Raw genomic sequence first — 57671 nt, 5'->3', positions numbered from 1 at the left:
GCGGCACCAACACCGTCATGAAATCGACCGGCCGGCCGTCCATCCCGACCACCATCGCGCCCAGCAATGCCCAACTCGCGTGATCACAGCCGGAAGAGAAGCCCCACTGGCCCGACAGTTCGTAACCACCGTCCACCGCCGTCAGTCGACCGACCGGCGCGTACGCGGACGAGATGAGCGTCGTCTGATCCTCTCCCCACACGTCGGCCTGTGCCTGGTCGTCGAAAAGCGCCAGATGCCACGGGTGCACTCCCACCACCGACGCGACCCAACCGGTCGAACCACAGGCAGCGGAGATTGCCCTGACCACTTCGTAGAAGTGGACCGGGTCGCTCTCGGCGCCCCCATATCTCTTCGGCGCCAGCATGGAGAAGACGCCGGCTTCGGAAAGCTCCCGGATGGTCCGTTCGGAGATCTTGCGCGAATCGTCGACCTTCTGAGCGCGGGCCGCGATCTTCGGAAGCAGATCACGGACTGAGCTCAGAACCTTGTTGACCATGGAAGACACTCCTCGCACCGAACCGTGAGGGAGCGGATCGGCAGATAGACATAACGGCTGCCCCGTCACGATATGTCGGTCACGCGTTCCGATGATCGGAAGTCCCGGAGGCCGGGATCAGCCGCCGGATCCACTCGCTCGCCGCTGGTCCCGGCCAGTGAGACGAGGCCCCAGCGGTAATTCACGCTCCCCTAGCGTCGGGCGTCGACACTGACCCTGGAAAGGACGGGACTCATCGTGACGATCAATCAGTCCGACAACGACGAAGTTCGCGAGATCCAAGCTGGAACCGCGCCTACTCGCTTTGCACGTGGATGGCACTGCATTGGGCTCACGGAGTCCTTCAAGGACGGCCAGCCGCACTCCATCGAGGCGTTCGGCACCAAGCTCGTCGTCTTCGCCGACAGTGAAGGCAACGTCAAGATCCTCGACGCGTACTGCCGTCACATGGGTGGCGACCTGAGCCAGGGCACCATCAAGGGCGACGCCATTGCCTGTCCGTTCCACGATTGGCGCTGGGGCGGCAACGGCAAGTGCCAGAAGATTCCCTATGCACGCCGCGTTCCCCCGCTGGCCAAGACGCGCGCATGGCAGACCCTCGACCAGGACGGCATGCTCTTCGTCTGGCACGACCCCGAGGGCAACCCGCCGACCGACGACGTAGCCATCCCCCGTATCGAAGGCGCGCTCAGCGACGAGTGGAGCGACTGGGTCTGGTACACCACGACCGTCGACACCAACTGTCGTGAAATCGTCGACAACATCGTCGACATGGCGCACTTCTTCTACGTGCACTACTCCTTCCCGACGTACTTCAAGAACGTCTTCGAAGGCCACGCCGCAACGCAGTACATGCGCGGCGTCGCTCGCTCCGATATGCGTCCCCACGCAGCAGGCACCCCGAAGATGGTCGGCAGCAACTCGGTTGCCACGTACTTCGGCCCCTCCTTCATGGTCGACGACCTGACCTACGAGTACGAGGACTACAACGTCGACTCTGTGCTCATCAACTGCCACTACCCGGTCAGCGCTGACAAGTTCGTGCTCCAGTACGGCATCATCGTCAAGAAGTCCGATCGCTTCCAGGGTGAAGCCGCCGACGCGATGGCCGCGAACTTCGGCACGTTCATCGCCAAGGGCTTCGAGCAGGACGTCGAGATCTGGAAGAACAAGACTCGCATCGAGAACCCGCTCCTGTGCGAAGAGGATGGCCCGGTCTACCAGCTCCGCCGCTGGTACGAACAGTTCTACGTCGACGTCGCGGACATTGCTCCCGAGATGACCGAACGCTTCGAATTCGAACTCGACACCGCGCGACCCGTCGCCGCCTGGCAGAAGGAAGTCGAAGACAACCTCGCTGCGAAGAAGGCAGACGAAGATGCAGCCTCTTCAGTGCGCTGAGTGCAAGGCGCAGGTCCTGGTCCAGAAGAACAGTTGGGAACACACCACCGTTCAGTGGAGTGACCAGGCCCGCGCCCAGTGCCTCGAAATCGCCGACGACCGTGAATTCGGGCAGCGAGAAGGACGACCCGGTGCTCCCCGCAAGGAGTGCGGCGCCTTGATCGCGTCCATCGTGAACGCTGCAACGGCCGGCAAGCTCGAGATTCTCAACGACGAGCCGGTGCCTCAGCCGATCGTCGACGACAGCGAACCAGTACCCGCTCCGTTTCACTAGCCGAGCCAACATCTTTCGAAGAAGGTAGTAATGATCGATCCCCAGTACTACGGCCCGTGGGCAGCCATCGCCGGCGGTTCCGAAGGTGTCGGCGCAGGGTTCGCCGACGAGCTCAGCAAGATCGGCATCAACCTCGTTCTCATCGCCCGCAAGCCGGGGCCGCTCGAGGAGACTGCGGCCAAGGCACGCGCCAACGGCGTCGAAGTACGCACTCTCGCACTGGATCTATTGGTTCCCGACGCGCTCGACCAGATCAAGGCTGTCACCGACGACGTCGAGGTCGGCCTGCTCATCTTCAACGCCGGCGCCAACAGCTACGGCCACGAGTTCGTGACCGGTGATCTGACGGGATTCGCCGGAGTCATCGAGCTGAACATCAACAAGCAACTCGAACTCTCTCACCACTTCGGCGGTTTGATGAAGGATCGCGGACGAGGCGGCATCATGCTGCTCGGTTCGCTGGCCGGATTCATGGGCTCCGAGCACCAGAGCATCTACGCGGCCTCGAAAGCTTTCGGTCGCATCTTCGCCGAAAGCCTGTGGCTCGAACTTCAGCCGTACGGCGTTCACGTCGTCGAGTTCATTCTCGGTGTCACTCGCACGCCGGCCATGATTCGCGCGGGATTGAACTTCGACATCCCGGGCATGAACGTCGCAGAGCCCGAGGATGTTGCACGCGAAGGTCTCGAACACCTTGCCGACGGCCCGATCTGGGTTGCTGCAGGAAACTACGAAGGCGCCAAGAAGCGCAGCGGCTTCCCCCGAGACAAGATGGTCAAGGGCGCTGCCGAAGCGATGCGCAAGCTGCTGAACCGCTGACTTCTGCTGTGCGCCTTTATTAACCCCCCGACGTTAAGAAAGGCGCACAGCATGAGCGTCGACATCACCACTCTTCTCGACGAACGCGAGATCACCCGCTCCATTTTCGAGTTCGCCCGAGCCATGGACGCGCGGGACTGGGATGAACTCCACCGGATCATGACTCCGGACGCTACGGCAGAACTGGGAACCGGAACTCTTCGTGGACCTGCCGAGGTAGTGGCTTCCATCCGCTCGTTCCTCGACGAGTGCGGTCCCACCCAACATCTGATCGGCAACGTGCTGGTCGAGGTGGTCGGTGATATTGCCACCAGCCGCTCCTATGTCAGCGACATGCATGTGGGCACCGGGAGCAAAGCTCACCTGAACTTCTTCACCCTCGGCGACTACCACGATTCTTGGACCCGAATCGACGGAAGGTGGCGAATGACGCACCGCACCAAGCATTCACACGCCAGTCAGGGATCCATCGAGGTTCTGGGCGCCGGCCCCAGCGGTTGGCGGAGCTGACTCAGCTCAACATCGACGAACGGCCGGTCGCGAGTGGACTCTTGCTGGTGAGTCCACCGTCGACCACCAAGGTCTGCCCCGTCATGTAGCGAGATTCGTCCGAGGCCAGGTAGAGCATGGCGTGTGCGATGTCTTCGGGCTCACCGAGGTAGGGCAGCGCGTTTGCCTGCTTCATGCCGTCGATGACATCAGCGGGGATGTTGTCCACGAGTGCGGGTGTCATGATCGCGCCCGGCGCTACGGCGTTGCACCGAACACCGTTTGCTCCGTACTGGACTGCGATGTACTGCGTCAGACGAATAACTGCCGCTTTGGCGGATCCGTAGGCAGACTGCAGGGAATCCCCGATCAATCCACCTACCGAGGCCGTGTTGACGATCGATCCTCCACCGGCACTGTTCATGTGCGGAATGGCAAGTCGTGAAGCGACGACAGTGCTGCGGACGTTGAGCGACATCACGCGATCCCACTCGTCCAGGTCCATCCGTAGCAGGTCGAGATCCTTGCGCGGATTACTACCGCCCACGTGATTGCACAAGACGTTGATGCCACCGAATTCGGCGACCGCCCTTTCGATCATCGCTGCCAGAGACTCCTCGTTCATGACATCGACGCCGAAACCCAGCGCAGTGCCGCCGGTCTCGCGTATCGCCGCCGCTGCTTCCTCCGCTCGAGCTGGATCGAGGTCGGCGACCAGCACCTTGGCGCCTTCTGCCGCCATGAGTTGTGCTGCTGCACGCCCGATTCCGCTGGCGGCGCCGGTGATCACTACATTTTTGCCTTCGAGCCTGTTCATATTCATTCCCTTCGCGGGGAATCGCCGTACCCGGATCTCATGTGCCCGAAATTGACAGCTCGGCGATTACCCGATCACTACCAGTGAACGCAGGATCGACAGCCGCGTCCAACTTTCTTGAATGAACTCACAAGTACGTGACCACGGCCCGCGCACCTGCTACACCGCCGAAATCGAGTGGCGACAGAAGACTCCACTGTGCTGAAGTGGCACTATGCAGAATTCTGTTCGACCGCTGTCCATCGACGACCTCGACCGTGCCGCCGAGGTTCTCGGCGAGGCTTTTGCCGACTATCCCTGGACGAACTGGTGCGTCGCCGAAGACTCTCACGCGGAACGGGTCGCCGCTCTGCAACGGATCTACCTCGAACACCTGGCACTACCGTTCGGACGTTCATACATCGATGATTCAGGCAACGGCGTCATCGCAGTCCTGCCGCCCGACGCCCCGGAGCCTGATGAAGCGACTGTCGAGAAGATCGTGGAACTGCACGGAGATCGGTTCGAGCGCGTTCTCCAGGCTGACGAACAACTGTCTGCGCTTCCCGCCCTCGAGCACGCGTGGTCGTTGGCAACGATCGGTACGACACCGCGTTCGCAGGGCAGTGGATTGGGCTCTGCACTACTGAAACATGCTTTGGCGGAACTGGATCGAACCGAACAGGCTTGCTGGCTCGACACGTCGACCGAACGAAATCTCCCGCTGTACCAACGGTTCGGTTTCACGATCGTCGGCCAGACCTCGCTCCCCGACGGACCGGACGTATGGCGGATGCATCGACTTCAGGGCTGATTGTTCGACTTCAGCACTCGCCGAATCATTTTCGACAACGACGTGTATTGGGTGATCGTGTTGACGGCGATCCACCTCGAGACCGGCCACGTCCGGGTCCACGAGAAAACCCCGACCGACAGCAGTTGATCGTCTTCGAGAGTTCCCACGTATCGACGCAGCGCTGCGACAGCCGCGCGCAAACGATCCCGAAGCTCTCGAACCGAGGTACCTGCACTCGCCTCGACCACCGACTGGTTCAGCGCGGGTGTTTGCGTCCACTTGTAACCCGCAGCCGGCGTCTGCGGTGTCTCGTCTTGCAGTCCGGCACCTATCCACTCTACGACGGCCTCTGCCCACCAGACACGCACAGCGAGTACGTCGTGCACCGTCCACGCATCGACGGCAACGGCGTCGAACGCATCGGCCTCGGCGACGCCGTCGAGTAACGCGTCGAGTTTCGAATACGCCGAGTCCAGCGCACTCGCCAGTTCCTCACGTGACAAGGTCTGCGCCACAATGCCTCCGAACGATCAGTAGAGAAAGAAGAAGCGGGACCATCTCGACTCGATGGCCCCGCATTCAACATTAACGTCCTACGAGTTTCAGTTCAGCTCGCCCAGGAACCTTTCGAGGTTCTCGGCGATCTCCTTCGACTTGGTGTGGTGTAGGTAGTGGTCTCCGTCCAGCAAGACCAATTCACCATGATCGACCGATGCTGCCTGTCCTTCGTGCAGCTCTGTCCAGCCCTGGACCTTGGAATTCTGTACAGCGAACAACAGAATCGGGAGATCGGCAGGGAACGTCTTGCCGATCGCCGCGGCGAAGTTGCTGGAAAGGTGATCCATTTCGTTGAGATACGTGTCGCTGAAGTTGTTCTTCGCGACCAGTCGGCTCATCTCTGCCTTCTCGGCTTCATCGAGGTAGGCATCGGTTTCCTCACTGCCACCGAGTTTCGCCAGAACGTCGGAGAAGCCCAATTTCTTTGCAACGCGGAAGACTTCGATCGGGAACTTGGTGTCCATGTTCGGCTGCCCCGGGACGCTGCTGTCGATGCCCACGAAAGCGGTGACCTCGTCGCCGTACTTCGCGGTGTAGTCCAAGGCATAAACACCTGTGATGGAGTGACCCATGAGGATGTATTCGTCAATCCCCAAGGCCTGCACAGCCTCGTGTATCTCTTCGACGATGTTCTCAGCCGTGCGGTCCTTGTCGGTTGCGTCGCTGTATCCGTAGCCGAAGGGCTCGATCGTGACAACGCGGTAGTCAGGTGCAAGCTCGTCGATGAGTGACTTGAAGTCGAGGATCGGTGCGGACGTTCCGAACCCGGGCAGCAGCACGATGGTCCGATCACCGCTGCCGCGAATCGAGTAGCTCATGTTCTTGCCGTCGACGGACACGAACTGGTTGCCCGTTTCCGCGGTCGGAACGTTCGCCTTGCTGGAGCCGACGTTGAATACGAGCGCTATCGATACCAGCACAACCAGAACTACGGACACCGAAGCAACCACCTTCAGGGCAACGGTACGAATCTTCTTCATTCTCATCCTCATCTTCTCGGGCGTCGATACGGCGTCGATACGGCTAGGAAAGGCTCGATATCGAGGCCGCACTGGTCTCGTCGAGCACACGCAACACGTTGTTGCCCATCAGCTTTGCCAAGTCCTCCGCGGACCAACCGCGTTCCGCCAGACGGTCTATCAACACCGCGAAACCGGATACGTCCTGCATACCGTCCGGAAAGTCGTCGAACCCATCGTAGTCACTTCCCAAACCGATGTGGTCGATGCCCGCGACGTCTCGGGCATGCTCGACGTGATCGGCCAGATGGTCCACCGTCATCGCCGGCCGTGGGCCGACCCGCCCGCCTTTGAACCACTCGTTGTACTCGGAAGAAAGGAACATGGGCACAAAGGCGATCATGATGACCCCGCCGTTGTCCGCGAGCAGCCTCATGACCTCGTCGGGAACATTGCGGGGGTGACCGCATAGCTGAGTGCAGGACGAATGGCTGAAGATCACCGGCGCCGACGACGTCTCGATGGCATCTCTCATCGTTTCCACCGAGACGTGCGACAGGTCGACGAGCACGCCGAGCCGGTTCATTTCGCGCACGATCTCGCGACCGAAGTCGGTCAGCCCGCCGTGTACGCGCGTGTCCGTCGCGGAGTCCGCCCACCCGGTGTTGTCGTTGTGCGTCAGAGTCATGTACCGAAGACCAAGGCGCGCCATCATTCTCAGGACGCCGAGCGAACTGCCGATGCTGTGACCGCCCTCCGCACCCAACAATGACGCGACCTTGCCCTCGCTCCAGATGCGACGCACGTCGTCACCGGTGCGCGCGAATTCGAAAGTATCCGGGTACCGCTCGATCATCCGGTACACGTAGTCGATCTGCTCGAGTGTGTACTGAACAGCCTCGGCCTCCGTCCTGTCACACGGGGTGTAAACCGACCAGAACTGCGCACCGACGCCACCGCGACCGAGTTTGTCGATGTCGGTTTGGAATATGGAATCCTTCTCCAGATTTTCCACCGAGTATGCGGCAGTTTCGCGAGCCGTCCATGCCAGATCGTTGTGACCGTCGATGACCGGCGCAAGGCCGTAAGCATCCAGTGCCGCTGGGTGATTCACGTCCGGAAAGGGAGCGAGAGGTTTCAACATGAGTTTTCCTCGAGAAAGTAGTGCGGGCAGGTCGAGGGCCCTCATCGCCCTCGACCTGCCCGAGATTTCATTCAGCGGAGAGAATCATCTCGCCGCGACTAGCCGGAAATCTTCTTGAAAAGCCGTGTCATGTACAGATATTCCTCGCCATCGATCGTGAGGTGAGCCATCTCGCCAGAAGCGCTCTCGTTACTGATCGAGAACCGGGAAGCAGACAGAGGCACGACCTTGGTGGGCGGGGCCGGCGGCTCGCCGTCGATCTCGACCTTGGCGAAGTTCTGAACCTGGAATCCGCCGTCGTCGCCACGCGTGAGTTCGATTCGAACGGTTGTCGATTCATAGGTCCCGAGAATGTGAGACAGATCGATGTCTGCTGCATCCGGTTCGGACTTCGGCTCCGGCAGAACGAGATCGAGTTCCTTAGCGATCTCCTTCTCGATGTCGTGAGCCAGGGCGCCGCCACCACGCGAGTTGGTGACAACTGCCATGGCCAGGCCGAGCTCGGGGAAGGTGTGAAAACGAGTGATCTGGCCGATCGTCGCACCACCGTGCTGCGCGGACGTCACACCGCCCCAGTCGGACAGGATCCAGCCGAGCCCCCAGGCCTGATCGACGCTCGAAACCGCGGTCAGGTCGAACTGTGGGGTGCGCATCAGACGCGCGGATTCTTCGGACAGGATGCGTTCACCCGTCAACGCGAGGCCGTCACGCATGTGTGCAGCACCGAAGGTCAGAAGCGAGCTGACGGATCCGGTGATGATCCCGGCCGGACCGATACCGCGCGGAAGCAGCCACTGCTTGGTCGGAACCACCTTGTCCGGCGACGTCCGATCCGGGTTCGCCACATGACCGACGGCGGTGCGGAACAGCGGGGCATCCTTGGCCTTGGTGATGATGTGCGTCAATCCGAGTGGCTTCCAGAGGTATTCGACCAACGCCTCGTCCCACGTCATCTCACGAAGAACCTCGACGATACGGCCGGCAACGGCGAAACCTGCATTGCTGTAACTCAGATGCCCGCCGGGCTCGGTGACGCTGATCGCGGTCGCGAGTTCGTCGACGTACTTCTCGACGCAGTCGTCGCCGTCGCCGGTGTCGTTGAACAGGTCTCCGTCGATACCGCTTGTGTGCGTGAGCAACTGGCGGATCGTGATTTCCTTCGTGTTGGAAGGATCCGCGATCGTGAACTCCGGAAGCACCTCCACCACCAGGGTGTCCAGCGTCAGCTTGCCCTCGTCGACGAGCTGCATGATCAGAGTCGTCGTCCAGATCTTGCTCGCGGATCCGTACTGGAACAGGGTGTCGGCGTCGACGTCGACACGCGTGTTCAGGCTCGTCACTCCGGTGGTGATGACACGGATATCCGCTGCACCGTCTTCGCCCAGCGCGATCACACCGACCTGCGCGCCAGGTACCGAATGCTTGGCTGCCAGTTCGTCGAGGCGTTCCTGCCACTTCGGGGCGACAAGTAGGTCCTTGGGCAAGTCGGTCACAGGTCGAACTCCTTCGATCATGGAAGCCAGTGGCGTAGACAGCGTTGCTGCGATCCGCTCAGGTCTCACTCGTCGGGAAGTGAGGTTGCGGAAGCAATAACCGTCCACCCATGATCTCAGTGTGCTCGCAGTCACGTCCTGGTCGATTGCACCGAACTCGACCCCGAAAATGGTGCGATCGGACGAGCCTGCGTTCAGGACTCGCCACTCGAAACGATCAGCGCTCGAAGGTTCCTTCCAAGCGATTGCGTGAACCGGGGTGGATCAAGCGCGCCGCACTGACCAACCCGTTGGCCGACCAGGTGCGGCGGCGAATCAGCAGACACGGTTCCCCTCGATCGATGCGGAGCAGCTCGCATTCGTCCGGGCTACCTAACACTGCTTCCACGACATGCTCGCCGCGAACCAGAGGCGCAACGTCACTCAAGTAGTTGTTGGGGGTGATCGCGGTGAAGTCCTGGCGCAGATAGTCGGGCGCCTCGTTCGGATTCACGAACCGGTCTTCCACCTGAATCGGGGTTTCGTCCTCGAAGTGCACCATCAGCGAATGGAACACCCGTTTGCCCACCGATTCACGAAGGAACGTCTGCCCGTGGTCGGTTTCTTCCTCACGAACGAAGACGACCTCGGTTCGATGACGGTGGCCGCGGCGCTGAATCTCGTCGGCGATGTTCTTTACTTCGAACAGCGGGGACGCGGTCTTCGTGGCGGCGACAAAAGTACCGACCCCCATCATCCGCACGATCAGACCGTCGCTGGTGAGTTCACGAAGCGCTCGGTTGATCGTCATACGTGACAACCCAAGTGCACTGACCAGTTGATTTTCCGAAGGCAGCTGATCGCCTTCGGTCCACCGACCCGAATTGATCTGCGAGACCACGAGGTTCTTCACCCGTTCGTAGGCAGGGGCGGACTCGCCGCCTGCCTCGTTGAACAGCACGGCGAGTTCTGCGTCCACTTCAGCAATCGCCATCGCCACCACCCGTTCGTCGAAAACCACCGAGTCGGTTCTCCCGTTCGGCCTTCGAAGTCTATCCGGCTCGCGCACCTTTCCGATCAATCCGCGGGCGTCCGCGCCGGGCCTAGCCCACCATGCGCCGCAATTGGCTCGTCGCAACCGAAAGCGCAGCAAGATCGTGTTGCCCCGATGCCTCGATCTCGGCGAGCGCGAGAGTCGACCTCTCGATTCTCGACGCATTCCTTTCTTCCCACCTGGAGAGTTTTTCCGCTGTCGAGTCACCCGCTTCCGCGTCGGCCAAGACGTCGAGGGTCAAGGCCCGCACCGTCGAGTACAACTCGTCCCGCAGCGACAACCTCGCCAATGCGTTCCATTTTCCGTCCTTGCTCAATGCCGACACTCGATTGAGCATCGGGACGAGCCCAACATGCTCACCGAGCCGGAAGTAGAGTTCACCGGTCTCCGAGATTGCGCGATCGGCGAGGTCAGCGATCTCCACCACATCGAGCAGTCCGAACTGATCGAGCAATATCTCCACTCGCCTGACCAGGTTCTCCGGCGCGCCCTTGTCCGTAATGAGGACCGTTCGCGCAGCCAGGTTCCGCTGATCTGCGCCTACCAGCCAGTCATCGAGCTCGGTCGACGCCTCCGCGATGCGATCACCGAATCTGCTGATCTCGGCCCCGACGGCCAGCGGTTGCGGCCGACGCGTCAGCATCCACCGTGACGCCCGGTCGAGCAGTCGCCTGGTGAGCAGGATCAACTCGTCGGATACGGCGGTCGAGATCGAGGCTTTGCTGATGTCGTGCCACAACTTCCACAGTCCGAACACCTCGGAAACCACGGTGAAGGCACGTACCGCGTCTTCCGGATCAGCGCCGACCTCTTCACCGAGCCGATACGCATAGGTGATGCCGCCCCGATCGATGACGTTGTTCGTCAGCACGGTCGCGACGATCTCGCGCCGCAGTGGGTGCCGGTCGAGGGCGTCGCCCCCTGCATCTCGAACGCCCTCCGGAAAGTAGTTCACCAGCGCCTCGCGGTAGATCTGGTTGTCGATCGAGCTTCCAGCCAACAGCGTGGATTTCAGATCGAGTTTGACGTGGGCCATCAGTGTGGCGAGTTCCGGCGACGTCAGCCCCGTTCCCGTCTTCTCGGCCGCGGCGAACTGCTTCTTGGTCGGAAACCCTTCGATGACGCGGTCGACGATTCCGCGAGATTCGAGGTTCGAAATCACTCTGCCGTGCACGCCGATCATTGCCCCCGCATCCGCACGCGTGGTGCCCATCAGTTCGTTCTGTGAACGGTTGTCTGCAAGAACGAGTTCGGCGACCTGATCGGTCAACGATTCGAGCAGTGCGTCGCGATGTGAGTCCGCGACGACGCCTGAGCTGATCAGGGAGTCGAGAAGGATCTTGATGTTCACCTCGTGATCGGAGCAATCGACTCCCGCGGAATTATCGAGGGCGTCTGTATTGATCCGCCCACCGATGCGCGCGTATTCGATTCGTCCTGCCTGCGTGAGGCCGAGGTTGCCTCCTTCCCCGATCACACGTGCACGCACTTCGTTGCCGTTCACCCGAACCGCGTCGTTACTCTTGTCACCGACTTCGAGGTCGGACTCACCGGAGGCCTTGACGTACGTTCCGATGCCGCCGTTCCACAAGAGATCTGCCGGGGACCGCAGAATCGCCCGAACGAGTTGCGGTGGAGTCAGTTCGGTGACGTCGGCGTCGAGACCCAGTGCCTGTCGCATCTCGTCACTGATCGGAACGCGCTTCGCCGAGCGTTCCCACACTCCGCCACCCGCACTGATCAAGGTCGGGTCGTAGTCGGCCCACGACGATCGTGGGAGCGAGAAGAGACGTGATCGCTCGTCGTACGAGCGCTCAGGTGACGGGTTCGGGTCGACGAACACGTGCCGATGATCGAACGCCGCGATGAGACGAATGTGCTTGCTGCACAACATACCGTTGCCGAAGACGTCACCACTCATGTCTCCGATCCCCACCGCGGTGAAGTCGTCGTGCTGGGTATCGACGCCGAATTCCCGGAAGTGCCGCTTGACACTCTCCCAGGCGCCCTTCGCCGTGATACCCATGGCTTTGTGGTCGTAGCCGACCGATCCGCCGGATGCGAAGGCGTCGCCGAGCCAGAATCCGTACTGCGCGGCAACGTCGTTCGCGATGTCGGAAAACTTTGCAGTGCCCTTGTCCGCGGCGACAACAAGATAAGTGTCGTCCCCGTCGTGGCGAACGACCCTTCGCGCCGCGACAACGGCGCCGCTCTGTTTGTCGACGTTGTCGGTCAGATCGAGTAGTCCGCGAATGAAGGATCGGTAGCACTCGATCCCGGCCGCCAACGTGGCTTCTCGGTCCGCGTCTACACCCTGTCCTGGAACCGGCGGGCGTTTGACGACAAATCCGCCCTTCGCACCGACAGGCACGATGACCGCGTTCTTGACTGCCTGCGCCTTCACCAATCCCAGGACCTCTGTGCGGAAGTCCTCTTTCCGATCCGACCAGCGCAAGCCGCCGCGGGCAACCGTACCGAAGCGAAGGTGCACACCTGCTACATCGGGTGAGTACACGAATATCTCGAACTTCGGTCGAGGGAAGGGCAGTACGGACACCTTCTCCGAATCGAACTTCAACGAGAGTGCGCCGAGCGATTCGGTGCCATAGACGAAGTAGTTGGTACGCAACGTGTTACGGACCAGTTCGGACAATGCACGCAGGATCCGATCGGCGTCGAGTCCTTGCACTTGTGCCACGGCTGTTTCCACCTCCGCTGCTGCACGCGCACCTCGATCTCCGTCGACGACGTCGGGATCGAAACGGCTCTCGAACAATTCGCACAGACCGGCGGCGATCTCGGGATGATCGGCAAGTACCTCGGCGACGCGACTGGTGCTGTACGGAAATCCTCCTTGCTGCAAGAACTCCGCGTATGCCCGCAGCACCACTACTTGTTTCCAACCGAGTCCGGCGATCGCGACAAGTTCGTTGAACGAGTCCGGCTCGGCGGAGCCGTTTCGAACCGCGGCAAACGTCGCCGCGAACCGCGTGGCAAAGTTGTCGAAGCCTTCGACCGGCGCACTCGGATAGTCGAGCGTGAACTCGTAGATCCAGGACTGTTCCGAGCCTGCCGAGACGAGCTCGTACGGACGCTCGTCGACCACGTCGACCCCCAGGCTCTGCAATACGGGCAGCACCTCGCCCAGCGAGAGCGGGTCACCCGATACGTACAGCCCGAGTCGGTGAGTACCGGGTCCGTCGACAGATCGGGCCAACCGTGGGCTCACCTCTCCGAGTTCGAGGCCGTCGAATACCGCCATGTCCTCGGCGGCGCGGACGGCGTCGAAATCCTGCTTGTATGCCACCGGAACTTGCTCGGCGAACTGAGCACGCCTGCGCTGCTCGTCGTAGTGCGAAGCATCCAGAACGAATCGCTCGTCCCACGTCAGGCACGCGTCGACGACGAGATCCCGAATCTCCCGCGCTTGTCGCGCCGATGCAAAGTTCGCGCCGCCGCCGACTGTGGCCGTGAAATGCACGACAGCCAAGGGAGATTCCGATACTCGACTGGAGAACTCGATGGTGCGGGCACCGAGCGCCTCGGCGAGTACCGACTCGGCCGTTGTTCTGATCGTCGTACTGAATTTCTCGCGCGGAACGAACAGCAAAGCCGACAGCTCCTGGTCTTGCCCCGTCGTCGGAGAGCATCCAACGGGTTGCAGGAACAGATGGAACGACGTGCGGCCGTCCACAGAAGTGAGTTCGTCCAGTGCGTCCGCAATTCGGGCCGGGTCGGCGGCAAAGAGGACTGTGATCGGAATCGACTGAATCACCGCCAGCATCGATTGTCCGACAAACGAATCCACGGTGGATCCGGAGGCGTCGAAGATGTCTGCGACGCGCCCTCGCACGAGGGGGGTCCGCCTGACGTCTGCGACAAGTCCGGTCGAGGTGAAGGACCCGATGAATCGGTATTCACGGTCACCGACTGACACGTCGATCTCTGTGGCGTATGCGGATCCACCGAACCCTTGCCCGAGGTACACCACTCCGATCGCGAGGGGCACCGCCTTCGAATCCGAAGAGCCGGTTGGATCGGGGAGCACGCCGAGGGTGTACGGCTCGTGCCTGTCGATTGTTCGCGCACCGCCGACGACACTGAAGTTTCCGGCACTGCACCACTGGAGGAAGTCAGCTTCTTCGGCGTGACCGCCCGAGGCCAGTTGCCCGCGCGCCTCGTCGACGAGATCCCGCAGGGGCGAGGTATCGCGGAAGGCACGCGCGATACGGTCGAGGATTCCGGCGACGTCATCAGCGATCACCTGCGCCTGCGCGTCCGAACAATGTGCGGGTAGTCCTATGTGGATCCATGATTCGGCACGCCCCCCGACCCGGGTGTCTTCAGTGCTGTGCGCCGGTTGCACGACTGTGCGAAGCACTGGGTGCACCACGAATTCCGGCTCCATGCGCGCGCGGGCAAGTGTCGCCAGAACCGCTTCGACGAGCTGCGGCATGTCGTCGCCGACGTATTGAATTGCCGGCCCGTCCCCCAGCTCCCCGGCCGGCGCGAGTCTCGAGATCGACGAGTTGTGTCCCCGTCGGCGCGAAAGATCCATGTGCGCGGCGACCATCGCAAGCTTGCGGTCTTCGGCGAGCGCCGCGTATCGATCAGCCGACAAGCCCTCGAAATACCTACTGCACACCCTCCTCACATTCTCGGAGTCCGGTGTCGTGTCGACTGAAACGAGGCTCATGTCAGCACCTTCCGCCGAAAGCCACGCTGCTTCCGACTTGTAGGGGGTTCGATCCGCGATCAACTTGTCTATACAGGTTTAGACAAGTTGATCATTGCAGAACGTGAGCCGCGACACAACAGCTCCACCCCTGGACAAATTCGCCACCCTCAGCCATAGTCAGTCGTGCCAACTAGTGGCAATTAGATTCCATTAGATGAAATTCGTGAACTACCTCGCTTCGAAGGAGCCCCCCGTGACCACCCAGACCGCGCACGACATCGACAGCGTTGATCTCGCTGAGTTCCGCAGCACCGTCCGAGCCTTCGCCAACGCCGAGATCCAACCCGGAGCAGCCGCACGCGACGAGTCCAAAGAGTTCCCGGCGCAGCTGGTCAAGCGCCTCGGACAGCAGGACCTCATGGGCATTTCCGTGCCGGAGGAATTCGGCGGTCTGGGCCTGTCGACACGAACCCAACTGGTCGCCATCGAAGAAGTTGCACGCACCGACGCCGCACTGGCATCGATTTACACCGCGCACTACCTGGGCCTCGAGCCGATTCTCGTCGGCGGTTCCGAAGAGCAGAAGCACCGCTGGTTGCCCCAGCTCGCGTCGGGCGAACTGCTGGCTGGATTTGCACTCACCGAACCCGACGCCGGCTCCGACATCGCCTCGATGCGTACCGTCGCTCGACGCGAGGACGACGGCTGGCATCTCTCCGGATCCAAGACGTACATCTCCAACGCGAAGGAAGCCGACCTGGTCGTGCTCTTCGCCAAGACGGACCCGAGCGCAGGATTCCGCGGCATCACCGCCTTCGTCGTCCCCAAGGGCACTCCGGGAATCAGTTACTCGGAGCCGCAGGACAAGATGGGAATTCGTTCGGCTCCGACATATACCGTCTACCTCGACGACGTCGTGCTGCCGCTCGACTCGGTGATCGGCACCGAAGGTCGCGGCGGCAACATCGCCTTGACCGCCCTGAACCGTGCGCGCATCGACGTGGCGGCAATGGCGAACGGCATCGCTTTGCGCGCTTGGGAACTGGGACGCGAGTACGCAACGGAGCGAAAGCAGTTCGGCACGCCGATCTTCGACTTCCAGGCAATTCAGCTACTCCTCGGTGGCTGCGACGCGCAACTGGTCGCGTCACGCGTCACCGCAGACTGGGCCGCCGACGTCAAGGACGCCGGTCAGGACATCCGCCGCGCCGCATCGATTTCGAAGTACGTCGCCACCGAGGCCTGCTTCTCGATCGTCGATCAAACCGTGCAGATCCACGGCGGCGCGGGATTCATGCGCGAATCGGAAATCGAACGCCTGTACCGCGATTGCCGCATTCTCCGCATCTTCGAGGGCACCTCGCAGATCCAATTGCTCACCATTGCCGGCAACGCTCCGTCGCCGCGTTCCACCGATTTCTGAAAGGCGCGGACATGTCTGCACTTCCCCCACTCGACGGCATCCGGGTCATCGACCTCTCGCGCGTCCTCGCCGGACCCTACTGCACCGCACTGCTTTCGGACGCCGGTGCGGACGTCGTCAAGATCGAATCCGAACACGGTGAAGACTCTCGGCACCTCGGCCCGTTCCGCGACGGCGAGAGCATCTACTTCAACGTGCTCAATCGTGGCAAGCGTTCGGTGGCACTCAACCTCAAGGACGACGAGGACCGTGAGGCGCTGCTGACGCTCATCGAGACCGCCGACGTCGTCGTGGAAAACTTTCGCCCGGGCGTCACTAAGCGCCTGGGAATCGACTACGAGGCTGCGCGGGCTCGCAATCCGCGGATCGTGTACGCGTCGATCTCCGGTTTCGGACAGGACGGTCCCATGTCCGGCGCCGCCGCCTACGACCTTGTAGTCCAGGCTCTTTCGGGAATCATGAGCATCACCGGTTCGGAGGAATCCGGGCCGACACGGTTGGGTGAGTCGTTCGGAGACCTGGTCGCCGGGCTGTTCGCCGCCTGGGGAATCAGTACCGCCCTGCTGAGTGCACGGGCGACCGGACTCGGGCAGCACCTTGACGTCGCGATGTTCGACAGCATGCTCGCCATGCTGCCGACAGCACACAGCCAACTGCAATCCACCGGGCTCACTCCCCCACGCGTCGGTAACCGTCATCCGGTGTCAACACCATTCGACACCTATCGGGCCGACGACGGACTCTTTGTCCTCGCGGTTGCGAGCCAATCCGGCTTCGAGAAATTGGCGCAGACGATGAATCGCATCGACCTGATCGCAGATCCTCGATTTGCCGACGACACCGCCCGGACCGAGAACGAGCCGGCACTGCGCAAGGAGATCGAAAACTGGGCTGCCGGAAAGACCGTCGCCGACGTGGTCGGCATTCTCGGCGACGCGGGCCTCGCCGGCTCGGAGATCTGGGACGTCCAGCAGGCACTCACCTCCGCACAGGCCGAGTATCGCGGAGTCGTCGAATCGTTCGAGCACCCGGTAGCAGGAAAGATCTCCTACGTACGACAACCCGTCGTGTTCGGTGAGAGCCAACGCCCCGATGTCCGCCGCAGTCCCCTGCTGGACGAGCACCACGGTGAGGTACTGCCGGGCTCGCGATAGATTCAGCGCAGACATCCCTCGGCACTTGGAGTAGGACATGGCCCCCGGCGACGTGACCCGCAGCGCGAATCGCACGTTCGAACTTCTCGGTGCGATCGTCGAGCACGGCGGATTGACGCTCGGCGACGCCGCCAAGGCAACCGATCTGGCAACCAGTACCGCCCTTCGCCTGATCAGAAGCCTCGAACAAACCGAGTTCGTCGTTCGCGGCGAGGACAACGTCTATCGCGTCGGCCCGCGGCTACTGCAGATCGGAGCTCGCGCTCTCGGCGACAATCAACTGTTGCCGAGAGCCCGGCCCGCGATGAAGGCCATCGCCGAAACCACGAGGGAATCGACCTACCTGTCGACGATGGGACCGAAAGACACTGCGCTGTATCTCGATCAGATCGAGGGCACGCACGCGATCCGCCACATGGGGTGGGTGGGACAGAGCGTTCCCCTGGACGGCACCGCCGTCGGCGCAGCGTTGAGCGGCAAGGTAGGTGAGAGCGGGTACGCCATTGCGCACGACACCATCGAGGATCACTCGACCGGAGTTGCCGCGCCGATCTACAACGCAGTCGGTCAGATAGCCGGAGCGCTCAGCGTCGTCGGCCCGACATTCCGTCTGACGGACGAGGTCTGCGCCAGCCACGGTCGCGTCTTGGTGGAGCACTGCGCACGGTTGTCCGCGGAACTCGGCAGCCAGGCACCCTGAGCACTTGGCGATTCAGTCTCGTATCCGAGCGCTTGGCGATTCAGTCTCGTATCCGAGACAATGTGGTTCCCCGCTCCGGATTTCCTACCTACTCGTAAGGACACACCCCACATGACGACGAGTCGCGTGAAATCTGCTGAGCGCGTGCTCGACGTGCTCGATCTCCTGGCCCGCCGGGGTGTGCCGCTGGCGACGGCCGAAATCTCGAGCGCCCTCGACCTGCCGAAGAGTACGACGCATCATCTACTCAATGTCATGCGAGATCGACGGTTCGTCTCGTACTGGGCTGATCAACGCGCCTGGACCCTGGGTGTCTCGGCGTTCGAAGTCGGTGCGTCGTACATGCGCTCGGGCCCACTTCACCGTGAGGGCCAACGATTCATGCTGGCACTCACTCAGTCGACGGATGAGACGTCCCATCTGGCGGTACTACAGGGCTCTGACGTCATCTACCTCGACAAACGTGAACCGCTGAAGCCGGGCGTGCGATTGGTGACCGAAATCGGGACTCGCCTGCCAGCGCATCTCACCGCAGTCGGGCGCGCGATTCTGAGCCGTCTGGACGTGGAACAGATCAGCGCGCTCTACGAGGGATACACCTGGCCGACGCGGACCGGAACGGGACCGTCGACGCTCGCCGAACTGCGAGAACTGCTCGCCGCAGCACGTGAGAGCGGATATGCGGTCGAAGAGAATGCGACGACATCCGGGATCAATTGCATCGCCAGCCCCGTGATCACGCGGGACGGTCGTCCGGTCGCAGCTCTCGGCGTCACCTTCCTCTCCGGCTCCAAATCGGCCGAGGAGAGTGCCCTGATCGCCGACCGAGTGCGCGCCGTCAGCGCCGAGTTCTCCGCCGATCTCGGAGATCGAATGGTGGAGACCCCGCCCGCAGACATGTAGCCAATTTCTCCGCTGCATACTTTGCGGGCCTTGTTTTCGTCTCATATTCAAGACTAGAGTCTCGTATACAAGACTTGCTGGAACACCGCCGCATCATCATTGGAGTCCCATGAACGCCACCCCTGCCACCCATACAGCCACCCGAACCATTGAGGTCGGAATCGGCGCTGTCACCATCGCCGACGTCGTCGACGTCGCGCGCAACGGTTACGGCGTCGCATTGACCGCGGAATCACTGACCGCGATCGCCGAAAGTCGTGCACGCATCGAGGCCCTGGCCGCAGATCCCACGCCGGTCTACGGGGTTTCCACCGGATTCGGCGCACTTGCCACCCGGCACATTCCGGCGCATCTGCGGACGCAGTTGCAGCGCAGCCTGATCCGCTCACACGCGGCAGGTTCGGGACCGGAAGTCGAACGCGAAGTGATCCGGGCCTTGATGCTTCTGCGCCTGTCGACGCTCGCCACCGGAAGGACCGGAGTGCGCCCCGTGGTCGCACAGGCGTACGCCGACCTACTCACCGCAGGCATCACCCCGGTGGTGCACGAATACGGCAGCCTCGGATGCTCGGGAGATCTGGCACCACTGGCTCATGTGGCGATGGCAATCATCGGCGAAGGTTCCGTCCGCACCGCCGACGGTGAACTCACCGATGCGGCAACGGCATTGGCTGCCCATGGCCTCGAACCGGTGGTTCTGGCCGAGAAAGAAGGCCTCGCACTGATCAACGGTACCGACGGGATGCTCGGCCAACTGGCCCTTGCGATCACCGATCTCGATCATCTGCTCAAGTTGGCCGACATCGCTGCCTCCATGAGCGTCGAGGGCTTGCTCGGCACAGATCAGGTGTTCGCCGCGGACCTCCAAACGCTTCGCCCCCACCCCGGCCAGGGCGCGGCCGCGTCGAACATGGTGCGTCTGCTTGCCGATTCCCCGATCGTCGCCAGCCATGCGGGCCCTGACTGCACCAGGGTTCAAGACGCGTACTCACTGCGGTGCGCACCGCAGGTCGCCGGCGGCGCACGCGACACCGTCGATCACGCCCGCCTCGTCGCCGGGCGCGAATTGGCCAGTGCTGTCGACAATCCCGTTGTCACCCTCGACGGACGGGTTCGATCCAACGGAAACTTCCACGGAGCTCCCGTGGCCTACGTCTTGGACTTCCTCGCCATCGTGACCGCGGATGTCGCGGGTATCAGCGAACGCCGAACCGACCGCTTCCTCGACGTAGCACGCAACCACGGTCTGACTCCCTTCCTTGCCGACGACCCCGGAGTCGACAGCGGACTGATGATCGCGCAGTACACACAGGCTGCCGTCGTGTCCGAACTCAAGCGACTCGCAAGCCCCGCCAGCGTCGATTCGATTCCCTCCTCGGCCATGCAGGAAGATCACGTCTCCATGGGATGGTCGGGTGCACGTAAGCTCCGCCGGTCCATCGACGGTCTCACCCGAGTTCTCGCGATCGAGATACTCACTGCAGCACGAGGAATCGATTTGCGATCCCCACTCGAACCCTCACCAGCCACCGGAGCCGTCCTTCGGACCCTGCGCGAGAAGGTGCAGGGGCCGGGCACCGATCGCTTCCTGTCCCCCGAGATCGAGGCCGCGGTGGACTTGGCGGCATCCGGTGCACTCGTTGCGGCCGCGGAGAACGCGATCGGCGCCCTGGCATGAGCGCGCCCGGAGCGCTGCGGCCTCGCCCCCGACCCGAAATCGAAGCACTCCCTCGATACTCCAAAGCCGCAGGCCTCGAGCAGGTTCGGTGGCGGGCGTCGAGCAACGAGTCGACGGTTGCACCCTCGGCGGCAATTCTCGAGGCCGTCAATCTCGCGGCCTCACACTCGCACTTGTATCCGTCGCTGTTCGGCGACACGCTGATCGCCCGGTTGAGCGACCGCCTGGGTGTCGGCGACGACCAGGTATTGGTCGGCGCCGGGTCGTTGGCACTGCTCCAGCAGGTACTGACCGCATACACGGGCCCGGGCACCGAAGTCGTCTACCCGTGGCGCAGCTACGAGGCGTACCCGATACTGATCGGAATCGCCGGGGCGAGCGGTGTACCCGTCGCACTCGATTCCGAACATCGGCACGATCTGAGTGCAATGGCGGCAGCCGTGACTCCGCAGACCCGCGCGGTACTCGTCTGCAACCCCAATAATCCGACCGGAAGCGAGTTCTCGACCGCCGAGTTCGTCTCGTTCGCCCGCTCGATCCCGGGTGACGTCCTCATCCTTCTGGACGAGGCTTACCGGGAGTTCGCGACCAGCGATGTCGACGGCGTCGACCTGCTTCGAGCCTTTCCCAACATCGTCGTATTCCGAACCTTCTCCAAGGCTTACGGATTGGCCGGCCTTCGGGCCGGCTATGCCATCACCAATCCGGCGATCGCAGCGGATCTTTCCAGCGCGGCACCGCCCTTCGGGCTCAGCGCCGTTGCCGAGGCCGCGGCCTGCGCAGCGTTGACCGATCCGGCGCACACCGATTCGATAGTCGAAACGGTAACCGCGGGTCGCGCTCACCTACGTGAGCAATTGGCTCTGCGCGGCGTCGAGACGGTCCCGAGCGGCGCCAACTTCGTGTGGATCCCTCTCGGCGAGAGAGCTTCTGCACTAGAAGCGGCTTGCGTCACCCAGGGTGTCTCGGTCCGGATGTTCCCTGGCGAGGGGGTGCGGGTCACCGTCGGCGAGCGGGCCGCAGAAGACGCCGTGATCTCAGCTGTGGACGCTCTCGCACAAAACCTTTGACCGACTGGAGATAAGAATGTCCGTCCACGAACTCGCTCGGTCGATCGGTTCGAGTCGCCTGATCACCGACCCGGCGGTAATGGACTCGTACCGTCGCGACGAGGCCCATCTCGCCGAACCCGGCCATCCGGCAGCCGTCATGCTCGCTGAAACTGCGGCCGACATTTCCGAGGCTCTGAAATGGGCTACTGCTCACCGTGTCCCGGTGGTAACCCGCGGTGCGGGAACCGGTTTGGCGGGTGGCGGGGCAGCCGTCGAGGGCTGCCTGGTCATCTCGACCACTCGCATGCGCTCGATTCTCGAGGTCAATCCGGACGATCAGCTGGCTGTCGTGGAAGCCGGGGTGATCAACGCTGACATCAGCCGAGCAGCAGACGAGTACGGGCTGATGTACGCCCCCGATCCGAGCAGCTTCGAGATCTCCACGATCGGCGGAAACATCGCCACCAACGCCGGTGGACTTCGTTGCGTGAAGTACGGCGTCACCCGCGATTCAGTCTTGGGTCTCGAGGTTGTGCTCGCCGACGGTCGGATCGTGCGGACAGGCCGAAGGACCGTCAAAGGTGTTGCGGGATACGACTTGACCAGTCTTCTCGTCGGTTCGGAAGGAACACTCGGAGTCGTCACGAGTGCCACGCTCAAGTTGCAGCCCAGGCCCAAGAGAGCACCGGTCACCGTCGTCGGCAGTTTCGATTCTCTCCGCTCCGCAGCGGACGCGGTTGCCGCGGTCGTTCGCGACGGGATCGGGCCGAGCCTGCTGGAGCTGATCGATCGAGCAACCCTTCGCGCAGTCGACGACTGGAAACGAATCGGGTTGGAAGACAACACCGCCGCGATGCTGATCGCACAGGCCGATGGGGTCGACGCCGACGCAGCAGCCGCGGCGATGCAGAAGCACTTCGAGCAGGCCGGCGCCGATTTTGTCGCCGTCTCACAGGACGCAGCAGAAGCCGCACAGCTACTCGAGATTCGCCGACTCGCCTATCCTGCATCCGAACGACTCGGGCAATGTCTGGTGGAAGACGTCGGGGTCCCGCGGTCGAAACTGCCCGACATGCTCGAAAGTATCGACCGGGCTGCCGCCGAGCACTCGGTCAAGATCATGACCGTCGCGCACGCGGGTGACGGCAACGTCCATCCGACCTTCGTCTTCGACCGCACTGCCGACGGCTCGGCCCCCGAAGCCGTGTGGACCGCCGCGGACGAGGTCTTCCGGCGTGCTCTCGAACTCGGCGGAACTCTGACCGGAGAGCACGGCGTCGGCGTTCTGAAGCGTCGCTGGCTCTCTCTCGAGCTCGGTGAGGACAGCATGCAACTGCACCGATCGATCAAGGCCGCGTTCGATCCACTCGGAATCCTCAACCCTGGTAAGGGTTTCTGATTCTCGAGCGGTGTTACACAGCATTTACGCGAAATCGGGTTTCAGGTATTGACGCCTGTATATACAGGCATATACATTTATCCGCAGTGACAGTGACCCAGCGCACAGAGCACCAGGCGCAAAGCACCAAGCACGAAGAAGGTGGGCAATACCCCGACGTCGATTCCGTCGCTCGACGGGCTCGCAGCAGAAAGACAGGCCTATGACTCACGATGGACCGGCCGAGGTCATCCTCACTCCGGAACGACGCACTATCGACGTCGTCCCGGATGCAGAACGACACGGCACCCCGCGCAGCCAGTTCACTCTCTGGTTCGGCGCCAACATGCAGATCACGGCAATCGTCGACGGTGCTCTCGCCGTCGTATTCGGCGCGGACGCCATCTGGGCAATCGTCGGACTTCTGATCGGCAACATCTTCGGTGGCGCTGTCATGGCGCTTCACTCCGCACAGGGCCCGCGCATGGGCCTCCCCCAGATGATCTCGAGTCGCGCCCAGTTCGGCGTCAAGGGAGCCGTCGTACCGCTAGTTCTCGTCATCCTGATGTACCTCGGCTTCGCTGCCACCGGCACCGTGTTGGCCGGCCAAGCCGTCAACAAGATCCTGCACATCGACAGCCCCACCGTCGGCATCGTCGTCTTCGGTCTCCTCACCGCATTCGTCGCGGTCACCGGCTACAAGCTGATCCACATCGTCGGCAGGATCGCCACCGTCGTGGGCATCGTCGGATTCTCCTACCTGGCCGTTCGACTGTTCCTCGAGTACGACGTCGCCTCGTACGTCGGTATCAAGGGCTTCGACATCGTCACCTTCCTGCTCGCGATCTCGCTGGGCGCCGGTTGGCAGCTCACGTTCGGCCCGTACGTCGCCGACTACTCGCGTTACCTGCCGCGCAGCACCTCCGAGAGCACTACCTTCTGGTCGACGTTCCTCGGTAGCGTCATCGGATCACAGTGGTCCATGACCTTCGGCGCCCTCGTCGCGGCCTGCGCCGGCGACGCGTTCCTGGGTAACCAGGTCGGCTTCATGGGAGATCTGGCCGGACCCGCCGCCATCGCCTTCCTGATCTACTTCGTCATCCTGGTCGGCAAGCTGACGGTGAACGTGCTCAACGCGTACGGCGGATTCATGTCGATCCTGACCACCGTCACAGCCTTCAACGGCCAGTCACGAATCTCGAGCACCGCCCGTACCCTCTACATTCTCGGTTTCACCGCTGTCTCGGTGTTGATCGCCATCGCCGCCAGCGCCGACTTCCTGGACAACTTCAAGAACTTCGTCCTGGTGTTGCTGATGGTGTTCACGCCGTGGAGTGCGATCAATCTGATCGACTACTACCTGATCTCCAAGGAGCGCATCGACATTCCGGCGCTCTACGACGTCAACGGTCGATACGGAGCATGGAACTTCACCGCATTGGTTTGCTACGCCGCCGGCGTTCTCGCCCAGATCCCGTTCCTCGCCCAGAAGATGTACACCGGCCCCGTCACGGACATGCTCGGCGGCGCCGACATCTCCTGGATCGTCGGCATCGTGTTCACCGGCCTGATCTACTACCCGCTCGCCAAGCGCACCAGCAATCCACCTTCGTCGATGATCTACCCCGATCACACCGCGATGACCGACTCTCGCGTCTGATCCCCCAACATCTTTCGAACTTCAGTTAAGCAAGGAGAACACCATGGAAATCAGCACCCCCGGCCACGAGCCGCGCCCCGTCCGTGCTCCCCGCGGCCCCGAGCTCACGACGCTCGGTTGGCAGCAGGAGGGCGCCCTGCGCATGCTCATGAACAACCTCGACCCCGATGTTGCCGAGCACCCGGACAGCCTCGTCGTCTACGGCGGAACCGGTCGCGCAGCACGTAGTTGGGCGGCATTCGACGCCATGGTCGCCACGCTGAAGACGCTGAAGAACGACGAGACCATGCTGGTGCAGTCCGGCAAGCCGGTCGGTGTCTTCCGCACCAACGAGTGGGCACCGCGAGTGCTGATCGCCAACTCCAACCTCGTCGGTGACTGGGCGAACTGGGAAGAGTTCCGCCGTCTCGAAGACCTCGGCCTGACCATGTACGGCCAGATGACCGCAGGCTCTTGGATCTACATCGGCACCCAGGGAATCCTGCAGGGCACCTACGAGACCTTCGGCGCCATCGCGAAGAAGCGCTACAACGGATCGCTCGCCGGAACGATCACCCTCACTGCGGGTCTCGGCGGAATGGGCGGCGCTCAGCCTCTCGCCGTCACCATGAACGACGGCGTCGCGATCTGCGTCGACTGCGACATCACCCGCATCGACCGTCGTATCGCCCACAAGTACCTCGACACCAAGGCCGACAGCATCGAGCACGCGCTCGAACTGGCGACAGCGGCACGCGACGCCAAGAAGCCGCTCTCCATCGGCCTCGAAGGCAATGCGGCAGAGATCTTCCCGGCGCTGCTGGAGATGAAGGCCCCCATCGACATCGTCACCGACCAGACCTCGGCCCACGATCCCCTCGCCTACCTGCCGATCGGGATCGACTTCCCCGACATGAAGATCATGTCGGAGAAGGATCCGCAGAAGTTCACCGAAGATTCCCGCAACGCGATGGCCGCGCACGTCAAGGCCATGGTCGGATTCATGGACGCCGGCGCCGAGGTGTTCGACTACGGCAACTCCATCCGTGACGAGGCCCGCAAGGCCGGCTACGACCGCGCTTTCGACTTCCCAGGATTCGTTCCGGCCTACATCCGCCCGCTCTTCGAAGAAGGTCTCGGCCCCTTCCGCTGGGCAGCTCTCTCCGGTGATCCCAAGGACATCGAGGCCACCGACAAGGCCATCCTCGAACTCTTCCCCGAGAACGAGCACCTGCGTCGCTGGATAACCATGGCAGGCGAAAAGGTTGCCTTCGAGGGCCTTCCGGCCCGCATCTGCTGGCTCGGATACGGTGAGCGCCACCTCGCGGGCCTCAAGTTCAACGAGATGGTCGCCTCGGGCGAACTGTCCGCGCCGATCGCCATCGGCCGCGATCACCTCGACTCGGGATCGGTCGCCTCGCCGTACCGCGAAACCGAATCGATGATCGACGGGTCCGACGCGATCGCCGACTGGCCGCTGCTCAACGCCCTGGTCAACACCGCGTCCGGCGCTTCGTGGGTTTCACTTCACCAAGGCGGCGGCGTCGGTATGGGACGCTCCATCCACGCGGGACAGGTGTGCATCGCCGACGGCACCGAACTCGCAGCCAAGAAGCTCGAAGCGGTTCTCACCAACGATCCCGGGATGGGCGTCATCCGGCATGCGGATGCAGGATACGACCACGCCATCGACACGGCGGCCACGCGCGGCGTCCGTATCCCGATGACCGAGAACTGAAACAGCTCCACCACCTCACACTGAGTTAGGAATGACATTGACCACGAATGGTTCTCGAACCACAGTTCTGACCAACATCGGAACCCTCGTCACCAATGACCCGACTCTGGGTGAGGGCAAGCTCGGCGTACGACACGACGCGGCAATCGTTTTCGACGACGGCGTTGTTGCTTGGGTCGGCGATTCCGCCGACGCCCCGGCTGCCGATATCGGTCAGGATATCGGCGGTCGGGCCCTGCTCCCCGGTTTCGTGGAGAGTCACTCGCACCTGGTGTTCGGTGGCGAGCGGGCCGAGGAATTCGCAGCTCGCATGGCGGGCGAGAAGTACGCCGCCGGCGGCATTCGCAACACCATCGAAGCGACGCGCTCGGCCACCGACGAGCAATTGCAGGCCAATGTTCGGCGCCTACTCGACGAATCCCTGCGCTCGGGCAGCACAACCGTCGAATGCAAGACCGGGTACGGGCAGAACACCGAGAGCGAACTACGCAGCGCACTGATCGCCGGACAGTTCACCGACGAGGTCACACTGCTGGCCGCCCATGTTCCACCACCCGAATATGCCGGCCGCGCCGATGATTACGTCGCCATGGCGTGCGACGAGATGATCCCTGCCTGTGCGCCACACGCGAAGTGGATCGATGTCTTCTGCGAGCGAGGAGCATTCAACCGCGAACAGGCTCATGCAGTCCTGAGCGCAGGCGTAGCCGCCGGACTGATCCCCCGCGTCCACGGCAATCAGCTCGGCGAAGGGCCAGGAGTTCAGCTCGCCGTCGAGATGGGAGCAGCGTCCGTCGACCACGTCACGTACGTCACCGCCGAGGACATCGACGCCCTGGCTCAGAGTTCCACCGTCGCAACACTGTTGCCCGGCGCCGACTTCTCCACCCGCAACAAGTACCCCGACGCACGCGCACTGCTGGACGCCGGAGTCACCGTAGCTCTGGGCGCCGACTGCAATCCCGGTACCTGTTACACCACGAGCCTTCCGTTCTGCATCGCAATTGCGGTGCGAGACATGCACATGACGCCCGCTGAGGCAGTCTGGGCAGCCACTGCAGGTGGCGCTCGGGCGCTGCAGCGCACCGACGTCGGAACCCTTTCTCTCGGAACACGTGCCGACGCCATCGCGCTCGATGCACCGTCGTACCTCCACCTCGCCTACCGCCCGGGCGTGCCACTGGTGCGCGAGGTCTGGAAAAACGGCGCACTCGCCACAAGCTACTGAAATACACTCACCGGGAGGCCGTCGTGGCAAATCAGATCGCAGTCGACATCGAACCCAAGCCGTGGACCGGGCGCTCCGACGGCACCACTGCCGAGCATCTGCGGTGGCATCATGCCGTGCAACCGTATTCAGCCGAAACAGCTCCCGGCGACTGTGTTCTGATCGGATTCTCCAGCGACGAAGGAGTCCGCCGCAACAACGGCCGCCGCGGCGCCGCGGATGGCCCGGACGCATTGCGAGCGGGGTTGGCCTCCATGGCGCTGGCCGAACCACTGCAGATTCAGGACGCGGGAACCGTTGCCGTGTCGGGTGAAGAACTCGAGGCCGGTCAGTCCGCACTCGGGAACGCCGTCAGTGCCGCGCTCGATTCGGGACACTTCCCCGTGGTTCTCGGGGGAGGACACGAAATCGCCTACGGTACATACCTCGGCGTCGCGGGCTCCGAGTTGCGAACAGCCGGAGCCAAACTCGGAATCCTCAACTTGGATGCGCACTTCGATCTACGTGGCGACCCGATCCCCAGTTCCGGCACGCCTTTTCGTCAGATCGCCGAGGACGAAGCCGCGGCAGGCACCTCACATCAGTACAGCGTGATCGGAATCAGCCAACCGAGCAACACCACTGCTCTGTTCGACACGGCTCACCGCCTTGGCGTTCGCTATCTGCTCGACGAAGAATGCGGAGTGATCGGTCGAGGCGTCGTGGATCAGTTCCTCGCAGACTTCCTCGACGACGTCGATCTGGTCTACCTGACCATCGACCTCGACGTGCTTCCCGCCGCCGTGGCGCCGGGCGTCAGCGCACCCGCGGCCTACGGCGTCAGCCTGGAAGCAATCCAATACGTATGTGATCGAGTCACATCCAGCGGAAAGCTCGCGGTTCTCGATGTCGCCGAACTGAACCCGAGCCTCGACATCGACAATCGCACTGCCCGGACCGCTGCTCGCCTGATCCACCGGATAGTCACCAAGCACGTGCCGGTTCGGCGCTAGCATCGGCGCGCCTCCAGCGCATCGAGGATGAGATCGAGACCGTAGGCGAACTCACGCGTGTGGTCGTAAGCCGGACTCAGACCGTGATCGACGATCATCTCGTGAAGGAAGGGCAACTCTCCAGCCGGAAGGTGCTCGAGGATGTCACTCGCAACTTCTTCGACGTCGACGGGCCCGCTGATCGGCAGATTCGCCTCCTGGAGAACATATCCGCCGATGTAGCTGTCGATCAGCGAGACTCCGTGGGCGGCCATCGGGAGTGTGAACCCGGCCTTCCGGAGCACTCCGAGCACAGCGTCGAGATGACGCAGGGTCGCCGAGCCAGGGTTGCGTCGCGAATCCAGCAAACCGAGAGCCCAACGGTGCTGCGACAGGACTGTGCGAGCGGAAAAGGCGCGTCCACGGATTGCATCTCGCCAATCCGCACACTCGCCGTCGGGTAGGTCGATCGCCTCGAAGACCGCATCGACGACGCCGTCGAGAATCGCATCTTTGTTGGGAACGTGGTGGTAGAGCGACATCGCCTCGATGCCCAACTCCTGGGCCACCCGTCGCATCGTGACGGCCTCGACACCACCCGCGTCGGCAACGCGGATCGCACCCTCGATCACGCGAGTCCTGTTCAGCGACTGTCGCGGTTGCCGTGACACACAGACTCCCCTCCGAGGAACGAATACGTTGACAACCTTACATCCGTAAGTCACCCTTACAGGTGTAAGTCAGCCTTACGTTCGTAAGGCGCTCGCGAAGGGAGACCGCAATGCCGATGCCGAGATGGTGGGGACATGTCAACAAGCGAGTGTTCAATCCTCGTGCGATCTCGAGCGGGAAATGGCCGGTACTGACACACGTCGGACGCACATCCGGCACGACCTACCGGACACCTCTCGACGCCTATCCGGTCGAGGGTGGCTATGTCTTCATTCTGGTGTACGGATCAGGCTCGGACTGGGTGCAGAACGTCTTGAAAGCGGGAAGCGCTCGACTGTCGGTCGACGAGACGGAGGTGCGCCTTGGCGCCCCGCGCCTCGTCACGAAAGACGAAGCATTTCAAGCACTTTCCTCAGATGTGTCCCAACCCCCGAGACTGCTCCGCATCACCGAGTACCTTCGGATGGATCTGATTACGGCCTGAGGCTGCCCGTCACGCGAGGACCTCACGCACGGCGGACCTGACTTCGTCCATGCTGCAACCGGATTCGATCAGTTCAGTACCCGTATGCACCAGCGAGTTGATCAACTTGGCGGTGAGCTTCGGGTCCGACACGCCACGGAGGCGAAGGGCCTCGACAAGCGGAAGCACAAGACTGTCGTGCATTTCCATGATCCGCGAATCTCGAAACGTTTGCGGGGTCAGCGTCGCCAGCGCTCCGACTATCGCATGCTCCCCGTCGGCAACCAGCTGGAGGTTTGCCTCGACGTACGCCCATACCGGATCGTCTGCGCCTGCCATCGCCTCGACGATCTTGTCGTTCCAGCGCGGGAACATGTCTTCGACGACGGCACTGAGGAGATCTTCTCGGGACCGGAAGTAGTGGTAGGCACTCGACCTGGCGAGCCCGGCCTTCGCTGCCACCTCACCGAGCCCCGGCGGCCGGTCCGGGGTCTCGGACAGAAGAGCGTGTGCAGCGTCGAGGAGGGCACGCCGCTGAGCAGCACGATGCTCGACCACAGTGGGGGCATCGATCCTCGGCACCGAATCTCCTCCAGTCCCCTTGCGGGCTTACTCGCTCTGACGCAATCGACCGTCAACCATTTCGAGGATGCGGTCGCAGTGCCCGAGCACGTCGTGATCGTGGGTCACCATGATCGTAGCGACGCCGGCCTCGTGAGTTTCGCGCGAGAGCAGTTCAACCACCTCATGGCTACGTTTTCGGTCGAGAGCAGCCGTCGGTTCGTCGACGAGCAGTAGCGAGGGATTGCTCATCAATGCCCGAGCGATTCCGACGCGCTGTCGTTCGCCGCCGGAGAGTTGACCAGGTCGACGATCCGCACGGTGGCTCATACCGACCGAGTCGAGCAATTCCTCGGGATCGCGCCCCGGCCGCCCCGTGAGCTTGGGAATCAGCCGAAGCTGATCGCGCGCCGTCAGCGCTGGAATCAGATTGCCGGATTGAAAGACGAAGCCGACCTTGTCTCGTCGAAGTTTGGCCAATGCACGGGCCGGCATCGCCGACACGTCGACGCCGTCGATGACAATCGTTCCACTCGACGGCCGACCGAGTCCGCCGGCCACAGCGAGCAAGCTCGACTTTCCAGCCCCTGACGGCCCGACGATCGCGACGAGTTCGCCGCCCGCGACCTCGAGGTCCACGTTGTCGAGGGCGAGCACTGTGGAGTCACCGTCACCGAATCGAAGACTGACAGCGGTCAATACCAGTCCGGTAGTGGTTTTTTCGACTGTGGTCATCGGTTTTCCCCCAATGCGGTGAGCGGGTTGACACGCGTAACGCGGACGATGGAAACGGCTGCGCCGATCAGCCCGAGTACCGCCAAGAGCACTGCGCCGTTGACGACAGGGCCGGACTCCAGAGCGAACGGCATCCCACCGCCTTCGAGTCCCGAGCCGAGCCCCAAGCCCAGCAACACACCGATGCCGATGGAACCAAGCAGCACTACCAGTGCCTGTGCCATGCCGTCGCGAAGCAGAAAGCCGGTGGAGGCTCCCATCGCACGCAACACTGCGAGTTCGCGACCACGCTGAACTGTCCAGATACTGAAGAATGCGCCGACGACCAGTGCGGAGATCGCGTACAGAAACGCCTTGATCATCGACATTGTCATCATTTCCGCGGAGAAGCCCGGTGAGGAGTCGAAAGATTCCTCGAGCGTCTTTGCAGACGTTCCCGCCGCCGCATCTCCCGACACGAGGTCCGGCACTACATCGTCCAGGCCCCGAATCGCAACGACACTCGCTTCGGAATAGGCACTGGCGTTGGCGGTTTCGCCGATCTTGGCACCGGCGTGAACCTCCTGCCAGGTACGCAGGGGCAGGTAGGCGACGTCTACGTGCCCGAAAGTGCGCTTGTCTTCGGTGAATCCGACAACTGTCAGCTCCGTACCGAGTCGATCGAGTATCACCGTGTCACCGATCGCAACACCATCATCACGGAAGGTAGAGCTGACGATGATGTCCGTGTCGGCTTGCAGTCCCCTCCCGTCGGCGGTGACGGGCTCGAGGAAGGAGCCAGGTTCGATACCGAAGAGCGTGAGATCGACAGGCGTGCCACTGCGAGTTTTTGCATTGACGATCATGTTGCCGAAGAGCTCGGCGTCTTGGACATCGGGTTGCATGCGCCATGCCTGCGCCTGCTCTTCGGTGACGACCGAGCGCGAAAACGCCGAGTCGGCTTTGGTGTCCGGGGCGAAGGCAAACGCCTGGATCGGCGTCCGCTGCAAAGCGGAGACACCGTCGTTGACCAGGCCGGACGAGAGGCCGGACAGGATCACCATCAAGATCGAGATGAGGGCAACCACGGCGCCCATCAAGAGGAATCGGTTTCGCGCAAACCACAGTTCACGCAGGGCGAGGAACATTCGGGAAGCTCCAAAGTCGTCGGTGCGAGTCACGCCGACTTTTATCGACGCCTTGTCGAAATCATATCGACAAGGCGTCGAAAAACTATGTGAGGTGCGTTACTACTATTCGTAGTAGACATCGTGAGGCGCTGAGCGTCGTATCAGTCCCCGACGCCCACTGGCCGATCGCCGACAATCGAGATTCGATCCATCACACGACGAGCCGGGAAGTAGTCACTGGCCGCGTAATGCTGGCAGGTCCGATTGTCCCAGAAGGCAACAGTATTCGGCTCCCACTTCAGTCGGACCTGGAATTCCGGACGATTGACGTGGCGATACAGCATCGTGAGAAGTTCGTTCGATTCCTCTTCGGATACGCCCAAGATCCGTTGCGTGAAGGTCATGTTGACGAACAACACCCGCCTGCCGCTTTCCGGAATGACCCGAACCACCGGATGCTGCACCGCAGGGAACTTCGGACGCAACATCTCGACCGCATCCGCCGGCATCGACCTGCCGAACGAGTTGATCCAATCATGTTCTGCAACAAGCGGGTCGATACGCTTCTTGACGTCTTCCGGAAGCAGATCGTAGGCAGCAGCGGTGTCAGCCCACAACGTGTCACCACCCACCTCTGGCACCTCGACTGCACGAAGTACGGCTGCAAATGAAGGAAACTCGTGCCACGTCACGTCGTTGTGCCAGTTGTTCTCGACGCCGCCGACCATCGCATCCTTGGCCAGCGTCGTGACATCGACGTCCGTCTGCCCTGGCTGCGTGTACTTGAAGAACGGATGCTGTTCGAGATCGCCCCAACGCTCGGCAAAAGCTCGATGTTCTGCTCGGCCGAGGTCCTGATCCCGAAAGAAGAGGACTTTCCATTCGAGGAGAGCGCGGCGAAGTTCCGCAATCACGGCATCAGACAGGTCCCCACCGAGTCGAATGCCGGAGATTTCCGCTCCGATCGTCGGCGTGACCGCCTTGACCGCAAAGTGTTCGTACGGCGCCGGAACTACGGACTCGGGATTCCGGCGAGCGACAAGTGGACCATAGGCAGCAAGCGGATCGGTGGGGATCGGAAAGATCGTTGCCGCAGGCAAAAGGGTAGCCATCAAGGCACTTCCTCGGAATCGACGATGTCGTAACGGACAAAATCCAGATTAAGGCTATGCCCTTAACGTGTCAACGGTCACGTTCTCCGGCGCGCACCTTGACCCTGACGCCGCGTCAGGGTTGGAGAATGGTTTCCACAGACGAAATCCGAATCGACAAACGGGAGGGCGAGGCGATGATGACCATCGGCGAGCTGGCGAATCTGGCCGGCACCACCGTCAGATCCGTGCGCTACTACCACTCGAACGGGCTTCTCGAAGAACCACAACGCCAACCCAACGGCTACCGCATGTACCGGGCGGTGGACCTGGCACGACTGAGCCGCATCCGCCGCCTGCGCGATCTGGGGATTCCTGTTGCCAAGATCGCCGAACTGCTCGACGGCGACGCTCACGACACCCGGTCCGCACTCGACGCACTCGACAAGGAACTGGCAGCCAAGGCCGAACAGATCGCGGTTCAACGTGCTCACATCGAGTCGCTACGCCGCAACGCCGATCCCGAACTACCCGACGCGTTTTCGGAAGTGCTCGCACAGTATGTCGTTGCCGGTGCACCGACAGCGTGGATCGACAACGAGCGCGAACTCCTGATCCTCGCGCTCACCGTCTCCGGGGGTGATCCCGAAGTCTGCGATTCACTCCTGAGCGCACACCGCCGGGCGTTGGCGAAGCCGAACCGCAAGCAGGCAATCGAATTGATTACTCGCATGTACGCCCTCACCGACGCTCCGGCGGACGCCGACACGATTGCGGCCCTTGCCATTCAGTTCTGCGATTTCACCGAGAGAGTGCTTCCTGAACAGGCCGCACCGGAACGCCCTTCACCCACCCGGTTGGTAGCGGTGCTGCGCGAGCACCAAGCAGATCGAAGAACCCCGACCCAGGAAAGATTCGCGAAGGCTGTAGCGGCCGAGTTCGCTGCCCGCCAGTCTCGACCCTGAAACTCCGCCACTGAATCCCCACATCGGAAGTGGGGTGATCAACGCTGCCCGAAAATGGGCTCGAAACAAGGACACGACACGACAATGACTGGATCCATCATGCCCAGATCACGCACGCCTCGACCACGAAAGTGGCTGGCTACCACAATCGCCGCTGCCGCACTCGCCGTACCTGCGCTGGCGGCGTGCTCGGATCCTGCTGCTCCGCAGGAAGATCCACAATCGAATCTCAGCGCGTTCTACGACCAGGATGTCGAATGGGGGCCATGCGCCACAGACACCGGAACATCGACGGCAAGTGACTGTGCCATGGTCACAGTACCTTTGGACTATTCCGCCCCTGACGGCAAGACGATCGAAGTGGCGATCTCGCGGGTCGCATCCACCGACCCTGCACAGCGACGCGGGATCCTGCTCACCAACCCTGGTGGCCCGGGTGGCCGAGGACTGGGATTGCCCGAGATTCTGAATGCCGGGATGACACCGGAAGTCGCAGCGGCATACGACGTCATCGGCATGGACACCCGAGGGCTCGGCAAGAGCACGCCGATCGACTGCGGCGTCGAGCAGATGACATGGATGCGTTCACCGGGTACCACAGAGGAAGGGTGGAACGAAAGTGTTGCGCTCGCACGCGAAGCCGCTGACACATGCTGGGACAAGTACCCGGACTATCTGCCGCACATCAATACTCAGAACATCGCCCGCGACCTCGACGTGATTCGTGGCGCCCTCGACCAGGAGAAGGCGTCGTACGTCGGGTGGTCGTACGGCACATATCTTGGTGCGACCTATGCTCAAATGTTCCCAGACAGGATCGACCGTGTGGTTCTCGACAGTGCACCGGACCCGAAGAAATACGGATACGAGATGTTCCAGGACATGGGCCCGGCCAACGAGAAAGCGATCGACGGATTCTCACAGTGGGCAGCAGAACGCAATTCCACCTATGCACTCGGATCGACGCCCGCCGAAGTTCGCGCCCTCATCGAGAAGCTGATCTCGGACGCGGCCACCACTCCGATTCAGATCGGTGACTACGCCGTCGACGATCACGTCCTTCCATTCCTGATGTACGTCAACGGAACCGGGGACACCGAAAAGGAAAGCGAGGCATTCGCGCAGGTATTGGTTCAGTTGCGCGAACTCGCCGCAGGCAAGACCGTCGAGGACATCCATCCCCAGCTGACGGGACTGATGCAGGCATGGTTCCAGACCGAATTGGGGACCGGCCCTGACTATGCCGGAACAATCGCCATTGTCTGCGGAGACGTGTCGATGCCGAGCGATCCCGCGTGGTATCGCAACAAGTTGGAGGAGCACCGTGGTGATCAGCCGATCTTCGCCGGTACGCACAACACGATCATGCCCTGCGCGTTCTGGCGCAGTGAGGCCCCGAAGCGGATCGACATCGACAACAATGTTCCGGCATTGCAGATCCAGGCAACCGGTGACACCCGCACGACGTACGACGAAGGCCTCGGCATGCATGAAGCGATGAAAGGTTCACGGCTCGTGACAGTTCCAGGCCGCACTCATGCGGTGTTCCCCGGCTACGCGAATACTTGCGCAAACGCCGCCGTCAACTCGTACCTGCTCGACGGCTCACTGCCCGCCGAAGACGTGGTGTGCGAGTCGTGACGATATCCGGCGATCCCATCACCGGAAGACCTGCGTGATCTGATGCGCGATTGCCCCTCGACAATCGCGCATCAGGCAGACAGAATAGTTCGGTGAGTCCCATTCATCGGGCCGATGGCGAGGTTTCCGCAATTGGTCGTTCCACCGAGATCCTGAAGACTTTTCGTGACAGCTCAGGCGTTCTCAGCGCAGCCGCGCTTGTTCGACGGACAGGCATGGCCAAAACAACGGTGTATCGAATGGTCGACGATCTCGTCCGAGTCGGGTTGCTCGAACGGCAAGGAACCAACTACCGCTTGGGTCTCCTCCTGTTCGAGATCGGCGAATCTGTTCCACGGCAGCGAAACCTCCGCGAAGCAGCGCGGCGCCACCTTTCGGCCTTGCGTGAAGCAACGGGGCACAACGTGGGACTCGCTGTATTGGACGGTTTCGACGTGGTTTACCTTGATGTCTTCCGTGGCGACGACGGACCACGCCTTCCGCAGCAAATCGGTGGTCGGTGGCCTGCACACGCAAGTTGTTCCGGCAAAGCAGTATTGGCGTTCACCAACTCTCGGGATTTCACGATGCCCACTGTCCTCGAAGCACACACCGAGAACACCATCACCGACCCCGAACTCTTCCACCGAGAACTGGATCGTGTTCGCAAGCGTGGTGTCGCCTTCGACCGCCAGGAAGCATTTCCCCGGATCGTCGGCGCCGCAGCACCAATATTCGGCCCGGACGAAGACGTCCTCGGCGCCATCTCCATTTCCGGTATGGCAGGCCGAATCAATCTGACCCGTATCGACGCGGCGGTGCGGACGACGGCAATCGCCATCTCACGCGATCTCTCGAGCGCCCAGTCCGTCGTCCGCCCTGTCCTACAACGACGCTGACGCCGTCAACCGCGCCCGACGTACGGCATCCGGTTTGCCATGATCGTCAGAGTCGGGACATTCACGTCGAGTGGTAGATCTATCAGTTGCACAACGGTGTTCGCGACATGACGAGGATCGAATGTCGGCTCGGGCCTGGTGGTGCCGTCAGCTTGTCGTGCCGAGTGGCCGATTCCGGCTGTCATGTCAGTTGCCGCATTGCCGATGTCGATTTGACTGCAACAGATGTCGAATTCTCGGCCGTCGAGAGAGATCGACTTCGTCAAACCTGACACACCGTGTTTGGTCGCGGTGTAGGCGGCACTGTCAGGCCGGGGCGTGTGAGCGGAGAGCGACCCGTTGTTGATGATCCGGCCTCCTCTCGGATCCTGTGTTTTCATGATACGAATCGCTTCACGCGCACAAAGGAATACGCCGGTGAGATTGGCTGCGACTGTCGCCTTCCACGCTTCAGGATCGATCTCGTCCACACTCCCCGACGGCCCGAATGTCCCTGCGTTGTTGACAAGCACATCGAGTCTGCCGAAACGCTCAGTCACGGATGTGAACAACCGGTGAACCGATTCGGGCGAGGACACATCAGCGGGAATTACCACTGCACGCTCGTGACCCCCACCTGTCGCTTCCAAGCTCACGCTGTTTCGACCAGCCAATACAACGTGGTGTCCTGCATCGAGTAGACCTCTGGCCATTGCGCGGCCGAGTCCCGACCCTGCACCGGTCACGACCACGACTCGGCCGACACGCTCAGTGATTGTCACCGTGTACCTCCGTTCCACGCCTGCCCACCAGGAAATCGAAATCGACTCCGCGGTCGGCCTGCATCACATGATCCACGAACAGTCGTTGATACCCACTCGTACTCTTTTGTACGCGTGGCGGCAACGCCTCGAGACGCCTGGCCAGCTCGTCGTCGTCGACGAGTACACGCAAGACTCCACGAGCAACATCCAACTCGATCAAATCACCATCCCTGACCGCGCCGAGAGGCCCACCGGCTCCCGCTTCAGGCGCAACGTGCAAAACGACTGTGCCGAAGGCTGTTCCGCTCATTCGCGCATCCGAGATCCTGACCATGTCTCGCACACCCTGCTCGAGCAGCCTTCGAGGGAGTGGCAGATTACCTACCTCTGGCATACCCGGAAACCCCTTCGGCCCAGCACCGGTGAGGACGATGACGTCGTCGGCTTCGATGTCGAGATCCGGCGAGTCGACGCGCGCCGAGAAGTCGTCCATTCCGTGAAACACGACCGCACGACCCACGTGGCTGAGCAACTCGGGCGACGCCGCAGACGGCTTGATCACTGCACCGTTCGGCGCGAGATTGCCGGTCAATACCGCTATGCCGGCTTGCTCCAGCAACGGTGCCGCCGTGCTACGAATTACGTCGTCATCCCAAATCGTTTCGCCGGAGTTGTTCTCACCGAGAGTCTTTCCGGTAACCGTGGCGGCATCCAGATGGAGGATGTCTCCGAGCTCGGCGATCACCGCGGGCAGTCCGCCTGCGTAGAAGAAATCTTCCATCAAATAGGTACCCGAAGGCATGAGGTTGACCAGCAGGGGAACGTCACGACTCTGCTCCCCGAAATCGCTGAGTTCGAGGGGAATTTCCAGCCTCCCGGCGATGGCAAGCAAGTGCACCACAGCGTTGGTGGACCCACCGATAGCCGTGTTCACCTTGATCGCATTCTCGAATGAATTTCGGTCGACGACCGAAGACATCGTCAGGTTCTCGACGACCATCTCCACGATTCTCACGCCGCTGTCGCGTGCAAGTACACGTCGCCGTGAATCCACTGCCGGGATCGCAGCATTACCGGGCAGCGTGAGGCCCAAAGTCTCGACAATCGAAGCCATCGTCGACGCGGTGCCCATAGTGTTGCAGTGACCAGGCGATCGAGACATCGCCGATTCCGCTGCTCTGAACTCACATTCGCTCATGCACCCCGCTCGCACTGCTTCACTCATCTCGAACACCGAGGTTCCAGATCCGACAGTTTTACCTTGATGGCGGCCGTTCAACATGGGCCCACCGGATACGACAATGGTGGGAAGGTCACAACTGGCTGCGCCCATTACCAGCGCCGGGGTGGTTTTGTCGCAGCCGCAGAGCAGTACGACGCCGTCGATCGGATTGGCTCGAATCGACTCCTCCACGTCCATGCTGACGAGGTTCCGATAGAGCATCGTGGTGGGGCGGATGATCGTCTCACCCAATGACATCACCGGAAACTCAACTGGAAATCCGCCCGCTTCGATGACACCCAGTCGCACCTGCTCGGCCAGATCTCTGAAGTGAGCGTTGCACGGCGTGAGCTCGGAATACGTGTTGCAGATACCGATAACCGGTCGGCCGTCGAACATCCGATCAGGGATACCCTGGTTCTTCATCCACGAGCGGTGGATGAATGCATTGAGATCATTGCCTCCGAACCAATCCTGCGAGCGAAGTGTTCTACTCGTCGGTGTTCTACTCATCCGAACCCTCCAAACCAAGGATTGCCCTTGCCTCCCCAGGTGTTGCAGGCTGCATTCCGAGTCGCTGGACGATGTCGACGATGTTCTCCACCAAACGAACGTTCTCGGCCGGCTCCCCATTCGCGAGAAACGGATAGTCTTCGATTCCCACACGCACGTGCCCACCGAGCACGAGTGCATGAGTCAGACCACGCAGTTGATCTGGCCCGCTGATGCTCACGGAGAAGACCGATTTCTCCGGTAGGTGTTCCACCATCTGCTGCAAGATCTGCGGGGAGTACGGCATCGCATTCTGAAAAGTTCGATCAAGTCCCAGTACAAGATTGACGAGGTGCGGGCCAGGCTGCTCTTCGGTCAACGTACGTATCTCCTGGAGCAGATGTGACGGGCTGAAGGCCTCCCATTCAGGTTTGATTCCTAGTTCGCGCATTGACGCTGCCAGTTCGGCGGCACGACTGGGCGGCGTGTCCATCAGTACCTCACCGACCGGTGATGTCACATAGGCCGTGATGGCATCGAGCGTGCATGTGTCTGCTCCGCCATGCAGGCCCTGCAGCCTCGCGTCCCAGTCCACGACGCGCGTTCCGTCACTGCGAACACTCACCATGTCACCGTTGACTCCGCCGCCGGTCGAGTTGTTGATCACGATGTCGCAGCTTTGGCGGACAAGCGTATTCATCCGCCGATAGATTGCGGCATCACAGGTCGCTTGATCGTCCGGTCGTCGAGCATGAAGTGCTGCCACGCTGGCTCCAGCGCTGTGGCAGCGTGCCACATCCGCCGCAATCTGCTCAGGCTGAGTCGGAATGAACGGATTGTCGGCAACAGTGAGGAAGCCACCCGTCGGGGCAACTGTGACGATGACCTTGTCTCGCAGATCGCTCATGCCGGAACGCTCTTGTAGCTGGATGCGGCGAAGAACATGGCAATCGCCGATGCCCCAGGGTCCTCGACGCCCCTGGCGTGTTCTCCCACGTAGGTCGCGCGTCCGCGGCGGGCGAGCATCGCGCGAGTCGATTCGGCGCCGAGCCTCGCAGCCGTGGCCGCAGAGCTCAAGGCAGCAGACAAGGTTGCCCCGCTGACTGCCGCCTCGGTCAATGCGCTGGTTGCGGGGACCATGGCGTCGACCATGGTCTTGTGACCCACCTGGGCATTGCCGAGACGCTGCACCGCAGCTGTCGCCGTACCTAGGGCAGAAGCCAAGTCTGTTGCGGTCACTTCAACTCCAGAGACTGCTCCGATCCGGCCGAACCACAGACCGAGAAGTGGTCCGCTTGTCCCACCGATGCCGAGAAACGCATCCGACGTACGGGCGAACACTTCACCAGGACTGGTCGGCGGGTCGGAACGAAGTCGTTGCACCGCACTTCGCAGGCCCGTCCGCAGATTCATTCCGAAATCGCCGTCTCCGACAAGCCGGTCCAAATCTGTGAGGGAATCGAATTGATCTTCGGCGGCGTCGGCAAATCGATCGATCCACGCCCGAGTGTCCCCAACGCTCAACGTTGTCATCATGAAACTCTTTTCAGTAGTGCATATTCGAGTTACCAAGCGAGTGCGGGAGTGCGTACCGTTGCATCCCAAAGATCCAGAAACTCCTCGGTCGAACGGAGAAGGGTGATAGAGAGCCCGTGCATATCCAATGCAGTGACGAAAGAACCTGCAATCACCCGATCCAAACCGATACCGGCATCCCCGAGGAAAGACTTCAATTCTGCAGTGGCAATCGATAATTCGAGTCCATGGGTTGCCCCTAGCCCATTCACTATCGCTATCACACCATCCCCGCGCTCCACCCCGACAGCATCGAGGATCGGCTCCGACAACTGCGCCACGAGTTCGGCGGCAGGAACCGTCGGACGCGTCTCACGTCCACGCTCGCCATGGATTCCGATGCCGAACTCCATCTCCCCCGGCGCCAGTTCGAAGGACGGACGATCCTGTCCGGGAGCCGTGCACGAGCGGAAAGCTGCACCCAACGTCGCCGACGCCGCCACCACCCGGCGCCCCAGGTCAGCGATCTCGGAAAGCGCCCAGTGCCGTTCCGCGGCCGCCCCACAAATCTTCTCCACGGCGATTACCGCAGCGGTACCACGACGTCCAGGTCCACCCTCGTCTGCAGTCGTCGTCGCGAGGTCGTCGTCGACCATCACGATCTCCACTTGCCGCTCAGTTCCGAGTAACTCGGCCGCGATCGAGAAATTCAGTTTGTCTCCGGTGTAGTTCTTCACGATGAGAAGTGCACCCCGTCCGGTCTCGACAGCATTGACCGCAGCACGGATCTGAAAGGCTGTGGGACTGGCGAAGACCGACCCAGGAACTGCGGCGTCCAACATGCCGGATCCGACGAACTCCGCGTGTAACGGCTCATGCCCGGCCCCGCCACCTGAGACCAACACAACTTTGTCTCGGGCGACAACCGCGCGAGTCACAAACAACGGATCTCGGTGGTAGGAGAGCATTTCCGGGTGCAGGATCTGAAGTCCTTCGAGCGCTTCGCGGACTACATCCTCGGGCCGGTTGACCACATGGCCGATCATGACGAACTCTCGGACGCCGACATTGGGCCGACAGGGAAGCGAACCGCAAACGCACTCACACACGTGCGAACGTTGTCACCGACCCGTATCCCAGCCGCCGCTGCGGGCTCGTTGACATACGAAACAGTTCCGTTGTGCCACATATCCATTCCATTGCTGATCTCGGCAGAGTCGTGACTGACCGCTACGCCGGCAAGTCCCGAATCTCCCATGCGGACGATTCCGATGATCCCCGCGTTGTCCTTGCCGATTCCGGCATCGTTCAGCACAGCCAACGCACAGCCCGTCGCAATCGCCATCCGCCCTGACTCTTGACCGCCGTTGGATGCCGCAACGACGATGCGGTCGCGGTCCGACCGTTCGATCTGCGACATACTGTCCATGACGACAATCTGTCTACCGTTCTCCACACCGACAATGTTCCGAAACATCAGTCGACGCTCCTCTCTATCAGTGCCAGCACTTCTTCGGAAACGCGGCTGCCCACACGCACACCCGCTGCGACTGCAGTCGGATTGGCATACGTCACGATGCCGCACTCCCACACGTCCTTGCCATCTCCGATACGCGAACTCTCGTGTCCGACTGCAATGCCGACGATCTTCTGGGCGTCGATCGCAGCCAAACCTGCGATTCCTGCCTTGTTCTTCCCTATGCCGGCGTCATTGCACACCACAACACGAACCCCGAACCCGACGGCGTACTCTCCAGCACTCGTCCCTCCGTGTGATCCGGTCACGATCACATCACCGGCCTGAGCCGAGGAAGCAAACGCAATCGAATCCATGATCCACACTCTCTTTCCGTTAGAGGAATGAACCAAAGTAGGTTCGGCACCTTCGGTTTCAACTACTCGCATGGACATCCACCCCTAGAATTCGACGTGCCTGATCAGGACTTGCGGGTTCACGCCCGTACCGCCGAGCGATCGAAACAACTTCGGCGACCAGATCAGGTGTGGAGGGGTATCCCAGTTCTTCGTAGTGGTAGTCACCGGCACCGATTGCTACATGGCCCCCGCGCTTGATCGACTCCTCCGCTGCTGCAAGAACATTGCCTCGGTAGGCCGAGACGATCCACTCCACTGGAAGATCAGTCGGCAGGAGGTCCAGTTGCGCACGTAGCCCTGCTGCTGTCGCCGGATGTGCAGCCGGAAACTCGTCACCACCGAGAATGAAAGCGATCACCAATGGTGACGACGGATTCCGCACCCTTGCGTGGGCGAAGATCGCGCGCGTCCAACTCACGTTGAATGACGTCTGATACGGCACCAGACCCAATTCACCAGCGCGCGAAAGTAACTCGATCTGTGTTCGAGTGTCGTTGACGAAGACCCTGGAATCGGTTGCGAACAAGCCTGTCGTCGCATCGATCAAGTCCATCGCCGCACAGCCCATATCGACGACCAAGAAGTCGGAACGTCGTTTCGGATCACTTTGGTTCGGGGCAAGATTCGACAGCCGCTCATCTATCGTGTAGCCGGGAACATTGGCCATCGACGGCGCAAGCAGCAGATTCGATACCGCCCGAACCCGCTCGACGATCTCTCCGTAGGTCGCCGCCGAGTGATCCACGCCGCCGTCCACGGCTCGACCGTGAAAATGCATCAACGACGCCCCCGCATCCTCACAAGCGCGAGCAGTGTCGGCTATTTCGCTGGGCGTCCACGGAATGTGGGGATTGGGTGCGCGCATGGTGTTCTCGTTGACGTGCACTCCGATGATTACCGGTTTCTCCGTTGTATTGGACGTTGCGTCAAGAGTCATGTCGCTCCTTCGCAAGATTCCAACCGGCTGTCATCGACTGACCTCCGTCGACCGTCCACGTCTGACCCGTCACGAAACCGGCGCCGGGACCAGCGACAAAGGTCACGACTTCGGCAATCTCAGCCGGCTCCGCGTAACGGCTCAACGGGATCGACTGCAAGATGGCGCTCTGCATTTCAGGGCTCTGGGCCCGACTTGCAAGCGGTGTCCGCGTCGAACCCGGTGCAACACAATTGACTCGGATCCCCTCGCCGGCGAGCTCGATCGCGAGTTGTGTGGTCAACGCGACCACGCCACCTTTCGAGGCGGAATACGCGGCACGGTCTACGCTGCCGCGTAGGCCGGAAACCGAGGCAATTGTCACCACCGATCCGCCGCCATCTCCGGCGAGCAGATCCACGAACTCCCTGACCACCGCAAACGTGGAAACGAGGTTCAGCTCGAGGGTTCGCCTGAATCGATCGGGTGTGGTGTGCCGGATCGGCGCGTTGTCCGCGGTTCCCGCCGAGGTCACAACCGTGTCGACACGACCGAACAGCTTTTCGGCGACGTCGCGAAGCCGTCGGATATCCCCCTCATCGGTGACATCCACTCGAACGCCGACTGTCCGTGTATCTGGTTCTGGCGCAGTGTCTCCGGATGTATGCGACAGGTCGGCAGAGATGACATTCCAACCCAAGTCGGCGAATCGTTTGCACGTTGCCAGGCCGATCCCCGATGCGCCACCAGTGACGATCGCTACCTTCCTACTCACGACTACAGCACCTTCCTCATGTCGCGAATGGGATTCGACCCGTCCCACTCCTTCGATGCAGCCTCGACTGCGCGAAACAGATCACCCTTCCTTCCGCTGACCTCCGAGATTTCGATGACTGTTCCCGGATACGGGCCGTCCTCGTAGTACACGAATCGCTCGTCCGGAGCGCCACTACCGGACCTACCACTCTGCAATTCGACGAGCCCTCGGTTCTTGGATTCCTCCATATATCGATCGAAATCCGTTGTCCAGTAGGCAACATGTTGAAGTCCTTCGAGCCCGCGATCGGCGAACTCGCGAAATGCCGACGGCTCATCGTTGTGTTGTTGAATCAGCTCGATCTGCACGCTTCCGCTGTGCGCGAGCGCCACACTGAATCGAGGCGCACTCGACTTGCCACGGAAGACGAAGTCGTTCAACGGTTGGTCCTCCACGAAGAAGAAGGGGCCAACGCCGACAACGTCGATCCAATGCTTCAGCGCACTGTCGATGTCGTTGACCACAAAACCCAATTGGCGCAAAGGCCCGAAGTATCTACTCACGAAGTCCTCGTTTGTTCGTTGCCGACGAAACCACGGTCGACGACTGTGATCCTGATAAGTGATGATGTCCTGCGCATGCTCGCCTGAAGAATGAAGAATTCCCGTTGATCGGGAATCTTCCGGGCCGAGACTCGGCTCAAACCTGCTCAGGTGCAACCAAGGTTCCGGCGTCGCGCTCCGCCCGGTAATCCAGAGTCAGTTGGGCGTTGGCCTTGTCGGCCTTTCTGGTGATCACCTTGAGCAGCAGCACGATCAATGCTGCCGTCGCCAGCACCGCGGAGTACACCCCGATTGCCGGTGTGAAACTGTTGGTCGCGTCCTTGATCCAGCCGGTGACCTGTGGACCGAAATAGCCTCCGAGGTTACCCATTCCGTTGATGACACCGAAACCTGCCGCCAAGGCAGCGCCGGTAAGGAAGCTCGAAGGCATGGTGATGAAGATGCTCATCGAACTGTAGAGACCGATCCCGGCGATGCAGAATCCGAAGATGGCGACAACCGGTGTGGTGAAGAACAGCGCAGCAATAGCAAAACCGAGTGCTGCGACCGATGCGGCGATGGCGAAGTGCACGGGGCGCTCTCCGGCGCGGTCCGAATGGCGCGTCCACCAGATCATCGGTCCGATCGCAATCAGTGCAGGTAGTGCGGCAACCCATCCGATCTGATTGGTGCTCATCCCGAATTGCGCGTAAATCTGCGGCATCCAAATCTGGAAACCGTTGAGGCTGAAGGTGAAACAGATGAACACGGCGATCAACACCAGTACTCGTGGGTGCACGAGTCCCTGGAGGAAGCTGTGCTTACCGACGACCGCTTCGCGCTCTTGCGCCTCCGACTCGAGCGTATCGGCGAGCCAACCGCGTTCTTCCTCGGAGAGGAACTCCGCCTCGGAAGGCTTGTCCCGCAGAACCTTGTAGATCACAAACGCCATGACCACGGCGGGGACGCCGGTGAGAATGAATACCCATCGCCATCCGGAAAGCCCGAGAAAGCCGTCGATAGCCATCAGGTGTGTGGTGATCGGAGTACCCAGGCCGGAGATACAGATGAAGGTCACGATCCACGCCATTGCTTTGCCTCGATCCCGATTCGGGAACCACTTCGAGACGAAGAACAGCATGCCGGGCGAAAAGCCTGCTTCGGCAATACCCAACAGGAATCGTGCTGCCACCAATCCGCTGGCACCCTGAACGAACGCGGTTCCGATGGTGACCACGCCCCACGTGATCATGATTCGTGTGATCCAGCGCCGCGCACCGACCTTTGTGAGGATGTAGTTGCTGGGGGGTTCGCAGATCGTGTAACTCCAGAAATAGATTCCGGCCGCAAACCCGAACATCGAGGCCGATATTCCGAGTTCTTTGTTCATCGTCAATGCTGCAACGCCGATGTTCAATCGGTCGAGATACAGGACGATGTATGCCAATCCGATGACCGGCATGAAGCGGAGCATGACCTTCCGGACGGTCCTGGCCGGAAGGGGAAGTTGCTCGGTGACTGTTCTTTCGTGACGCATGATTCACCTCGTACTCATTCGAACACATCATTGTGATGGCTGACACAGAGACGATGCGGGTCGCGATTCGAACTTCACAGACACGATTCCCGATGATCGGTACTCGATTCGTGAGCAATCGACCGGCCGCGGTGACAAGAAGGCGGAGTGCCTGTCGGTTTCGACAGGCACTCCGCGCGGTGAAACATAGGCGTTCCGGGGGTATTCAGCCAGTCAGCTCGCTCTTGATCTCGTTCTTGAGAACTTTGCCGACCTTGGAGCGAGGTAGATCGTCCCAGACGATGACTTGCTTCGGAGTCTTCACACTTCCGATGCGAGACTTCACGAAAGCCATCACCTCGGCGCCGTCGATGTCTGCGCCGAGGTGTGGCTGCACCACTGCCACAACACGTTCGCCCCACTTGTCGTCCGGCAACCCGATCACTCCGCAGTCCTGAATCCCCGGATACGCCATGAGTGCCTGCTCCACCTCGACCGAATAGACGTTGAAACCGCCGGTGATGATCATGTCCTTCGCACGATCGACGATGAACAGGAAATTGTCCTCGTCCAGGTACCCGATGTCGCCGGTGTGATGCCAGCCGTGGGCTGACGCTTCCGCGGTTGCGTCGGGGTTCTTGTAATAACCCGCCATCACCAATGAACTGCGAATCACCACCTCACCACGCTCGCCACGTCCGAGCAGCGCGCCTTTGTCATCCATGATCCCCACGGTCACCAGCGGCGAAGGTCGACCCGCCGACGAAAGTCGTGACGTTGCGACAGTGCCGTCCGGGCCGAAATGCTCCTTCGGTGACATCGTCGAGATCATCATGGGGGCTTCACTCTGCCCGAACAGCTGAGCCATGACCGGTCCAATCTTGTCGATCGCCTCCTCTAGCCTGGTCGGGGAGATCGGTGCCGCGCCGTACCAGAAACACTGCAGCGAGCTACGATCCGTTACCGCGAGGTCCTCGTGCTCGAGCAACATGTAGATGAGCGTCGGCGGCAGGAAGGTGTGAGTCACCTTGTGCTTCTGAACGTTCGCGAGGAAGTACCCGAGATCGGGCTTCGGCATGATCACCACTTCGCCGCCGAGGGCCATGATCGGGAAGCACAAAACACCGGCGGCGTGAGTCAACGGCGCCAACGCCAGATACACCGGGCGCCCCTCGAATGGATAACTCATCAAAGTGATTGCGGTCATCGTCTCGATGTTGTGCCCGGTCAACATCACGCCCTTGGGGCGGCCCGTCGTACCACCGGTACCGACCAGCATGGTGACGTCGTCGGGCGCCGCGACATCGAGTTCTTCTTCCCCGAGCCAGCTTTCGAGGGACTGTGCCGAATCCCATTCGCCGTCGATACAGACGAGCGTCACCAACTGTGGAAGCGCGTCCTTGATCTGGTCGACAAGCGGCGCATAGGACTTCTGGAAGAACAGAGCGCGACAATCGAACAGATCCAACAGGTCTCGGTTTTCCGCAGCTTCGTTGCGAGGGTTAATCGGGCACCAGACCGCGCCAGCCCTACTGATACCGAATACGCAGGAGAACGAGATCGGGTCATTGCCGGACAGAATCGCGACCTTCTCGCCCGCCGCGATGCCCGAAGCAGCGAGCGAAGCTGCGAAGCGTCGGCTGAACTGTTGCACCTCACTGTAGGAGAGAGTGCGCTCCCCCATCGTCAAACACGGTGCGGTGGAACCAAGAGAGGCTCCCTTGTCGAGATAGTCGGTCAAACGCATGGGGAGCCTCCAGGGCGGGGCTCCCGGCGCGATGCACGCCGGGAGCCGTGAACATGATGACGAGGGCGACGAGCTAGGCGTTGATGGTTACTTCCGGCTCCAGAGCCAGCCCGAAACTACGCAGCGCGCCGAGTAGTTCGCGATGGCCGAACGCCTGGCAGGCCGAGGCAAGCCCGGTCCTCTTGGGCGCCTGCTGAAGCAACGAATGCGCTGCATAAGCGTGCAGGAGGCCCGTCTGCTTGTAGTTGCAGTTTCCGTGGATCACGACGTGCGAGCGACCCAGCGGTCCCGACGCGTAGACGGAGTCGAGTGAGGTGTTGATGCGCGGATTTTCACGAGGGGGCATACCCGCCTGAACCGAACCGGCGATCTCGGCCAAGGCGGCTTCCTGCTCGTCGGCGGGCAGGGTCTTGATCTGCTCCTCCACGATCTTCTGTGTCGCGACAACACCTTCCATCACGGTGCGGTCGAACACCCCGCCCGCAGCCTTGACGTTGGAAACTCGCGGATCGTTCTTGAACCACACGGGGTGGCAAGTTCCGCCCCACGGCAATGCAAGCGCAGTTTCGTGCTGGCCGGGAACGACGACGTCGAAAGTCTGGCCGGGCGCCCACTGCACGTACTTGTTCTGCTCGAGGTAGTACCAGTTCGCCTTGAGGATGGTGAAGATCGTCTGAGTGGAGGCGTAGGTGGGAAATCCCTTCCACAGCACGAGAATGTCGAGCGTATCGAGACCCGGCGTTTCCAGTGCGATGTTGGCCGCGATCTCACCGGTGGTGTACATCTGCGCGATACCGGGCGAGAGAAGCAGACCCTTCTCCTGGTACTTGTCGCCGAATTTCTCCTGGACGTCGAGTACCCAGTCCTGCTCACCGGTGGTGTCCATGTAGTGGCAACCGGCATTCAACGCAGCCTCGACGACGGTGCCGCCAAGCTTGATGAACGGCCCGACCATGTTGCTGACAACCTGTGCGCCGGTGAACAATTCGGCCAGAGCCTCGACCGTGTGCTCGACCTCGACGACCTCGTGATCGACGGTGTCCAAACCGGGGATCTTGTCGAGGACCTCTTGGATTCGAGCGGCATCGCGGCCGGCTGCGATGAACGGGATGTTGAACTCGCGCAGGTATTCACACACCAGACGGCCGGTGTACCCGGAGACTCCGTAGACGATGACTGGCTTCTTTTCGGACATGTTCGTGGAACCTTTCGAAGACGTGAGAAGGGTGTACGTACGAATGGGGAGGGCAGTTACATGCCCATACCACCGTCGACCGGTAGGCCGATTCCGGTGATGAATCGCGCGGCGTCGGAGGACAAGAACACCACGGCGTCAGCCATGTCGTTCACTTCACCAAGGCGGCCGAGCGGGGTGAGACCGATGACGTCGCCGACTGCCGCTTCGGCACTGGGCCACAGGCCGAGCTTCTCCATGTCCGCCGCGAGTCCGAGACCCATCTCCGTGGCGACGAGGCCCGGGTAGATGCAGTTGACGCGGACTCCGTAGCCGAGCTTGCCCGACTCGGCGGCGGCAACTCTGGTGAAGCGATCGACCGCGGACTTGGTCGCGGAGTATCCACTTATCCCGGGAAACGGAATGGTTGCGGCCACTGAAGAGATGTTGATGATGGAGCCGCCGGTTCCGGCTACGCCACCCGGACGCATGCTGCGCAGTCCGTGTTTGGTTCCGAGCGCTGTTCCGAGGATGTTGACCTCACACATACGGCGGATGTCGCCCGGATCGAGGTCAACCACCAGCGAGGAAATCTCGATGCCTGCGTTGTTGACGAGGATGTCGAAGCCGCCGAGAGTCTCCGCGGTGGCGGCGACTGCCTCTTCCCAGTTGGCGTCGTCGGTGACGTCCAGCTTTACGAACCCGGTTTTGACTCCGCCCGAACCAACGGCCTCTGCGGTGGCACGACCTTCGTCTTCGAGAACATCGCCGATCATCACCGACGCCCCCGCCTTCGCCAACGCCTCAGCCATTCCGGCTCCGAGCCCCTTGGCACCACCTGTGACCAGTGCTTTTCGTCCCTCGAGATCAAACACGCTCATTTTCGACTGCCTCCATGACTGAAACGACTCTCGCGATGCCACCGTTCACAGCGACGCTGCCAAGTGGTGTGAGTCACAGAGTATTCAACTTTGGACGAGTGTCAAGAGAAATCTTGACGACTGTCAAGATTTTGTTACACGCTCGTCAAAGACCAGGGGTTACACTGATTCGGACGCGGCGATCGTGCCGCTGTGGAAACCGCAGGGAACAGGACGTGCCATCGTGACCACGACAGTCGAGAAGCCAAGTGGGGCAGGAAAAAAGGCGGTTCCTGTCTCTTCGGAGAAGCGGTCCAACGCAGACAAGGTGTCACGTCGTCAGGTCGACAAATTCTCCGAGCGACGTGATCAACTGGCCGAGGCCGCACTGCAAACGCTGGCCGAACTGGGCTACGCACGCACGAGCCTGCGCGAAATCGCCCAGAATTCGGAGTTCTCCCACGGCGTCCTGCACTACTACTTCAGCGACAAGGTCGATCTCATCACCCACTGCGTGCGCCACTACAAGGCACGCTGCGTCACCCGCTACGACGGCATCGTCGCCACCGCTCAGACGCCGGAGGAACTGAAAACGGGTTTCGGCGCGCTGCTCGCCGAGACCATGATCGACGAGCCGACGATGCACCGCCTCTGGTACGACCTGCGCGCGCAGTCGATGTTCGAGGAGTCGTTCCGAACCGACGTGGCCGCGATCGACGAGAGTCTCGAAAACATGATCTGGCGCATCGTCTCTCGCTATGCCGAGCTTCTCGACGTGGAGCCCTCGGTCACCTCGCCGGCGATGTACGCGATCTTCGACGGCCTGTTCCAGCAGAGTCTTCTTCGCCACCTGTCCGGTGATCAGACTGCCGCGAACTATCTTTCGGAGAGCGTCCAGCAGATGCTGCCCCTGGTAGTGCCCACACCCTGAGCCGGCACCACGTCCTGAGTCGGCTCAGCGAGCAGCGATGCCTTCCGCGACGTACCTGGCACCGCGATCGAATTCGCCGACCACGTCGTAATCGGCGTCTTGCCGCCAGAAGCGGACCAACGCTCCGTACGTACCGCCGATCATCTGCGCGAGAAACAGCGGCGGGTAGTCCGATCTCACTTCGCCGGCTTCGATACCGGCAGTGACGATCCGCAGAAGTTCCACATGGAACCGATGATCGTGTGCCGCCCCCGCTCCGGAGGAGGCGAAGTCGCGCTCGAGTTCTGCAGTCACCATGCGCAGATAGCGCGGATGCATGATCGCTTGTTGCGCAAAGTCCTGAAAAATCCGGGAGATCCGATCAGAGGTCGGCATCGGAGATTCCATGAGCTGATCCACCAGTGCCGCAAGCTGATCGAGATGATCACTGTGCAGCGCCTCGAGAACCGAGTCCTTGCCCTGGAAGTAATTGAAGAAGGTGGCTCGCGACACCTCGGCTCGCTCGGCGATGTCGTCGACGGTCGTGCTGGCGAAACCCTTTGCCGAGAACAGAATTCGAGCAGCTAAGAGCAACCTGTCGTTGGTATCGCGCTTGTTCTGTTCTCGTTTGGAAATCACGTCGACCTGCCTTTCTCCGCCTCAGGACACAGTCTTCGCCACAGTCCGGAATGTGTCCAATGTCGGTCTCGCCAGTTGACGCACCACTCCTTCGATAGATGGACTACAGTCCAATTATGTCGACTGTTTCCACAGAACGCCACGACCGCGTTCTCATCGTCAGGATCGAACGCGAAGAACGTCGTAATGCGATCAATCGTGAAACTGCCGAGGGAATCGAAGCCGCACTGAACCTTCTCGACGACGACCCTTCTCTGTGGGTCGGCATCATCACCGGAACCCCCAACATCTTTTGCGCCGGAACCGATATCCGAGAGCGAGCCGACCTTCGCATGCCTCGCGGCGGTGAGTACGGCGTCATTCGGCGTCAGCGAAACAAGCCTCTGATCGCCGCAGTGGAGGGATACGCGCTGGGCGGCGGCTTCGAAATCGCATTGGCCTGCGATCTGATCGTCGCTTCCGCCACAGCCCAATTCGGTCTACCCGAAACCAAACGTGGTCTGGTTGCGACGTCCGGTGCGCTCTTTCGGGCGCCACGTGCCCTTCCGATCAATGTCGCTCGCGAACTCCTGATCACCGGGCGCACTCTCGATCCCGATCGGGCCAAAGATCTCGGCGTCGTCAATGCAGTGACTGCCCCGGGTAAGGCGCTCGACGAGGCTCTGGTGATGGCGGCCGAGATCTGCGAGTCCTCTCCGACCTCGGTAAGCCTGAGCCTGAAGGCAATCGACGCTCTCTACGCCGAGGCCGATACTGCCGGATGGACCATCACCGACGACGCGAAGGACGCGGTGCTCCGATCGCCGGACATCGCCGAAGGACTCGACGCTTTTGCGAGCCGTCGGACGCCGCAGTGGAGCGGACTGCCGCCCACATGAGCGACCACGATCCGAGACGGATTTCCTATAGGGCTGGTCGGAAAGGGTGGGAACCGGTTACAGTCTCTTCCGTGACGGGAATTGGCGCATACGAGACGGGCACGCTGCTGACGCGGCGACGCCATGTCGATTTTGCGCACGTCTGTACATCCGGGTGTCCGATCTACTGATCGGACCTACGACGTGAGCGCCGCTCACGTCGATACTCGTATGTACACCCAGATCAGGGGACATTTCTGTCATGACCACCGCTTCGATCTCGCACCTGAGTTCCGTCGTAGCAGCCAATGCCGACGCCATCGACAAGGACGCAAGCAAAGCGCACGTCGTCTTCAAGGCATCCGCTCAGGCGCACGACGCCGTTGCCAGCACCATTTCTCTCGGTAAGTACACCGTCGAGGTCGACGAGCCGCCGGCCCTCGGCGGCGAGAACACCGCAGCCAATCCCGTCGAGTACTACCTCGCATCCCTGCTCTCCTGCCAGGTGGTCACCTACCGTGTGTGGGCGGACAAACTCGGTATCGCGCTCGACGACATCTCGGCCAGGGCAGAAGGCGACCTCGACGTTCGTGGATTCTTCGGATTCGACGATGCCGTCCGCCCGGGATTCTCCGAGGTTCGCGTCGTGGTGACCCTGACGGGTCCGGAAACTCGCGAGCGATACCTCGAGTTGCAGGAGACGGTCGACGCCCACTGCCCCGTACTCGATCTCACCCGAAATCCCGTCCCAGTACATACAGTCGTCGAAACCGCCTGACCCGCACCAACCCACCTTCACCACGGAGTATGAATTCATGAGCGAGAACACCCCCGTCGACACCGATCCGACCGCCGATTGGTCGTTCGAAACCAAGCAGGTCCACGCCGGACAGGGCCCGGACAGCGCTACCAACGCTCGAGCGCTTCCGATCTACCAGACCACCAGCTACGTCTTCGACAACACCGACCATGCGGCGGCGCTCTTCGGCCTCGCCGAGCCGGGCAACATCTACACCCGCATCATGAACCCGACGCAGGACGCCGTCGAGCAGCGCATCGCCGCTCTCGAAGGCGGAGTCGCGGCTCTGCTGGTTGCGTCCGGTCAGGCCGCCGAGTCCTTCGCGATCCTCAACCTCGCCGAGGCCGGGGACCACATCGTCTCCAGCCCCCGCCTGTACGGCGGCACGTACAACCTCTTCCACTACACGCTGCCCAAGCTCGGCATCACCGTCGACTTCGTCGAGGACCCGGACAACCTCGATCACTGGCGTGAGGCAATCCGTCCGAACACCAAGGCGTTCTACGGCGAAACCATCTCCAACCCCAAGAACGACGTGTTCGACATCCCCGGCATCAGCGCAGTCGCCCATGAACACGGCATCCCACTGATCGTGGACAACACGGTTGCAACTCCGTACCTCATTCAGCCGCTGAAGCACGGCGCCGACATCGTCGTCCACTCCGCCACCAAATACCTTGGTGGACACGGCACCGCGATCGCCGGCGTCATCGTCGACGGCGGCACCTTCGACTGGACCCAGGGACGTCACACCAACTTCACGACCCCCGACCCCAGCTACCACGGCGTCACCTTCGCCGATCTCGGTGCACCCGCCTACGCCCTCAAGGCACGCGTTCAGCTTCTGCGCGACCTCGGCTCGGCCATCGCACCGTTCAACGCCTTCCTCATCTCGCAGGGCATCGAGACACTGAGCCTGCGCATCGAGCGCCACGTGTCCAACGCCCAGAAGGTCGCGAAATTCCTCGAGGGCCGCGCCGAAGTCACGTCGGTCGCGTACGCCGGACTGGAATCCTCACCCTGGCACGAGCGTGGAAAGCAGCTGGCTCCCAAGGGAACCGGCGCTATCGTCGCGTTCGAGCTCGCCGGTGGAGTCGATGCAGGCAAGAAGTTCGTCAACGCACTGACGCTGCACAGCCACGTCGCCAACATCGGTGACGTTCGCTCACTCGTCATCCACCCCGCGTCGACGACGCACTCGCAACTCACCCCCGAGGAGCAGCTCGCTTCGGGTGTCACCCCGGGGCTCGTCCGCCTCGCGGTCGGTATCGAAGGAATCGACGACATCCTCGCCGACCTCGAAACCGGTTTGGCAGCAGCAGCTTCCTGATCGAGCACACGAAAAAGCTCGGTCCCGACAGGCGTCGGGACCGAGCTTTTTCGTTGCGTCAGAACTAGCTCTTGGGAGTGAACGCGGCCAGCGGTTCACTGTCGGACCAGTCATGGCCCCAGTAGCTGTCCGCCGTGATTTCCTCAGCGGTGTAGAAGGTTTCGTCGACAAGCGTGCCTTCGCAACCGAACTCGAGATCCCAGCCACCGGGTGCGCGCACGTAGAACGAGACCATCTTGTCGTTCGTGTGGCGACCCAACGTCGAGGAGATCGAGAAGCCGAGCTTGGCAACACGATCGAGAGCCTGACCGACGGCGTCGAGAGTCTCGGCTTCCATCATCAGATGCACGAGACCGGGTTCGTCAACCGGCGGCGCCGGGCACAGCGCCAGGCTGTGGTGGCGCTGGTTGACACCCATGAAGCGAACGCGGCGAGCCGGCGGCGGCGCATCGATTCCGCCGAGACGGATGGAACCGCGCGGAAGGAATCCGAGCACCTCGGTGTAGAAGGTGTACGCCTCGTCGAAACGCGTAACCGGAAGCACCACATGGCCGAGTCCCTGATCACCGGTGACAAAGCGGCCGCCGTGCGGGGTGACCAACGGGCTGTGGTCGAGTACCGGTCCGAAGAAAACCTCGACGCGGTTGCCGTTGGGATCGTCGAATGCGATGACCTGCTCGGCATCGCGGTAGCTGGCGTCGACCTCGGAAAGAACCTCGACCTCGACTCCGGCCTTCTCGACCTCTTCACGAACACGCTGAAGCGCGAACTGATCTCGCACTTCCCAACCCACTGCGAGAGCCTTGTCCGTCTCACCGGGCAGGACGATCAGTCGCGCACGACGCTCGTCCAGGCGCAAGTAGAGGCCGTCGGCTTCCGGGCCACTACCGACCGCGAGGCCGAGTCCGTCGACCACGAGCTCGCGCCAGCGAGCCACGTCCTGCGTTTGGATCCTGAGATACCCCAGGCCCCGAATTTCAGTCATGCCTAACCGTCCTTGCTTCGAGAGTGATTGTGGGACTAGATCATCGAGCGGTGGATGCCCTGCGGTTCGCCACCGAGCTGCGAGAGCGTCGACGCGTGGAAAATGGAACCGGGTACGTGGATCGCGTGCGCGAGACCGGCATGAGCATCGCGCCAGAACCGCTGCATCGGCGTGTTCAACTGCAACGCGCCACCACCGGAACGAGCAAAGATCTCGTCCACCGCCCGCACCGCCCGCCACGCCGCAGCGGTCTGCGTGCGCCGACCGATCGCACGAAGCTCGAACGAAACTTCCTGCCCCTTCTCGGTCATGTCCCAGAAACGATCCACCGTCTCCAAGATCGCAGCCCGAGAAGCAGCGATCTCGGCCGCAGCCTCACCGATCGCGAACAGCACGTACGGATCTTCCTTGATCGGAACGCCACTGACCGTCACACGCTCACGCTGCGCCGCCATGTTGCACGCCAACGCACCCTCAGCGATACCGATCAACGACGAAGTGATCCCCAACGGGAAAATGCAGGAGAACGGGAACTTGTACAACGTCTCCGTACGGCCCGCTTCCTTCCACGCCGTCCCGTCGTACACCTTTCCGGCGTCGATCGTGCGGTAGGTGGGCAGGAACGCGTCCTTGACGATCAGGTCCTTCGACCCGGTTCCGCGCAGGCCCACGACATTCCAGCTGTCCTGGTCGATGTCGTAATCGGAGCGCGGCAGCAGTACGTGCAGGTGCTTCGGCGGCATCAACGGCTTGCCGGATTCGTCACCGACCATCGCGCCGATCATGATCCAGTCACAGTGATCGGTACCGGAGGAGAACGACCAGCGACCGTTGAGGATGTAGCCACCCTCGACCGGCCTCGCCACGCCCATCGGCGCATACGGTGACGCCATCCACGTATCGGGATCGGTTCCCCACACCTCTTCCTGAGCCTTGCGGTCGAAGAACGCAAGCTCCCACGGATGAACCCCGACGATGCCGCTGACCCAGCCCGTGGCACCGTCCATCGCACCGATAGCCATTGCCGTCTCGGCGAATTCACGCGGATGTGCCTCGAGGCCTCCGAACTCCTTCGGCTGGAACATCCGGATGACGCCGGAGTCGCGCAGGCGCTTCGCGCTGCCGTCCGTCAAGCGCATCAGCTTGTCGCCCTCGACTCCGTCGGCGCGGATCTCGTCGGCGAACTGTGAGATGTTGTCCAGAACCTGACCCATGATTTTTCCGGCTTTCTGGTTTCGCTACCCGGCGAGTGCCTGGGCAGAATGAAAATCTGTTGGTGAAACGGTGGCAGGTAGCCCGCCGAAGTGCAGAAACGCTTCCCGGTGAGTGGGAGCACCCCTGTGCGCCTTTTTGGTAGTGGGAGCTACCAAAAAGGCGCACGGGGGCGAAGCCCTTTACTTGCCTTCTGGACGCGTCAGGAATGCCAGAACGGACGCGACCCAGGCGTCACGGGCTTCGATCATCGTCCAGTGTCCGCAGTTGGGGAAGATGTGAACTTCGCCGTTGGGGATATCACGCATCGGCAGTATCGCCATGTCCACGGGGCTGACGCGGTCGTCGCGTCCCCAGGTCAACAGCGTCGGCGCCTTGATCTTGTTCAGCTGCGCCCAGTACGGCACGGCGGTTGACGCAGCGGCAGCCGCGCCCATGGCAGCCATGGCCTTGCTGCTGTACATGCGGCGGGCGATCTCGAGCGTCGTCGGCTCTGTGGCCAGGGCCCAGCGCTCTTCGATGAGCTGCTCGGTGACGACCGCGCGGTCGAAGACCATCGAGTGCAGCCACCGGACCAGAGCTTCGCGGGTGGGGTTGTCGGTGAACTCCATGAGAAGTTTGATGCCTTCACCGGGGCCGGGAGAGAAGGTGTTCTTGCCCAT

55 protein-coding genes (1 of these 55 running past the window's edge) are annotated in these 57671 nt (G+C 61.6%); 24 read left to right on the top strand and 31 right to left on the bottom strand.

What is annotated here, in order from left to right:
- On the bottom strand, positions 1-499 hold the start of the coding sequence (gene hsaA / locus ABX74_RS12585) for a 3-hydroxy-9,10-secoandrosta-1,3,5(10)-triene-9,17-dione monooxygenase oxygenase subunit (protein WP_047888949.1). It extends 668 nt beyond the left edge of the window; the window shows 499 of its 1167 coding nt (coding positions 1-499); the start codon lies at positions 497-499; its stop codon lies off the left edge, out of view.
- A 237-nt stretch (positions 500-736) separates the two neighbouring features.
- Here hsaA and ABX74_RS12580 point away from each other — a divergent pair, with 237 nt between their 5' ends.
- From ABX74_RS12580 to ABX74_RS12565, 4 genes are read left to right on the top strand one after another with little or no spacing between them, the layout of a single operon-like run.
- Positions 737-1900, top strand: a complete 1164-nt coding sequence (locus ABX74_RS12580) for a Rieske 2Fe-2S domain-containing protein (protein WP_019745333.1) — start codon at positions 737-739, stop codon at positions 1898-1900.
- Positions 1878-2174: a hypothetical protein gene (locus ABX74_RS12575; protein WP_019745334.1), complete on the top strand. Its 297-nt coding sequence runs from the start codon at positions 1878-1880 to the stop codon at positions 2172-2174. Before ABX74_RS12580 ends, ABX74_RS12575 begins: the two co-directional genes overlap by 23 nt.
- 30 nt (positions 2175-2204) lie before the next feature.
- Positions 2205-2993 carry an SDR family NAD(P)-dependent oxidoreductase gene (locus ABX74_RS12570; RefSeq protein ID WP_029256276.1) on the top strand — a complete coding sequence of 263 codons (789 nt, stop codon included), beginning with the start codon at positions 2205-2207 and terminating at the stop codon, positions 2991-2993.
- Between the two features lie 51 nt (positions 2994-3044).
- Positions 3045-3503 (top strand): nuclear transport factor 2 family protein, encoded by a 459-nt coding sequence (locus tag ABX74_RS12565; protein WP_047888948.1) that lies wholly within the window; start codon positions 3045-3047, stop codon positions 3501-3503.
- A 1-nt stretch (position 3504) separates the two neighbouring features.
- Here the strand turns inward: ABX74_RS12565 and ABX74_RS12560 are convergent, their stop codons facing one another.
- The gene (locus ABX74_RS12560) at positions 3505-4299 is read right to left on the bottom strand and encodes an SDR family NAD(P)-dependent oxidoreductase (protein WP_019745337.1); all 795 of its coding nucleotides are present in this window, start codon (positions 4297-4299) and stop codon (positions 3505-3507) included.
- Between the two features lie 214 nt (positions 4300-4513).
- Here ABX74_RS12560 and ABX74_RS12555 point away from each other — a divergent pair, with 214 nt between their 5' ends.
- On the top strand, positions 4514-5092 hold the full coding sequence (locus ABX74_RS12555; protein ID WP_047888947.1) for a GNAT family N-acetyltransferase: 579 nt from the start codon (positions 4514-4516) through the stop codon (positions 5090-5092).
- Here ABX74_RS12555 and ABX74_RS12550 read toward each other — a convergent pair.
- The 6 genes from ABX74_RS12550 to ABX74_RS12525 all read right to left on the bottom strand — a co-directional run bounded on the left by ABX74_RS12550 (position 5083) and on the right by ABX74_RS12525 (position 14957).
- Complete coding sequence (locus ABX74_RS12550) at positions 5083-5589, bottom strand: ClbS/DfsB family four-helix bundle protein (protein ID WP_047888946.1); 507 nt, start codon at positions 5587-5589, stop codon at positions 5083-5085. The two genes, ABX74_RS12555 and ABX74_RS12550, sit on opposite strands and share 10 nt — an antisense overlap.
- 87 nt (positions 5590-5676) lie before the next feature.
- Positions 5677-6612, bottom strand: a complete 936-nt coding sequence (locus ABX74_RS12545) for an alpha/beta fold hydrolase (protein WP_020970826.1) — start codon at positions 6610-6612, stop codon at positions 5677-5679.
- A 43-nt stretch (positions 6613-6655) separates the two neighbouring features.
- Positions 6656-7735: a dipeptidase gene (locus ABX74_RS12540; RefSeq protein WP_019745341.1), complete on the bottom strand. Its 1080-nt coding sequence runs from the start codon at positions 7733-7735 to the stop codon at positions 6656-6658.
- A gap of 98 nt (positions 7736-7833) precedes the next feature.
- Complete coding sequence (locus tag ABX74_RS12535) at positions 7834-9228, bottom strand: serine hydrolase domain-containing protein (protein ID WP_021331962.1); 1395 nt, start codon at positions 9226-9228, stop codon at positions 7834-7836.
- Positions 9229-9445: 217 nt separating this feature from the next.
- Positions 9446-10201, bottom strand: a complete 756-nt coding sequence (gene hutC, locus ABX74_RS12530) for a histidine utilization repressor (protein ID WP_024487384.1) — start codon at positions 10199-10201, stop codon at positions 9446-9448.
- A 109-nt stretch (positions 10202-10310) separates the two neighbouring features.
- Positions 10311-14957: an NAD-glutamate dehydrogenase gene (locus tag ABX74_RS12525; RefSeq protein ID WP_223257900.1), complete on the bottom strand. Its 4647-nt coding sequence runs from the start codon at positions 14955-14957 to the stop codon at positions 10311-10313.
- Between the two features lie 235 nt (positions 14958-15192).
- Here ABX74_RS12525 and ABX74_RS12520 point away from each other — a divergent pair, with 235 nt between their 5' ends.
- The 11 genes from ABX74_RS12520 (at position 15193) to hutG (ending at position 28824) form a co-directional block, all read left to right on the top strand.
- Positions 15193-16362 carry an acyl-CoA dehydrogenase family protein gene (locus ABX74_RS12520; protein WP_019745344.1) on the top strand — a complete coding sequence of 390 codons (1170 nt, stop codon included), beginning with the start codon at positions 15193-15195 and terminating at the stop codon, positions 16360-16362.
- Between the two features lie 11 nt (positions 16363-16373).
- On the top strand, positions 16374-17516 hold the full coding sequence (locus tag ABX74_RS12515) for a CaiB/BaiF CoA transferase family protein (RefSeq protein WP_029256282.1): 1143 nt from the start codon (positions 16374-16376) through the stop codon (positions 17514-17516).
- Positions 17517-17553: 37 nt separating this feature from the next.
- Complete coding sequence (locus tag ABX74_RS12510) at positions 17554-18216, top strand: IclR family transcriptional regulator (protein WP_020909174.1); 663 nt, start codon at positions 17554-17556, stop codon at positions 18214-18216.
- A 111-nt stretch (positions 18217-18327) separates the two neighbouring features.
- Positions 18328-19119, top strand: a complete 792-nt coding sequence (locus ABX74_RS12505) for an IclR family transcriptional regulator (protein ID WP_047888945.1) — start codon at positions 18328-18330, stop codon at positions 19117-19119.
- Between the two features lie 109 nt (positions 19120-19228).
- Positions 19229-20797: a histidine ammonia-lyase gene (gene hutH / locus ABX74_RS12500; RefSeq protein ID WP_046379310.1), complete on the top strand. Its 1569-nt coding sequence runs from the start codon at positions 19229-19231 to the stop codon at positions 20795-20797.
- Positions 20794-21867 carry a histidinol-phosphate transaminase gene (locus ABX74_RS12495; protein ID WP_047888944.1) on the top strand — a complete coding sequence of 358 codons (1074 nt, stop codon included), beginning with the start codon at positions 20794-20796 and terminating at the stop codon, positions 21865-21867. Before hutH ends, ABX74_RS12495 begins: the two co-directional genes overlap by 4 nt.
- Before the next feature lie 16 nt (positions 21868-21883).
- Positions 21884-23248, top strand: a complete 1365-nt coding sequence (locus tag ABX74_RS12490) for an FAD-binding oxidoreductase (protein ID WP_047888943.1) — start codon at positions 21884-21886, stop codon at positions 23246-23248.
- A gap of 202 nt (positions 23249-23450) precedes the next feature.
- On the top strand, positions 23451-24887 hold the full coding sequence (locus ABX74_RS12485; RefSeq protein WP_047888942.1) for a purine-cytosine permease family protein: 1437 nt from the start codon (positions 23451-23453) through the stop codon (positions 24885-24887).
- A gap of 43 nt (positions 24888-24930) precedes the next feature.
- Complete coding sequence (gene hutU, locus ABX74_RS12480; RefSeq protein WP_019745352.1) at positions 24931-26604, top strand: urocanate hydratase; 1674 nt, start codon at positions 24931-24933, stop codon at positions 26602-26604.
- A gap of 37 nt (positions 26605-26641) precedes the next feature.
- Positions 26642-27832 carry an imidazolonepropionase gene (gene hutI, locus ABX74_RS12475; protein ID WP_029256288.1) on the top strand — a complete coding sequence of 397 codons (1191 nt, stop codon included), beginning with the start codon at positions 26642-26644 and terminating at the stop codon, positions 27830-27832.
- A 23-nt stretch (positions 27833-27855) separates the two neighbouring features.
- The gene (gene hutG / locus ABX74_RS12470) at positions 27856-28824 is read left to right on the top strand and encodes a formimidoylglutamase (protein ID WP_020909181.1); all 969 of its coding nucleotides are present in this window, start codon (positions 27856-27858) and stop codon (positions 28822-28824) included.
- On the opposite strand, the gene ABX74_RS12465 is transcribed toward hutG, so the two are convergent.
- Positions 28821-29474, bottom strand: coding sequence for a TetR/AcrR family transcriptional regulator (locus tag ABX74_RS12465; protein WP_053062026.1), 654 nt, complete (start codon positions 29472-29474; stop codon positions 28821-28823). The genes hutG and ABX74_RS12465 overlap by 4 nt on opposite strands.
- Positions 29475-29584: 110 nt before the next feature.
- Between ABX74_RS12465 and ABX74_RS12460 the strand changes: the two genes are divergently transcribed.
- Positions 29585-29959 carry a nitroreductase family deazaflavin-dependent oxidoreductase gene (locus tag ABX74_RS12460; protein WP_021331953.1) on the top strand — a complete coding sequence of 125 codons (375 nt, stop codon included), beginning with the start codon at positions 29585-29587 and terminating at the stop codon, positions 29957-29959.
- Positions 29960-29968: 9 nt separating this feature from the next.
- On the opposite strand, the gene ABX74_RS12455 is transcribed toward ABX74_RS12460, so the two are convergent.
- The 4 genes from ABX74_RS12455 to ABX74_RS12440 all read right to left on the bottom strand — a co-directional run bounded on the left by ABX74_RS12455 (position 29969) and on the right by ABX74_RS12440 (position 33455).
- The gene (locus ABX74_RS12455) at positions 29969-30520 is read right to left on the bottom strand and encodes a TetR/AcrR family transcriptional regulator (protein ID WP_021331952.1); all 552 of its coding nucleotides are present in this window, start codon (positions 30518-30520) and stop codon (positions 29969-29971) included.
- 27 nt (positions 30521-30547) lie between these two features.
- Positions 30548-31234, bottom strand: a complete 687-nt coding sequence (locus tag ABX74_RS12450) for an ABC transporter ATP-binding protein (protein WP_021331951.1) — start codon at positions 31232-31234, stop codon at positions 30548-30550.
- Positions 31231-32361: an ABC transporter permease gene (locus ABX74_RS12445; RefSeq protein WP_031330803.1), complete on the bottom strand. Its 1131-nt coding sequence runs from the start codon at positions 32359-32361 to the stop codon at positions 31231-31233. The genes ABX74_RS12450 and ABX74_RS12445 overlap by 4 nt, the downstream gene beginning before the upstream one ends.
- Before the next feature lie 143 nt (positions 32362-32504).
- Complete coding sequence (locus ABX74_RS12440; RefSeq protein WP_020970840.1) at positions 32505-33455, bottom strand: TauD/TfdA dioxygenase family protein; 951 nt, start codon at positions 33453-33455, stop codon at positions 32505-32507.
- Positions 33456-33583: 128 nt separating this feature from the next.
- Here ABX74_RS12440 and ABX74_RS12435 point away from each other — a divergent pair, with 128 nt between their 5' ends.
- The 3 genes from ABX74_RS12435 (at position 33584) to ABX74_RS12425 (ending at position 36918) form a co-directional block, all read left to right on the top strand.
- Positions 33584-34399 carry a MerR family transcriptional regulator gene (locus tag ABX74_RS12435; RefSeq protein ID WP_019745361.1) on the top strand — a complete coding sequence of 272 codons (816 nt, stop codon included), beginning with the start codon at positions 33584-33586 and terminating at the stop codon, positions 34397-34399.
- A gap of 84 nt (positions 34400-34483) precedes the next feature.
- On the top strand, positions 34484-36040 hold the full coding sequence (locus ABX74_RS12430) for an alpha/beta fold hydrolase (RefSeq protein WP_047888941.1): 1557 nt from the start codon (positions 34484-34486) through the stop codon (positions 36038-36040).
- 92 nt (positions 36041-36132) lie between these two features.
- A complete protein-coding gene (locus tag ABX74_RS12425) occupies positions 36133-36918 on the top strand; it encodes an IclR family transcriptional regulator (protein ID WP_019745363.1) in 786 nt (261 codons plus the stop codon).
- Positions 36919-36923: 5 nt separating this feature from the next.
- Here ABX74_RS12425 and ABX74_RS12420 read toward each other — a convergent pair whose 3' ends face one another.
- The 14 genes from ABX74_RS12420 to ABX74_RS12355 all read right to left on the bottom strand — a co-directional run bounded on the left by ABX74_RS12420 (position 36924) and on the right by ABX74_RS12355 (position 50298).
- Complete coding sequence (locus ABX74_RS12420) at positions 36924-37679, bottom strand: SDR family oxidoreductase (protein ID WP_047888940.1); 756 nt, start codon at positions 37677-37679, stop codon at positions 36924-36926.
- Positions 37666-39396, bottom strand: a complete 1731-nt coding sequence (locus ABX74_RS12415) for an IlvD/Edd family dehydratase (protein WP_029256295.1) — start codon at positions 39394-39396, stop codon at positions 37666-37668. Before ABX74_RS12415 ends, ABX74_RS12420 begins: the two co-directional genes overlap by 14 nt.
- Positions 39389-40282: a 3-keto-5-aminohexanoate cleavage protein gene (locus ABX74_RS12410; RefSeq protein WP_020909189.1), complete on the bottom strand. Its 894-nt coding sequence runs from the start codon at positions 40280-40282 to the stop codon at positions 39389-39391. Before ABX74_RS12410 ends, ABX74_RS12415 begins: the two co-directional genes overlap by 8 nt.
- Complete coding sequence (gene dhaL, locus ABX74_RS12405; protein ID WP_020909190.1) at positions 40279-40911, bottom strand: dihydroxyacetone kinase subunit DhaL; 633 nt, start codon at positions 40909-40911, stop codon at positions 40279-40281. Before dhaL ends, ABX74_RS12410 begins: the two co-directional genes overlap by 4 nt.
- Before the next feature lie 29 nt (positions 40912-40940).
- Positions 40941-41936 (bottom strand): dihydroxyacetone kinase subunit DhaK, encoded by a 996-nt coding sequence (locus ABX74_RS12400; RefSeq protein WP_029256297.1) that lies wholly within the window; start codon positions 41934-41936, stop codon positions 40941-40943.
- On the bottom strand, positions 41933-42367 hold the full coding sequence (locus ABX74_RS12395; RefSeq protein ID WP_020909192.1) for a hypothetical protein: 435 nt from the start codon (positions 42365-42367) through the stop codon (positions 41933-41935). Before ABX74_RS12395 ends, ABX74_RS12400 begins: the two co-directional genes overlap by 4 nt.
- Positions 42367-42723: a hypothetical protein gene (locus tag ABX74_RS12390; RefSeq protein WP_127160019.1), complete on the bottom strand. Its 357-nt coding sequence runs from the start codon at positions 42721-42723 to the stop codon at positions 42367-42369. The genes ABX74_RS12395 and ABX74_RS12390 overlap by 1 nt, the downstream gene beginning before the upstream one ends.
- A 58-nt stretch (positions 42724-42781) precedes the next feature.
- A complete protein-coding gene (locus ABX74_RS12385) occupies positions 42782-43702 on the bottom strand; it encodes a 3-keto-5-aminohexanoate cleavage protein (protein ID WP_019745366.1) in 921 nt (306 codons plus the stop codon).
- Positions 43692-44456, bottom strand: coding sequence for an SDR family NAD(P)-dependent oxidoreductase (locus tag ABX74_RS12380; protein WP_019745367.1), 765 nt, complete (start codon positions 44454-44456; stop codon positions 43692-43694). Before ABX74_RS12380 ends, ABX74_RS12385 begins: the two co-directional genes overlap by 11 nt.
- Positions 44457-44458: 2 nt before the next feature.
- Positions 44459-45001, bottom strand: a complete 543-nt coding sequence (locus tag ABX74_RS12375; protein WP_020909194.1) for a VOC family protein — start codon at positions 44999-45001, stop codon at positions 44459-44461.
- A 136-nt stretch (positions 45002-45137) separates the two neighbouring features.
- Entirely contained in the window at positions 45138-46517 is a 1380-nt protein-coding gene (locus tag ABX74_RS12370) for an MFS transporter (protein WP_020909195.1), read from the bottom strand.
- Between the two features lie 205 nt (positions 46518-46722).
- On the bottom strand, positions 46723-48243 hold the full coding sequence (locus tag ABX74_RS12365; RefSeq protein WP_020909196.1) for an AMP-binding protein: 1521 nt from the start codon (positions 48241-48243) through the stop codon (positions 46723-46725).
- A gap of 73 nt (positions 48244-48316) precedes the next feature.
- The gene (locus tag ABX74_RS12360) at positions 48317-49438 is read right to left on the bottom strand and encodes a DUF5938 domain-containing protein (RefSeq protein WP_047888939.1); all 1122 of its coding nucleotides are present in this window, start codon (positions 49436-49438) and stop codon (positions 48317-48319) included.
- Positions 49439-49494: 56 nt separating this feature from the next.
- Positions 49495-50298, bottom strand: coding sequence for an SDR family NAD(P)-dependent oxidoreductase (locus ABX74_RS12355; protein WP_019745372.1), 804 nt, complete (start codon positions 50296-50298; stop codon positions 49495-49497).
- Positions 50299-50605: 307 nt separating this feature from the next.
- On the opposite strand from ABX74_RS12355, the gene ABX74_RS12350 reads away from it, so the two are divergent.
- Positions 50606-51208 carry a TetR/AcrR family transcriptional regulator gene (locus ABX74_RS12350; protein ID WP_020909198.1) on the top strand — a complete coding sequence of 201 codons (603 nt, stop codon included), beginning with the start codon at positions 50606-50608 and terminating at the stop codon, positions 51206-51208.
- A gap of 24 nt (positions 51209-51232) precedes the next feature.
- Here ABX74_RS12350 and ABX74_RS12345 read toward each other — a convergent pair whose 3' ends face one another.
- On the bottom strand, positions 51233-51826 hold the full coding sequence (locus tag ABX74_RS12345) for a TetR/AcrR family transcriptional regulator (RefSeq protein ID WP_019745374.1): 594 nt from the start codon (positions 51824-51826) through the stop codon (positions 51233-51235).
- 116 nt (positions 51827-51942) lie between these two features.
- Here ABX74_RS12345 and ABX74_RS12340 point away from each other — a divergent pair, with 116 nt between their 5' ends.
- The 3 genes from ABX74_RS12340 to ABX74_RS12330 all read left to right on the top strand — a co-directional run bounded on the left by ABX74_RS12340 (position 51943) and on the right by ABX74_RS12330 (position 54812).
- Positions 51943-52704, top strand: coding sequence for an enoyl-CoA hydratase-related protein (locus tag ABX74_RS12340; RefSeq protein ID WP_029537047.1), 762 nt, complete (start codon positions 51943-51945; stop codon positions 52702-52704).
- Between the two features lie 241 nt (positions 52705-52945).
- Complete coding sequence (locus tag ABX74_RS12335; protein ID WP_019745376.1) at positions 52946-53461, top strand: OsmC family protein; 516 nt, start codon at positions 52946-52948, stop codon at positions 53459-53461.
- A gap of 37 nt (positions 53462-53498) precedes the next feature.
- Complete coding sequence (locus tag ABX74_RS12330; RefSeq protein WP_019745377.1) at positions 53499-54812, top strand: bifunctional o-acetylhomoserine/o-acetylserine sulfhydrylase; 1314 nt, start codon at positions 53499-53501, stop codon at positions 54810-54812.
- Positions 54813-54876: 64 nt separating this feature from the next.
- On the opposite strand, the gene bphC is transcribed toward ABX74_RS12330, so the two are convergent.
- From bphC to ABX74_RS12315, 3 genes are all read right to left on the bottom strand, one after another.
- Positions 54877-55797 (bottom strand): biphenyl-2,3-diol 1,2-dioxygenase, encoded by a 921-nt coding sequence (gene bphC / locus ABX74_RS12325; RefSeq protein WP_020909199.1) that lies wholly within the window; start codon positions 55795-55797, stop codon positions 54877-54879.
- 35 nt (positions 55798-55832) lie between these two features.
- Positions 55833-57011: an acyl-CoA dehydrogenase family protein gene (locus ABX74_RS12320; protein ID WP_003940250.1), complete on the bottom strand. Its 1179-nt coding sequence runs from the start codon at positions 57009-57011 to the stop codon at positions 55833-55835.
- Positions 57012-57191: 180 nt separating this feature from the next.
- Positions 57192-57671, bottom strand: a 480-nt coding sequence (locus tag ABX74_RS12315; protein ID WP_047888938.1) for an alpha/beta fold hydrolase, incomplete at its 5' end; no start/stop codon positions are given.

Origin of the sequence: Rhodococcus sp. ARP2, assembly GCF_001029585.1 — a bacterium.
Taxonomy (GTDB): Bacteria; Actinomycetota; Actinomycetes; order Mycobacteriales; family Mycobacteriaceae; genus Rhodococcus_F; species Rhodococcus_F erythropolis.
The sequence above is the reverse complement of the archived record's forward strand: the minus strand, read 5'-3'. Positions and strand labels throughout refer to the sequence as shown.

What these genes read in the sequence shown, in the direction of transcription:
- ABX74_RS12360 (WP_047888939.1), bottom strand. Translation starts at nt 49,438, where the DNA reads ATGTCCGAAAAGAAGCCAGTCATCGTCTACGGAGTCTCCGGGTACACC.
- ABX74_RS12390 (WP_127160019.1), bottom strand. Translation starts at nt 42,723, where the DNA reads ATGGATTCGATTGCGTTTGCTTCCTCGGCTCAGGCCGGTGATGTGATC.
- hutU (WP_019745352.1), top strand. Translation starts at nt 24,931, where the DNA reads ATGGAAATCAGCACCCCCGGCCACGAGCCGCGCCCCGTCCGTGCTCCC.
- ABX74_RS12400 (WP_029256297.1), bottom strand. Translation starts at nt 41,936, where the DNA reads ATGATCGGCCATGTGGTCAACCGGCCCGAGGATGTAGTCCGCGAAGCG.
- ABX74_RS12495 (WP_047888944.1), top strand. Translation starts at nt 20,794, where the DNA reads ATGAGCGCGCCCGGAGCGCTGCGGCCTCGCCCCCGACCCGAAATCGAA.
- ABX74_RS12415 (WP_029256295.1), bottom strand. Translation starts at nt 39,396, where the DNA reads ATGAGTAGAACACCGACGAGTAGAACACTTCGCTCGCAGGATTGGTTC.
- ABX74_RS12560 (WP_019745337.1), bottom strand. Translation starts at nt 4,299, where the DNA reads ATGAACAGGCTCGAAGGCAAAAATGTAGTGATCACCGGCGCCGCCAGC.
- ABX74_RS12340 (WP_029537047.1), top strand. Translation starts at nt 51,943, where the DNA reads ATGTCGACTGTTTCCACAGAACGCCACGACCGCGTTCTCATCGTCAGG.
- ABX74_RS12385 (WP_019745366.1), bottom strand. Translation starts at nt 43,702, where the DNA reads ATGACTCTTGACGCAACGTCCAATACAACGGAGAAACCGGTAATCATC.
- ABX74_RS12545 (WP_020970826.1), bottom strand. Translation starts at nt 6,612, where the DNA reads ATGAAGAAGATTCGTACCGTTGCCCTGAAGGTGGTTGCTTCGGTGTCC.
- hutH (WP_046379310.1), top strand. Translation starts at nt 19,229, where the DNA reads ATGAACGCCACCCCTGCCACCCATACAGCCACCCGAACCATTGAGGTC.
- ABX74_RS12440 (WP_020970840.1), bottom strand. Translation starts at nt 33,455, where the DNA reads ATGGCTACCCTTTTGCCTGCGGCAACGATCTTTCCGATCCCCACCGAT.
- ABX74_RS12485 (WP_047888942.1), top strand. Translation starts at nt 23,451, where the DNA reads ATGACTCACGATGGACCGGCCGAGGTCATCCTCACTCCGGAACGACGC.
- ABX74_RS12515 (WP_029256282.1), top strand. Translation starts at nt 16,374, where the DNA reads ATGTCTGCACTTCCCCCACTCGACGGCATCCGGGTCATCGACCTCTCG.
- bphC (WP_020909199.1), bottom strand. Translation starts at nt 55,797, where the DNA reads ATGACTGAAATTCGGGGCCTGGGGTATCTCAGGATCCAAACGCAGGAC.
- ABX74_RS12410 (WP_020909189.1), bottom strand. Translation starts at nt 40,282, where the DNA reads ATGAGCGATCTGCGAGACAAGGTCATCGTCACAGTTGCCCCGACGGGT.
- ABX74_RS12395 (WP_020909192.1), bottom strand. Translation starts at nt 42,367, where the DNA reads ATGTTTCGGAACATTGTCGGTGTGGAGAACGGTAGACAGATTGTCGTC.
- ABX74_RS12525 (WP_223257900.1), bottom strand. Translation starts at nt 14,957, where the DNA reads ATGAGCCTCGTTTCAGTCGACACGACACCGGACTCCGAGAATGTGAGG.
- ABX74_RS12570 (WP_029256276.1), top strand. Translation starts at nt 2,205, where the DNA reads ATGATCGATCCCCAGTACTACGGCCCGTGGGCAGCCATCGCCGGCGGT.
- ABX74_RS12510 (WP_020909174.1), top strand. Translation starts at nt 17,554, where the DNA reads ATGGCCCCCGGCGACGTGACCCGCAGCGCGAATCGCACGTTCGAACTT.
- ABX74_RS12435 (WP_019745361.1), top strand. Translation starts at nt 33,584, where the DNA reads ATGGTTTCCACAGACGAAATCCGAATCGACAAACGGGAGGGCGAGGCG.
- ABX74_RS12370 (WP_020909195.1), bottom strand. Translation starts at nt 46,517, where the DNA reads ATGCGTCACGAAAGAACAGTCACCGAGCAACTTCCCCTTCCGGCCAGG.
- hutC (WP_024487384.1), bottom strand. Translation starts at nt 10,201, where the DNA reads ATGGCGATTGCTGAAGTGGACGCAGAACTCGCCGTGCTGTTCAACGAG.
- ABX74_RS12490 (WP_047888943.1), top strand. Translation starts at nt 21,884, where the DNA reads ATGTCCGTCCACGAACTCGCTCGGTCGATCGGTTCGAGTCGCCTGATC.
- ABX74_RS12555 (WP_047888947.1), top strand. Translation starts at nt 4,514, where the DNA reads ATGCAGAATTCTGTTCGACCGCTGTCCATCGACGACCTCGACCGTGCC.
- ABX74_RS12575 (WP_019745334.1), top strand. Translation starts at nt 1,878, where the DNA reads ATGCAGCCTCTTCAGTGCGCTGAGTGCAAGGCGCAGGTCCTGGTCCAG.
- ABX74_RS12335 (WP_019745376.1), top strand. Translation starts at nt 52,946, where the DNA reads ATGACCACCGCTTCGATCTCGCACCTGAGTTCCGTCGTAGCAGCCAAT.
- ABX74_RS12430 (WP_047888941.1), top strand. Translation starts at nt 34,484, where the DNA reads ATGACTGGATCCATCATGCCCAGATCACGCACGCCTCGACCACGAAAG.
- ABX74_RS12460 (WP_021331953.1), top strand. Translation starts at nt 29,585, where the DNA reads ATGCCGATGCCGAGATGGTGGGGACATGTCAACAAGCGAGTGTTCAAT.
- ABX74_RS12320 (WP_003940250.1), bottom strand. Translation starts at nt 57,011, where the DNA reads ATGGGTCAGGTTCTGGACAACATCTCACAGTTCGCCGACGAGATCCGC.
- ABX74_RS12355 (WP_019745372.1), bottom strand. Translation starts at nt 50,298, where the DNA reads ATGAGCGTGTTTGATCTCGAGGGACGAAAAGCACTGGTCACAGGTGGT.
- ABX74_RS12565 (WP_047888948.1), top strand. Translation starts at nt 3,045, where the DNA reads ATGAGCGTCGACATCACCACTCTTCTCGACGAACGCGAGATCACCCGC.
- ABX74_RS12505 (WP_047888945.1), top strand. Translation starts at nt 18,328, where the DNA reads ATGACGACGAGTCGCGTGAAATCTGCTGAGCGCGTGCTCGACGTGCTC.
- ABX74_RS12450 (WP_021331951.1), bottom strand. Translation starts at nt 31,234, where the DNA reads ATGACCACAGTCGAAAAAACCACTACCGGACTGGTATTGACCGCTGTC.
- ABX74_RS12445 (WP_031330803.1), bottom strand. Translation starts at nt 32,361, where the DNA reads ATGTTCCTCGCCCTGCGTGAACTGTGGTTTGCGCGAAACCGATTCCTC.
- ABX74_RS12365 (WP_020909196.1), bottom strand. Translation starts at nt 48,243, where the DNA reads ATGCGTTTGACCGACTATCTCGACAAGGGAGCCTCTCTTGGTTCCACC.
- dhaL (WP_020909190.1), bottom strand. Translation starts at nt 40,911, where the DNA reads ATGATGACAACGTTGAGCGTTGGGGACACTCGGGCGTGGATCGATCGA.
- ABX74_RS12540 (WP_019745341.1), bottom strand. Translation starts at nt 7,735, where the DNA reads ATGTTGAAACCTCTCGCTCCCTTTCCGGACGTGAATCACCCAGCGGCA.
- ABX74_RS12330 (WP_019745377.1), top strand. Translation starts at nt 53,499, where the DNA reads ATGAGCGAGAACACCCCCGTCGACACCGATCCGACCGCCGATTGGTCG.